Source organism: Muricoprocola aceti, from assembly GCF_025567005.1.
In the GTDB taxonomy this organism is placed as follows: Bacteria; Bacillota; Clostridia; order Lachnospirales; family Lachnospiraceae; genus Marvinbryantia; species Marvinbryantia aceti.
In genome coordinates, this window is the sequence record NZ_JAOQKE010000004.1 from 57672 (window position 1) to 115342 (window position 57671).

At 44.1% G+C, this 57671-nt stretch carries 52 protein-coding genes and 1 tRNA gene (1 of these 53 only partly in view); 3 read left to right on the top strand and 50 right to left on the bottom strand.

The window, feature by feature from the left end; genetic code table 11:
* From uvrA to OCV47_RS05540, 27 genes are all read right to left on the bottom strand, one after another.
* Positions 1 to 470, bottom strand: the beginning of a protein-coding gene (gene uvrA, locus OCV47_RS05410; RefSeq protein WP_262654232.1) for an excinuclease ABC subunit UvrA. Its footprint begins 2377 nt before the window's first position; only the first 470 of its 2847 coding nucleotides appear in the window; its start codon is at positions 468 to 470; its stop codon lies beyond the left edge, outside the window.
* Positions 467 to 2458: an excinuclease ABC subunit UvrB gene (uvrB, locus tag OCV47_RS05415; RefSeq protein ID WP_262654233.1), complete on the bottom strand. Its 1992-nt coding sequence runs from the start codon at positions 2456 to 2458 to the stop codon at positions 467 to 469. Before uvrB ends, uvrA begins: the two co-directional genes overlap by 4 nt.
* Positions 2459 to 2573: 115 nt before the next feature.
* Entirely contained in the window at positions 2574 to 3830 is a 1257-nt protein-coding gene (locus tag OCV47_RS05420; protein ID WP_262654235.1) for an urease accessory protein UreH domain-containing protein, read from the bottom strand.
* 2 nt (positions 3831 to 3832) lie between these two features.
* Complete coding sequence (locus OCV47_RS05425) at positions 3833 to 4369, bottom strand: DUF2318 domain-containing protein (RefSeq protein WP_262654237.1); 537 nt, start codon at positions 4367 to 4369, stop codon at positions 3833 to 3835.
* 166 nt (positions 4370 to 4535) lie between these two features.
* On the bottom strand, positions 4536 to 5468 hold the full coding sequence (locus tag OCV47_RS05430; protein ID WP_262654238.1) for a transporter substrate-binding domain-containing protein: 933 nt from the start codon (positions 5466 to 5468) through the stop codon (positions 4536 to 4538).
* A 208-nt stretch (positions 5469 to 5676) separates the two neighbouring features.
* A complete protein-coding gene (locus OCV47_RS05435) occupies positions 5677 to 6447 on the bottom strand; it encodes an amino acid ABC transporter ATP-binding protein (RefSeq protein ID WP_317244139.1) in 771 nt (256 codons plus the stop codon).
* A 3-nt stretch (positions 6448 to 6450) separates the two neighbouring features.
* Positions 6451 to 7125, bottom strand: a complete 675-nt coding sequence (locus tag OCV47_RS05440; protein WP_256296838.1) for an amino acid ABC transporter permease — start codon at positions 7123 to 7125, stop codon at positions 6451 to 6453.
* Complete coding sequence (locus tag OCV47_RS05445) at positions 7106 to 7765, bottom strand: amino acid ABC transporter permease (protein WP_256296840.1); 660 nt, start codon at positions 7763 to 7765, stop codon at positions 7106 to 7108. Before OCV47_RS05445 ends, OCV47_RS05440 begins: the two co-directional genes overlap by 20 nt.
* A 362-nt stretch (positions 7766 to 8127) precedes the next feature.
* Positions 8128 to 8200, bottom strand: a tRNA-Gly gene (locus OCV47_RS05450).
* 133 nt (positions 8201 to 8333) lie between these two features.
* Positions 8334 to 8588, bottom strand: a complete 255-nt coding sequence (locus OCV47_RS05455; RefSeq protein ID WP_262654239.1) for an HPr family phosphocarrier protein — start codon at positions 8586 to 8588, stop codon at positions 8334 to 8336.
* The gene (gene whiA, locus OCV47_RS05460) at positions 8581 to 9561 is read right to left on the bottom strand and encodes a DNA-binding protein WhiA (RefSeq protein WP_256296844.1); all 981 of its coding nucleotides are present in this window, start codon (positions 9559 to 9561) and stop codon (positions 8581 to 8583) included. The genes OCV47_RS05455 and whiA overlap by 8 nt, the downstream gene beginning before the upstream one ends.
* A gap of 10 nt (positions 9562 to 9571) precedes the next feature.
* Positions 9572 to 10432, bottom strand: a complete 861-nt coding sequence (gene rapZ, locus OCV47_RS05465; RefSeq protein ID WP_262654240.1) for an RNase adapter RapZ — start codon at positions 10430 to 10432, stop codon at positions 9572 to 9574.
* Between the two features lie 24 nt (positions 10433 to 10456).
* Positions 10457 to 11368 carry a UDP-N-acetylmuramate dehydrogenase gene (gene murB, locus OCV47_RS05470; RefSeq protein WP_262654242.1) on the bottom strand — a complete coding sequence of 304 codons (912 nt, stop codon included), beginning with the start codon at positions 11366 to 11368 and terminating at the stop codon, positions 10457 to 10459.
* Positions 11369 to 11380: 12 nt separating this feature from the next.
* Positions 11381 to 12550 carry an aminotransferase class I/II-fold pyridoxal phosphate-dependent enzyme gene (locus OCV47_RS05475; protein WP_262654243.1) on the bottom strand — a complete coding sequence of 390 codons (1170 nt, stop codon included), beginning with the start codon at positions 12548 to 12550 and terminating at the stop codon, positions 11381 to 11383.
* The gene (locus OCV47_RS05480) at positions 12528 to 15515 is read right to left on the bottom strand and encodes a YfhO family protein (RefSeq protein WP_262654244.1); all 2988 of its coding nucleotides are present in this window, start codon (positions 15513 to 15515) and stop codon (positions 12528 to 12530) included. The genes OCV47_RS05475 and OCV47_RS05480 overlap by 23 nt, the downstream gene beginning before the upstream one ends.
* Positions 15484 to 19110 (bottom strand): helicase-exonuclease AddAB subunit AddA, encoded by a 3627-nt coding sequence (gene addA, locus OCV47_RS05485; RefSeq protein ID WP_262654245.1) that lies wholly within the window; start codon positions 19108 to 19110, stop codon positions 15484 to 15486. Before addA ends, OCV47_RS05480 begins: the two co-directional genes overlap by 32 nt.
* Complete coding sequence (gene addB, locus OCV47_RS05490; protein ID WP_262654246.1) at positions 19088 to 22522, bottom strand: helicase-exonuclease AddAB subunit AddB; 3435 nt, start codon at positions 22520 to 22522, stop codon at positions 19088 to 19090. The genes addA and addB overlap by 23 nt, the downstream gene beginning before the upstream one ends.
* Before the next feature lie 9 nt (positions 22523 to 22531).
* Positions 22532 to 25183 carry a valine--tRNA ligase gene (locus OCV47_RS05495; RefSeq protein WP_262654247.1) on the bottom strand — a complete coding sequence of 884 codons (2652 nt, stop codon included), beginning with the start codon at positions 25181 to 25183 and terminating at the stop codon, positions 22532 to 22534.
* A gap of 176 nt (positions 25184 to 25359) precedes the next feature.
* Positions 25360 to 25560 (bottom strand): hypothetical protein, encoded by a 201-nt coding sequence (locus tag OCV47_RS05500; protein WP_147323877.1) that lies wholly within the window; start codon positions 25558 to 25560, stop codon positions 25360 to 25362.
* A 120-nt stretch (positions 25561 to 25680) separates the two neighbouring features.
* Complete coding sequence (locus OCV47_RS05505; RefSeq protein ID WP_117447769.1) at positions 25681 to 25962, bottom strand: hypothetical protein; 282 nt, start codon at positions 25960 to 25962, stop codon at positions 25681 to 25683.
* A 96-nt stretch (positions 25963 to 26058) separates the two neighbouring features.
* The gene (gene pepF / locus OCV47_RS05510) at positions 26059 to 27864 is read right to left on the bottom strand and encodes an oligoendopeptidase F (protein WP_262654250.1); all 1806 of its coding nucleotides are present in this window, start codon (positions 27862 to 27864) and stop codon (positions 26059 to 26061) included.
* 288 nt (positions 27865 to 28152) lie between these two features.
* Entirely contained in the window at positions 28153 to 28746 is a 594-nt protein-coding gene (yihA, locus tag OCV47_RS05515) for a ribosome biogenesis GTP-binding protein YihA/YsxC (RefSeq protein WP_117447767.1), read from the bottom strand.
* Positions 28747 to 28800: 54 nt separating this feature from the next.
* Positions 28801 to 31161, bottom strand: coding sequence for an endopeptidase La (gene lon, locus OCV47_RS05520; protein ID WP_262654252.1), 2361 nt, complete (start codon positions 31159 to 31161; stop codon positions 28801 to 28803).
* An 8-nt stretch (positions 31162 to 31169) separates the two neighbouring features.
* On the bottom strand, positions 31170 to 32468 hold the full coding sequence (clpX, locus tag OCV47_RS05525; RefSeq protein ID WP_256296868.1) for an ATP-dependent Clp protease ATP-binding subunit ClpX: 1299 nt from the start codon (positions 32466 to 32468) through the stop codon (positions 31170 to 31172).
* Positions 32469 to 32560: 92 nt separating this feature from the next.
* The gene (gene clpP / locus OCV47_RS05530; RefSeq protein ID WP_256296870.1) at positions 32561 to 33142 is read right to left on the bottom strand and encodes an ATP-dependent Clp endopeptidase proteolytic subunit ClpP; all 582 of its coding nucleotides are present in this window, start codon (positions 33140 to 33142) and stop codon (positions 32561 to 32563) included.
* Between the two features lie 48 nt (positions 33143 to 33190).
* Positions 33191 to 34516 (bottom strand): trigger factor, encoded by a 1326-nt coding sequence (gene tig, locus OCV47_RS05535; RefSeq protein ID WP_256296872.1) that lies wholly within the window; start codon positions 34514 to 34516, stop codon positions 33191 to 33193.
* A gap of 194 nt (positions 34517 to 34710) precedes the next feature.
* On the bottom strand, positions 34711 to 35262 hold the full coding sequence (locus OCV47_RS05540; protein ID WP_262654255.1) for a DJ-1 family glyoxalase III: 552 nt from the start codon (positions 35260 to 35262) through the stop codon (positions 34711 to 34713).
* A 242-nt stretch (positions 35263 to 35504) separates the two neighbouring features.
* On the opposite strand from OCV47_RS05540, the gene OCV47_RS05545 reads away from it, so the two are divergent.
* Positions 35505 to 35954 carry a CYTH domain-containing protein gene (locus OCV47_RS05545; protein WP_256296876.1) on the top strand — a complete coding sequence of 150 codons (450 nt, stop codon included), beginning with the start codon at positions 35505 to 35507 and terminating at the stop codon, positions 35952 to 35954.
* Here OCV47_RS05545 and truA read toward each other — a convergent pair.
* The 13 genes from truA to aroD all read right to left on the bottom strand — a co-directional run bounded on the left by truA (position 35949) and on the right by aroD (position 47516).
* Positions 35949 to 36701 (bottom strand): tRNA pseudouridine(38-40) synthase TruA, encoded by a 753-nt coding sequence (truA, locus tag OCV47_RS05550; protein ID WP_262654257.1) that lies wholly within the window; start codon positions 36699 to 36701, stop codon positions 35949 to 35951. The genes OCV47_RS05545 and truA overlap by 6 nt on opposite strands.
* A 3-nt stretch (positions 36702 to 36704) precedes the next feature.
* On the bottom strand, positions 36705 to 37511 hold the full coding sequence (locus OCV47_RS05555) for an energy-coupling factor transporter transmembrane component T family protein (RefSeq protein ID WP_117447762.1): 807 nt from the start codon (positions 37509 to 37511) through the stop codon (positions 36705 to 36707).
* Positions 37508 to 38389, bottom strand: a complete 882-nt coding sequence (locus tag OCV47_RS05560; protein WP_262654258.1) for an energy-coupling factor transporter ATPase — start codon at positions 38387 to 38389, stop codon at positions 37508 to 37510. Before OCV47_RS05560 ends, OCV47_RS05555 begins: the two co-directional genes overlap by 4 nt.
* Complete coding sequence (locus OCV47_RS05565; protein ID WP_262654259.1) at positions 38380 to 39270, bottom strand: energy-coupling factor transporter ATPase; 891 nt, start codon at positions 39268 to 39270, stop codon at positions 38380 to 38382. Before OCV47_RS05565 ends, OCV47_RS05560 begins: the two co-directional genes overlap by 10 nt.
* 104 nt (positions 39271 to 39374) lie before the next feature.
* On the bottom strand, positions 39375 to 40901 hold the full coding sequence (gene malQ, locus OCV47_RS05570; RefSeq protein WP_256296885.1) for a 4-alpha-glucanotransferase: 1527 nt from the start codon (positions 40899 to 40901) through the stop codon (positions 39375 to 39377).
* Between the two features lie 60 nt (positions 40902 to 40961).
* A complete protein-coding gene (locus OCV47_RS05575) occupies positions 40962 to 41627 on the bottom strand; it encodes a methionine ABC transporter permease (protein WP_256296887.1) in 666 nt (221 codons plus the stop codon).
* Positions 41617 to 42627: a methionine ABC transporter ATP-binding protein gene (locus OCV47_RS05580; protein WP_256296889.1), complete on the bottom strand. Its 1011-nt coding sequence runs from the start codon at positions 42625 to 42627 to the stop codon at positions 41617 to 41619. The genes OCV47_RS05575 and OCV47_RS05580 overlap by 11 nt, the downstream gene beginning before the upstream one ends.
* 119 nt (positions 42628 to 42746) lie before the next feature.
* Entirely contained in the window at positions 42747 to 43676 is a 930-nt protein-coding gene (locus OCV47_RS05585) for a MetQ/NlpA family ABC transporter substrate-binding protein (protein ID WP_262654260.1), read from the bottom strand.
* A gap of 130 nt (positions 43677 to 43806) precedes the next feature.
* Positions 43807 to 44610: a GNAT family N-acetyltransferase gene (locus OCV47_RS05590; protein WP_262654261.1), complete on the bottom strand. Its 804-nt coding sequence runs from the start codon at positions 44608 to 44610 to the stop codon at positions 43807 to 43809.
* A complete protein-coding gene (locus OCV47_RS05595) occupies positions 44604 to 45125 on the bottom strand; it encodes a peptidylprolyl isomerase (protein ID WP_117447755.1) in 522 nt (173 codons plus the stop codon). The genes OCV47_RS05590 and OCV47_RS05595 overlap by 7 nt, the downstream gene beginning before the upstream one ends.
* 243 nt (positions 45126 to 45368) lie before the next feature.
* Positions 45369 to 46127 carry an exodeoxyribonuclease III gene (locus OCV47_RS05600; protein ID WP_262654263.1) on the bottom strand — a complete coding sequence of 253 codons (759 nt, stop codon included), beginning with the start codon at positions 46125 to 46127 and terminating at the stop codon, positions 45369 to 45371.
* A gap of 153 nt (positions 46128 to 46280) precedes the next feature.
* A complete protein-coding gene (locus tag OCV47_RS05605; RefSeq protein ID WP_117447752.1) occupies positions 46281 to 46574 on the bottom strand; it encodes a DUF2325 domain-containing protein in 294 nt (97 codons plus the stop codon).
* 180 nt (positions 46575 to 46754) lie between these two features.
* Complete coding sequence (aroD, locus tag OCV47_RS05610; protein ID WP_262654265.1) at positions 46755 to 47516, bottom strand: type I 3-dehydroquinate dehydratase; 762 nt, start codon at positions 47514 to 47516, stop codon at positions 46755 to 46757.
* A gap of 141 nt (positions 47517 to 47657) precedes the next feature.
* Here aroD and OCV47_RS05615 point away from each other — a divergent pair, with 141 nt between their 5' ends.
* On the top strand, positions 47658 to 48518 hold the full coding sequence (locus OCV47_RS05615; RefSeq protein ID WP_262654266.1) for a shikimate dehydrogenase: 861 nt from the start codon (positions 47658 to 47660) through the stop codon (positions 48516 to 48518).
* Between the two features lie 79 nt (positions 48519 to 48597).
* On the opposite strand, the gene OCV47_RS05620 is transcribed toward OCV47_RS05615, so the two are convergent.
* The 7 genes from OCV47_RS05620 to nikB all read right to left on the bottom strand — a co-directional run bounded on the left by OCV47_RS05620 (position 48598) and on the right by nikB (position 54875).
* Positions 48598 to 49131 (bottom strand): shikimate kinase, encoded by a 534-nt coding sequence (locus OCV47_RS05620; protein WP_331481214.1) that lies wholly within the window; start codon positions 49129 to 49131, stop codon positions 48598 to 48600.
* A gap of 20 nt (positions 49132 to 49151) precedes the next feature.
* Positions 49152 to 49844 carry an SH3 domain-containing protein gene (locus tag OCV47_RS05625; RefSeq protein WP_262654267.1) on the bottom strand — a complete coding sequence of 231 codons (693 nt, stop codon included), beginning with the start codon at positions 49842 to 49844 and terminating at the stop codon, positions 49152 to 49154.
* Positions 49845 to 49917: 73 nt separating this feature from the next.
* Positions 49918 to 50679: an ABC transporter ATP-binding protein gene (locus OCV47_RS05630; RefSeq protein WP_262654268.1), complete on the bottom strand. Its 762-nt coding sequence runs from the start codon at positions 50677 to 50679 to the stop codon at positions 49918 to 49920.
* Positions 50676 to 51470 carry an ABC transporter ATP-binding protein gene (locus OCV47_RS05635; RefSeq protein WP_262654269.1) on the bottom strand — a complete coding sequence of 265 codons (795 nt, stop codon included), beginning with the start codon at positions 51468 to 51470 and terminating at the stop codon, positions 50676 to 50678. Before OCV47_RS05635 ends, OCV47_RS05630 begins: the two co-directional genes overlap by 4 nt.
* A 24-nt stretch (positions 51471 to 51494) precedes the next feature.
* The gene (locus tag OCV47_RS05640) at positions 51495 to 53033 is read right to left on the bottom strand and encodes an ABC transporter substrate-binding protein (RefSeq protein WP_262654270.1); all 1539 of its coding nucleotides are present in this window, start codon (positions 53031 to 53033) and stop codon (positions 51495 to 51497) included.
* Positions 53034 to 53058: 25 nt separating this feature from the next.
* Complete coding sequence (gene nikC / locus OCV47_RS05645; protein ID WP_262654271.1) at positions 53059 to 53934, bottom strand: nickel transporter permease; 876 nt, start codon at positions 53932 to 53934, stop codon at positions 53059 to 53061.
* Positions 53931 to 54875: a nickel ABC transporter permease gene (gene nikB / locus OCV47_RS05650; RefSeq protein WP_256296916.1), complete on the bottom strand. Its 945-nt coding sequence runs from the start codon at positions 54873 to 54875 to the stop codon at positions 53931 to 53933. The genes nikC and nikB overlap by 4 nt, the downstream gene beginning before the upstream one ends.
* A 239-nt stretch (positions 54876 to 55114) precedes the next feature.
* Here nikB and OCV47_RS05655 point away from each other — a divergent pair, with 239 nt between their 5' ends.
* Entirely contained in the window at positions 55115 to 55972 is an 858-nt protein-coding gene (locus OCV47_RS05655) for a mechanosensitive ion channel family protein (protein WP_262654272.1), read from the top strand.
* Positions 55973 to 55980: 8 nt separating this feature from the next.
* On the opposite strand, the gene OCV47_RS05660 is transcribed toward OCV47_RS05655, so the two are convergent.
* From OCV47_RS05660 to OCV47_RS05670, 3 genes are all read right to left on the bottom strand, one after another.
* Positions 55981 to 56103: a hypothetical protein gene (locus OCV47_RS05660; protein ID WP_331481215.1), complete on the bottom strand. Its 123-nt coding sequence runs from the start codon at positions 56101 to 56103 to the stop codon at positions 55981 to 55983.
* A complete protein-coding gene (locus OCV47_RS05665; protein ID WP_331481217.1) occupies positions 56103 to 56339 on the bottom strand; it encodes a hypothetical protein in 237 nt (78 codons plus the stop codon). The genes OCV47_RS05660 and OCV47_RS05665 overlap by 1 nt, the downstream gene beginning before the upstream one ends.
* Before the next feature lie 146 nt (positions 56340 to 56485).
* Positions 56486 to 57436 (bottom strand): GTP-binding protein, encoded by a 951-nt coding sequence (locus OCV47_RS05670; protein WP_262654273.1) that lies wholly within the window; start codon positions 57434 to 57436, stop codon positions 56486 to 56488.
* Positions 57437 to 57671 lie beyond the last annotated feature (235 nt).

Genomic DNA, 57671 nt, shown 5'->3' on the forward strand with positions numbered 1-57671 from the left:
TTGGTTCGCTCTGGCAGAAGCATGATCTGATCCACCATCTGGTCTACAGTCTGTTTCTTAATCTCTCTGCCACAGGAAGGACAATGAGGTGTTCCAATTCTGGCATACAGCAGGCGGAAATAATCATAGATCTCTGTTACCGTTCCCACCGTAGATCGTGGATTGCGGTTCGTTGATTTCTGATCAATGGAAATCGACGGCGGCAGCCCTTCAATGCTTTCCACATCTGGCTTTTCCATCTGTCCCAAAAACATTCTGGCATAGGAAGACAACGATTCCATATAACGCCGCTGTCCTTCTGCATAGATGGTATCAAAAGCCAGTGAAGACTTGCCGGAACCGGAAAGTCCAGTCAGCACTACCAGCTTATTTCTCGGAATATCCAGACTGATGTTCTTCAGATTATTCTCATTCGCTCCACGAATCCGAATATATTGCTTTCTATCTGTTTTTTCTTTTTCGTTACTCATTCTTCCTCCAGTTCCTGCAGGTGCTTCTTCAGGTCAATCATCTTATCCCGCAGTTCCATGGCCGCTTCAAAGTTCAGTTCTGCGGCTGCTTTCTTCATTTGTTTTTCTACCTTGCCGATGAGTTTTTCCAGATCTTTTCTGCTCATAGATTCTGGATCCACTTCATGATCCTGTTCTTCTTTGGCTACTGCCTTGGAAATACTGATCAGATCACGGACTGCCTTTCGGACAGTCTGTGGTGTAATACCATGTTCTTCATTATAAGCTTCCTGAACCGCTCTTCTTCGATTGGTCTCATCTATGGCGATCTTCATGGAATCTGTCATCACATCAGCGTACATAATGACATGGCCGTCTGCATTTCGGGCTGCACGCCCAATAGTCTGGATCAGGGATGTGGCAGAACGCAGAAAACCTTCCTTATCTGCATCAAGAATCGCTACCAGGGTAATCTCCGGGATATCCAATCCCTCTCTGAGCAGGTTAATTCCTACCAATACGTCAAAGACATCCAGGCGCATATCACGGATAATCTCGGTACGCTCCAGCGTATCTACATCCGAATGCAGATAGCGTACCCGTATACCAATCTCCCGCAGGTACGAAGTCAGATCTTCTGCCATGCGCTTCGTCAATGTGGTAATCAGCACTTTATTCTTTGCTGCAATTTCCTTATTGATCTCTCCTGCCAGATCATCAATCTGTCCTTCCACAGGGCGGACTTCCACTTTCGGATCCAGAAGTCCTGTCGGACGGATAATCTGTTCCGCACGGAGCATCTCATGTTCTTCTTCATAATTGCCCGGTGTTGCAGAAACAAACAGGATCTGATCGATCTTGCTCTCAAACTCCTGAAAATTCAACGGTCGATTGTCCAGTGCTGACGGAAGCCGGAAGCCATAATCCACCAGTGTAGTTTTTCTGGAACGGTCACCGGAATACATCGCCCCAATCTGCGGAATGGTCTTATGAGACTCATCAATCATAATCAGGAAATCATCTGGGAAATAGTCAATCAGTGTATGAGGCGGCACGCCCGGCTCCAATCCGGACAGATGTCTGGAATAGTTCTCGATACCGGAGCAAAATCCCGTCTCACGCATCATCTCGATGTCAAAATTCGTCCGCTCTGCAATACGCTGAGCCTCCAGAAGCTTATCATTACTCTTAAAATACTCCAGCCGTTCTGCCAGTTCTTCTTCGATATGCTTCGTGGCCTCCAGCATCTTGTCCATCGGCACTACATAATGAGATGCCGGGAAGATAGCTACATGTTCCAGACGGTTGCGGATCTCTCCGGTGAGCACGTCAAACTCTGTGATCCGATCCACCTCATCCCCGAAAAATTCTATACGGATAGCCGTCTCTGAGGCATTGGCCGGAATCACCTCCAGCACATCACCATGTACCCGGAAGGTACCACGCTTAAAATCAATCTCATTCCGGTCATACTGCATATCGATCAGCTTACGGATCACATCATCCCGATCCTTTTCCATACCAGGTCGCAGGGATACTACCATGTTCTTATAATCCACCGGGCTGCCCAGTCCATAGATACAGGACACCGATGCTACGATGATGACGTCCCTTCGCTCCGCCAGCGCTGTAGTAGCTGACAAACGCAGCTTATCAATCTCATCATTAATCGATGAATCTTTGGCAATATAAGTATCCGAGGACGGCACATACGCCTCCGGCTGATAATAATCATAATAGGATACAAAATATTCTACCGCATTGTGCGGAAAAAATTCTTTAAATTCTCCATACAGCTGAGCTGCCAGTGTCTTGTTATGGGCTATGATCAGTGTCGGCTTATTCATCTGCTGAATGACATTCGCCATGGTAAACGTCTTACCAGAACCCGTCACACCCAGAAGCGTCTCACACTGATTGCCTTCCTGAAAGCCCTTCACCAGTTCCGCAATCGCCTGTGGCTGGTCTCCGGTTGGCTGATATTCAGAAACCAATTCAAAATGATCCATATGAATACTCCTGATTGAATCTAATCTGTTTACTCTTATTTTTGCTACCTGTCAAGTATATCATTCATTATAAAAAAAGTACAGAACAAATCGAATGTTTGTTCTGTACTTTTTTCTATTCCGTTACATGTATCGTTGCTCTGAGCATACCCATCCAACAGCTGTAGATATAGTCCCCCGGCTGTTCTGGCAGGAATGTGATTTTGTTTTCTCCCGGTTTCAGCTTTATATCCAGATCATACTCCGGTATGCGAATTTCGTTATTGCATCCGTTCAGACTGCTCGCCTCTGCTTCAATGATCCATTCCACCGGGATCCCTGCTTTTACGGTAATATCTTCATATCCGTTTGGCTTTAATGTCGTGGTCACATACTGTACATCCTCATTTTTTTCTGCCTGAATTCCTGTGCTGCCACCTGCTAACGGCACACCAAATCCCAGCAGCGCACTGTTATTCTGAATCATATAGACGGAAAAAAGTAAAATCAGGCAGCTCCCGGCCAGCAGCATCTTAGATCGCCATTTTTGCAATAACGTACCTGCAGCCAGTCCAAATAACAGCATCAATGGTACTGTTCCAATTGCAAAGAAGAACATCGACAATGCTCCTGCTGCCACGCTTCCAGAGGCTACCGCTACCAGCTGCATGGCCTGCAGCGGACCGCATGGCATCAGACCATTACACAGACCAACCCAAAAAGCCGATCCTGACTGAATCCTTTTTGGACACGGAATATGAATCTTACGCAAAAACGGCAGCAGATCCAGCATATTCAACGCCATCAGCAGCATACAGATTCCGGCAAATAATCCGATACCGGCCCGTACCTCTACAGAAATTGAGACTACACTGCCAAGTGCTCCGAGAAGCGCTCCTGTCAGGGTATAACTGCACACCCGTCCCATATTGTATAACACACTGTTTCTCCAGCTGCTCTGTTCTCCGCGCTTCATACTCTGGGACAGGCTTAATCCCCCACACATGGCCATACAATGTACAGAAGTCAATAGTCCGGTCAGACAAAGCGCCACATAGCCTACGCCTTCTTCTGCTCGTGGGAAAGAAGCAAAAACAGTCATAATCCCCATTCGCTCTCCCACCAGAAACGCCATAAGAATTCCTGCCACCAACAGCCACTTTTTCCATTTTTGACCAGCCTTCTTGCCGTTTTGATACCCAGAAGCAGTTACCGCCTGTTCAATCTGATTCGGAGCACAGATTCCATTTTCATATATAACTGTCAGTAATCCTTTTCCATAATCTGCTTTCACAGATTTCACACCAGCTACTTTGCCAACTGCATGTTCCAGTGTCTTTTCACACTGTCTGCACATCATATCTCTGACATAAAATTTTGTTGTTACATCCATATTTAGATTCCCTTTTTCCAATTGGCAAAAGCATCCGCCTGTTCATCAAGAGATGCCGTCTCTATCAGTACCTGATCTCCATCTTCTGAAAGCTCCAGTGGTACCGGATTGCAGCCACCATGTACATCACCGATAGCCTCTACTGCAAAATGATTGCCACAGTTCTGGCATACAACTTCGTTTCCTTCCTGTTCAAAATAAGCATATGGCGAACCTGCACACACCTGACAGGTATTCAGCGCTCCATGTACTGTTCCATCTGCATCCTTGTATAACATGACCTGCATGGCAGTGCCATTGGAATCATAGTCAATAAATGCTACCTGATCTCCCAGAGAAGTCTGCGCAACCTGCAGGTTCCCATCCGCCAAAGTTGCTTCCACAGCATCTTCACTTTCATTCTGCACATTGTCATTTTCCGGTGTTATTTCTGTCTCTGTTGCCGTCACTTCCTGCTTTTCTGTTTTACTCCCGCATCCGGTCAGATTTATCGCCAGCACACCTGTTATCATCATTGTATAGATCATTTTCTTTCTCATTTTTTCTTTGCCTCCTTGTATCGCTTGTCTCAATTCCCTCTGATCTCTCTCCCTGATTTCTGCACTGTCCATATTCCGGACAAAGAAAATGCGGGATCTTATGGCTTTTGTCATACGCTCCCGCACTTCTTTCACTTTTATGTGCTATTTCTTATGTTAGTATTCCTTATGCTGCTGTTTCAGATTCTGTCTCTGTTTCTGCTGCTGTTTCACTTTCAGCTTCTGTCTCATCTGCTGCAGCAGTTTCACTCTCGCTCTCTGCTTCTGCATCTGTTGCTGTTACGCCACCTTCAACAACCAGTTCATCTTCATAGTCTGCGCCATAAGTATCAAGCAGCGTAGCTTCATAATCTGCATGGAAGAATTTTTCTTCTCCAAGAGTCTTGATCTCATCATTGATCCAGTCAAGCAGTGTATCATTTCCTTTGGTAACTGCTGGTGCAATGGTATCAGCACTTCCCAGCGATGGAATACCTACTGTATAACCTTCATTCTGTTTTGCGAATGCAATCACTTCTGTGTTATCATTTGCCCATGCTACACCATTTCCATTTTCCAGTGCATTCTTGGCTGTTGCATAAGAATCATATTTCTGTAATGGGATATCCGGATAGTTCTCAACCAGATAAGTTTCTGCTGTCGTTCCGGAGATAACGATCATCTGGTCATCTGGATTCCAGTCATCCAGTGTTTCAATCACATTGGAATCTGGTGAAACAACTCCAAGTGCTACGTTCATATATGGAAGAGCAAAGTCTACTTCTTCTGCACGTTCTGGTGTTACAGTAAAGTTAGCCAGAATCACATCCACTTTTCCAGTCTGAAGATACTCGATACGGTTTGCTGCTTCTGTGGAAACAAAGTTCACATCTACTCCAAGATCCTCACCCAGACGGTTTGCGAAATAAACATCATATCCCTGATAGTCTCCATTCTCGTCTACATAACCAAATGGGTTCTTATCGGAGAAAACACCGATGTTAATAGTTCCGTCCTCTTTGATTTCATCCAGTGTACGGAATCCGTCTGCTGCAAACGCTGAGGTTGCAAATAAAGTGGATAATGCAAGAGTTGCTGCAAATACGATTGATTTTTTCATGATACTGTTCTCCTCTTTTATGATATTTATTTAGTTCTCAAGCAAGTTTGATCAGAATGTTTTTTCCAAATCTACATTGCTTTATGTTAATAACATACTAAACTACTAGGTTAAATATGTCAATCATTTTTTTATAATAACTGGCTATAAATTTAAACTATAGCTCTATATGATAAAAACACCCGCTCTACCAGGCGGGTGTCAGGAACTAATCTTTCTTTATCGTCTTATGTTTTACATGTTCGAATGTGAAAACGTTCAGAAACTGTTTTGCCCTTCCTGTCTTCGGATGGTCAAAAAATATCTCCGGATCAGAATCCTCCACAATTTTTCCACCCTCCAGGAAAATAACACGGTCTGCGATAGCACGGGCAAACTGCATCTCGTGAGTAACAATGAGCATAGTTTTTCCCTGCTCAGCCAGCTGAAGCATAACATCCAATACTTCACGTACCATTTCTGGATCCAGTGCTGCCGTTACTTCATCAAAAAGCAGGATCTCAGGATGCATACAGAGAGCACGTACAATAGCCACACGCTGTTTCTGACCTCCAGACAACTGACGTGGGAAACTGTCGGCTTTATCTTTTAGTCCTACACGCTCCAGAAGTTCCAGTGCTTCTTTCTTTACTTCTTCTTTGTCTCTCTTCTGTACTTTAGCAGGTGCCAGAAGGATATTATTCAACACGGTAAGATGCGGAAACAGCTCATAACTCTGGAATACCATACCAATTTTCTGCCGAAGCTGAGTCAGATTTTTTGACGACTGACTAATCTGCTGTCCCTCAATCTCGATGGAGCCTCCCTGTGTCGGTTCCAGGGCATTGATACACCGCAGCATCGTACTTTTTCCACAACCACTCGGTCCTACTACTACGATCACTTCTCCTCTGTGAACAGTCAGACTCACATCGTCCAGAATCATATTATCTTCAAATTTTTTTGTCAGATGCTCTATTTTCAGCAATTCTTCTGCCATCGTTTACTTCCACCTCTTTTCCAGATATTTGGCCAGCAGGCTGATTGGCCAGCAAGCCAGAAAATATAAGAGAAATACTGCCAGATAAATGCCAAAAGCAGCATTTGGACTGGACATACGGTTTGCTTCAATGATCTGCTGTGCCACCTTCAATACTTCCACCACACCGATCATCAGTATCAGACTGGTAGTCTTGATCATACGGGTAATCAGATTTATAGACAACGGGATCAGTCTGCGCAGCGTCTGTGGAATAATAATATACCAATAGGTCTGCACTTTGCTTAAACCCAGCGCCTCACTGCTCTCATACTGATGCTTTGGAATGCTGGAGAGTGCTCCTCTTACCAGGTCACTCATTTCCGCTGTTCCCCATAAAATAAACACGATAATGGATGCTGTTTCACCGGACAGTTCCCATCCAAATGCTCTGGTACTTCCAAAATAAACCAGAAACAGCAGCACCATCTGCGGCATAATCCGGATAAACTCCAGATACACACGTAAAATAGCTTTCGTGATCGGATTCTTCCAGTTCATCAGCGCTCCCAGCAAAATTCCCAGCGGAATGCTGACCAGAACTGAGATCAGGCTGATTCGCAGAGCTACGCCAAGTCCTCCGATCAGTCGGATCATATTTTTTCCTTTTAATAATACTTCAAGCCCCAAATCCGGCATAACGCAGCCTCCTTTCCAGAATGCTGCCCACAATCGATACCGGGAGCAGAATAATCAGATAAAATACCACCAGCAGGAACAGACTCTCCGTTGTCTTATAATACATTCCAATCAGGTCTTTTGCTGTAAACATCAGATCCATCAAACTAATCGCACTAAATACACTGGTCTCTTTCAGTAAAAAGATCACATTAGCAATAAATGCTGGAATACTGATGGACATCGCCTGCGGCAAAATCACATACCGCATCATCTGATAGCGATTCATACCAAGGCTCATGGCACTCTCCGCCTGAATCGGCTCAATGGCCTCCAGACCGCTTCGGAACGCTTCCGCCATATAACTTCCACCTAAAAACGCCAGTCCTGCCACACCACAGATATCCGCCTGTGTACGAATACCGATCTTCGGTAATCCATAATAGATAAAAAACAGCTGCACCAGGAGCGGTGTATTTCTGCTCAGCTCTATGTAGATTCCAACAATGTGTTTCAGTACTGGTATCTTATAATATTGAATTGCCGCACAGATCAGACCAACTATGATGGCAATCACCACACCCATCACGCCGATCCGCACTGTGAGCACCGCTGCTTTCTCGTAAAGCGGCAGATATTTCATAATAAATTCCCAGTTCATAGCCTCTTAACCTTATGAAATTCTTCACATTTCCTTTCTTATATTATGATATAGTATGATAATAAAGTTAAACTTGATTTTCATTCAGTCCACTTCTTTAATACGCTACCATATAAAAGGATATTAACACCATATTCCTACTATGTCAATAGGATATATCACAAAGCCTTTTCCGTCCAACGAATACAATTTTTTAGCGCGAGACGGCGCTATTGGTCCAGTGGACCAATGCTCAGCGCCGACCGAGGAGGACTTTAGGTCCTCCGAGACCTCGAACGTTGGAAGAGCCCTCTTGGGCTCTTCTTTCACAAAAAGAAAGGGCTATCCATCGGATAACCCTTTCTCTTTGTGAAAATAAAAAGAGCGCGAGACGGGACTCGAACCCGCGGCCTCGACCTTGGCAAGGTCGCGCTCCACCAACTGAGCCACTCGCGCATTTCTTATGTTGTCGCTCACCTCAGCGACAAATAATACTATACATGATATATCTTTATTTGTCAATAACTTTTTTAAAAAAATTTTGAGGCACTTTTCTTTTTCTGAAATGTGCCTCAAATCGTTATTCCTGTTAGTGTGTGCTCAGATATTTTTCAATATCTTCAATCGCAACTGCCTCATCTGTGCCATCTGCCTCTACCATGATCTCTTCTCCTGCTTCCAGTCCCAGTGTCATCATTCCCATGATGCTTTTTGCATTCACACGCTTCTGTTCCACTTCCACGTGAATCTTGCTCTCATATTGACTTGCCACCTGTACAAGTAATGCAACAGGACGTGCCTCCAAACCACTAGGCAACTCGATTTTGATAGATTTTTTAATCATAATGCTTCTCCTCCTTACAGCCTCTCAGTCCATCCGCTATTTCGCTTAATTTTCTTAAGCGGTGGTTCACACCAGACTTTCCCACTTGTGGGTTCAATAACATTCCTAATTCTTTCAGTGTGGCGTCCGGATTGGCCAGTCTGACTTCCGCCATATCTGCCAGCCCCTCGGACAATTCCCCAAAGCCAATTGTATCCCGGATATATCGAATATCCTCTATCTGCTTCACCGCTGCATTTACCGTCTTGTAAATATTTGCTGTCTCACAATTGACCTTACGGTTCAGTGAATTTCTCATATCTTTTAATATACGGATATTTTCCAGTTCCATCAGAGCCTGATGTGCTTCCATAATATTCAGCACATCCACGATTCCATCCCCCTCTTTGATATAAACCACATGATACTTCTTCCGCTGTACCATACGGGCATCAATCTGAAAGGAATGCAACACCTGCTGTATCTGTCTTGCCCGGTACTCGGATGCACAGGCAAACTCCAGATGATAAAACTTCTCAGGGTTGCTGACAGACCCTGTTACCAGAAAAGCTCCTCTTAAAAAAGCTCTCTTGCAGCATGTTCTTCGAATCAGTTCACTGTCCGCCAGTTCAAAGTCATCTGCCAGATCCATATAACTTTCTCCATCTGGCTTCATCAGCCCGGTAGCGCGTAAAATCTGTAGTACATCTTCCTGTTTTTTTACATACAAATGATACATCCGACCGTTTTTGCTGCCATGATGCTGTCTGATAGAAAGTTCAACTTCTATATTAAATGTTTTTTGCAATAATGTAAAGTACTTTCTTGCCACAAACAGATTCTCTGTCTGAATTTTCAATAAAAACCTGTCATTTTTCGATACAGAGATCCCTCCGCACATACTGATGATGGCTGTGATCTCCGCAATCTGGCAGTGTCTGGCCCCCAGCTTCTGTCTGGCCAGCTCTTCTTTCACAGTTCCGGAAAACGACATAACGGCTCCTTTACCTTCCCTTTTCAATATCTCTGTGTTCAATCTTTACTTTGTATTCCCGATCCTCTTTCAGTATCTCATACAGCTTATTGGCAATGGTCACTGACCGGTGTTTTCCTCCGGTACATCCAATCGCCACCACCAGCTGATTTTTTCCTTCTATTACATAATTAGGTATCAGAAACTGTACCATATCACTCAGCTTATCCAGGAATACTCCTGCCTGCGTACAGTTCATGACAAATTCCTGTACCTCTTTATCATTTCCAGTCTTTGTCTTTAGTTCATCTACATAATAAGGATTCGGAAGGAAACGCACATCAAATACCAGATCTGCATCTGACGGAATTCCATTTTTGAATCCAAAGGACAGCACTGTCACTACCATATTTTTAAATTCCCGGTTCTGCTGAAAGATCTCATCCATATTCTGAACCAGTTCCCGGACCAGGAGCTGGCTGGTATCCATAATATAATCCGCTTCTTTCTTCAGAAACGCCAGCTTCGCCCGTTCTTCCTTCAGTCCCGTCTCTACCCGGCCATCCACGGCCATCGGATGCTGACGTCTGGTTTCTTTATAACGTTTGATCAGTGTCTTATCTGATGCATCCATAAACAGGATCTCATACTGGAAACCAGCTGCCTTCATATCTGACAGCTGGCCATCCATCTTATCCAGTTCTTTTCCATTTCGTATATCAATTCCAACCGCAGCTTTGGTAATATCCGGGTTGTCATTCATCAACTGCGCAAACATCGGCAAAAGGGAAATCGGCAGATTATCTGCGCAATAATATCCACAGTCCTCCAGTATCTTCAGGGCTGTCGATCTTCCCGCTCCCGACATTCCCGTTACAATTACAAATCTCATGTGCTCTTCTCTTTCCTGACAGGATCAGAACTGCCCCAACCGTTTTACCTCTGGTTCCAGAGCAACTCCAAACTTCTCCATCACAATTTTTTTCGTCTCATCCATTAACTCTGTGACATCTTTAGCTGTCGCATTGCCTTTGTTGATCACAAATCCACAATGTTTTTCTGAAATCTGTGCACCTCCCACAGAAAATCCCCGCAGGCCGGCATCCATAATCAGTTTGCCTGCAAAATAGCCTTCCGGTCTCTTAAAAGTACTTCCTGCACTCGGATATTCCAATGGCTGCTTCGTGACTCTCTTTTCTTTCAGCTCATCCATCGCAGCCTTGATTTCTTTTGGAGTGCCTGTCTTTAATACAATCACGGCTTCCAGAACCACATAGCCTTTTCTGGCAATGATACTGGTACGATATCCCAGTTCCAGTTCTTCTGCCGGAATCGTTCTGATCATTCCATTTGGATCCAGTACCGTTACTTCTTTCAGAATATCCTTCATTTCTCCACCATAGGCACCTGCATTCATCACCACTGCACCACCGATAGTTCCCGGAATTCCCGCTGCAAATTCAAATCCAGTCAATGATGCATCCAGTGCACGCTTTGCCACTGCAGCGTTCTGTGCTCCTGCCTGCATACGGATCTGACAGCCCTCCACCTGAATTTGATTAAAATTACGCAGCAGCTGAATCACAACACCACGTACTCCTTCATCAGCTACCAGCAGATTGCTGCCATTTCCCACGATATACCATGGTATCTCTTCCTGTCTGCAGAGCTTTATCACATCTGCAATCTCTTCTGTAGTCTGCGGAAGGATCAGATACTCTGCCGGACCACCGATGCGAAACGTCGTATGCTTCTTCATCGGTTCTTCCTCCAGAATCTGTTCCTTTCTCACTATCTTGCTTAATTTCTCATAAAATTCCTGTTTCACACTGTTCCCCTTTCAATTCAGGATTCCACTCTTACGAATACTTTCCACAGCTGCCTGGAGTTCTTTCTCCGGCAGAACCAGCGCAAAACGTACATATCCTTCTCCCAGACTTCCAAAACTGCTGCCTGGTGTACAGATTACGCCACTTTTTTCCATCAATTCCATACAGAATTCGTTGGAATTGTGGAAGCCTTCCGGCAATGGTGCCCACACAAACATCGTACCCTGTGTATCTTTCACTTTCCATCCGATCTGTGATAATCCTCTGCACAAAGTACGGCTTCTTCTTTCGTATTTTTTACACTGCTCTGCAACACTGTCCTGTGGACCAGTCAGTGCGGCAATTGCTCCATACTGAACCGGATAGAAAATTCCGTAATCAATCTGTGAACGGATCGTCCTGAATTTCTCCACAATCTGTGCATTTCCCACACAGAATGACACTCTTGCACCGGTATAGTTAAAAGACTTGGACAGGGAATAAAATTCCACTCCTACTTCCTTTGCGCCTTCATACTGCAGGAAAGAACCACCTTTTTTTCCATCAAACACGATATCAGAATAAGCGTTATCATGAAGTATCATAATATCATATTTTTTTGCAAACGCAATCAGCTCCTGATAGAAGCAGTCATCTGCTGCTGAGCATACTGGATTGGACGGATAACTCACCACCATAAATCTTGCTTTTCTGGCTGTTTCTTCTGGAATATCTTCCAGCTTTGGAAGGAAATTATTCTTTTCATACAATGGATATTCCACTGTCACTGCATCGCACAGTTCTGGTCCGATCTTAAAAATCGGATATCCAGGATTTGGCACCAGTACCACATCACCAGGATTGCAAAGTGCCCAGGCAAAATGTGTCATTCCCTCCTGGGATCCATTCATGGACATAATTTCATTTTTTTCCAGCTGTACTCCAAATCGTTTCTGATAAAAGCTCTGCATAGCTTCTGTCAGCTCCGGCAGATCTGTCAGGGAATATTTATAATTTTCCGGTTTTAATGCCGCTTCTGCCACCGCTTTCCTGATATGCTCAGGAGGCTCAAAATCTGGCGTTCCAACCGAAAGATTGTAAATCTTCTTTCCTTCTTTTACCATTTCGTTTTTCTTCTCATTTAATAACGCAAAAATGCCCTCTCCGAACATTTCCGTTTTATCCGAAAATGTAAGCTTCATTTTCTGTCTCTCCTTCTGTCTCTTCCTGTTTTTTCTGTTCTTTCTTTTTCTGGCTGTATTGCTCCAGCATTGCACTAAACAGAAAAAGTGCGATGCACACGATACTGATCAGACTGCCCACATCCAGTCCGGATGGGGTGAAATTCATCTCAATCTGATGGCTTCCTTCTGTCAGATCTACCCCGGTCAGTGCATCTCCCACACGATAGGTGGATACATTCTCCCCATCTACCTTCACGGTCCATCCTTCATCATATGGAATCGTCAGCAACAATGTACCTGCCTGATCCACCTGAATTTCTCCACTGACATGGTTGCCTTCTTCCACCACATGCTCCATCTGATTGGCTGCCAGCTTCTGATAAACCTCCTGATACTCCTCATCACTGCAGGTATATACTCTTACCGGTACCGGACTGCTCTGGTTATCTTTATACGTAATTGTAATATTCGCCTTGCTGTTCTCTCCCTCTTCTGTTACAGTACCCAGATTAAACAGATTCTTTGTATAATTATTCACAGTCTTTTCACTCTGTGGCGTCTTGATCGTCACGCTCTTCACATTTTCTGTGAATTCAATATACGTCTGTTCTCCCGGGTGGAGACGGATGATATAAGTCGGTCCCTCTTCCAGTGAATAGGCTTCTCTCAGTGTATACGCAAACGGTACCCCAGTCGCCAGCTGTGCAAACTGAGCCTGAATCTCCATTGCTGTCTGGTTACTGTAAATGTTCCAGTTCCTGATCTCAGATGACACCATGAATCCCAGTGACAGTGCCTGGTTATTCTTATACAGATAGAGAGGTTCTTCATAGCCTTCCTGTGTCATCTGGTACAGTGTATCCGATCCTTTTCTGGATACCAGATATCGCACACCAAAGACATCATTGAACAGCTTTGTCATGCCATTATATCCATCTTTATTTGTTCTGGCCTCCATGCCAATGCTCCGGCACAGATTCACAGTTGCTTCCGGCATGGTAGAAGAAAACAGCACCACACCATTTGCTCCCATGAACATATTTTCATTTCGCATTCTCTGACTGTCAATCTCGCTGCGGTAAAAATCATCTGTCTGATCATATTCACCGACCAGCTTCTTATAAGCAATCTGTTCATCCACATAAGTGCTCCGTCCCACGGTTCCATTCATACAGATACCATAGATTCCGGTAACCGCCATCTCTGCTGCCAGCACGCTGGTCAGCACACATTTTGCCAGATGGGTTCTTCGTTCACTTTCGTGGTACCAGAGAAGCAGAATGCCATACAGTACCAGCAAAAGCAGGGTAACCATATAAACATACCATTCCCGCTCACCCTCCTGTGCCACCATACAATATGCTGTAAAGAGAATAGCGGCCAGCCAGGACAGCATAATCTTCCATGCCTTCATCTTCCTGATGTGCCGTATGGCATCAAATCCCATGGTCAGCAAAAGTGCTATATACAGAAAAGCAAACCGGTTTGGCAGACCATTCTGCACATGAAATCCATGCCAGATATAATTCAGCATATTAAAGTTCATACTCAGTGCCAGCAGTCCCAGCAGCAACAGCTTCGCTACCCGCTCAGAAAGACGCAGCTCCTGATCCAGCAGATAAAGTACTACCAGAATCAGCACAATCACACCACAATAAATATTAACCCCAGACTGGTCATCATAGATATTAATCGGTTCCACCAGTGCAAAATGTCCAGTCATCTGGGCAATTCCATCTGTGTAAAACTTAATCTTATCCGGGAAACTGCTGTCAGCTGATTCGGTAATCCCCAGATTCAGGTAAGCCGGCAGCAAAACCATTGCTGCCATTCCCCCTGCCAGCAATGAAAACCAGGTAAATTTCACACCTGTTCCCAGAAACTTCTTCACCTCAAACTTCTTGGCTCCAATCCACAATACCAGGAAATACAGGCAGGCAAACAGACAGAGCATATAGCCAATATAATAATTGCAATAAAGTCCATAAAGCAGTGCCAGGGCATACATACTTCCCTTCTCTCCTGCCACAATCTTCTCGATACCCAGCATCACCAGCGGCAGCACCATAATGCTGTCCAGCCACATCACATTAAAGTAATATCCGATCATGAATGCAGAAAGCGCATACATGCAGGCAAACGCAACTGGGAAATAGTCCTGATCCCCCTCTCTCTGAGACAGATACCATCCAAAAATGCCTCCGGTCAGCGCAATCTTCAGCAGAATCAGATATGCCATAAAATCCATCACATGTTCAGATGAAACGGCTGTAATCAGAAGATTCAAAGGACTGGCCAGATAATACGCAAAGACTGCCCACATATTGTATCCCAGACCGCCTCCAAAAGACCAGGTCAGGGACTGGCTGTTCACCAGCTTATCATGAAAATCCGTAAAGAACGGAAGATACTGGTGCAGCGAGTCAATGATCAGTCCCCCATGATCTCCAAATGGATAAACCCCATTCACAATATAAGCAATCAAAACGGTCAGCGCCGGAATCGCAAATCCCAGTCCGGCACACCATTTTCTCACTTTTTTCTGCTGCAATTCTTCCCGTGTGAAAACAGCATCCACTGTTCTAAACACAATCAGCTTACTGAATACAAAATTCAATACCAGTACCACTACCTGAATAATCAGCTTTGCGATCATATCCTGCATATTCCACACGCAGCAGAACATGACCACTCCAAAGATCTCTATGAACATGGTGAGCAGCCGCATACCGATGAACTGTCCCATCTCCTTCAGCAGTGCCAGATAACCAGTCGTTTTGCTTTCAAATACAAACTGTTTGTTTACCACATAGGCAAATAAAATTGACAGGGCAATTGCGAAAAAATTCGCCCTGGTTACGTCTATGTGAATCAGGTTACGGAAGATCCAGTAACTTACCAGATTCACCATTGTGGTACAGCCGCCAAAAAAGATATAGCGGATTCCCTGATTATGCATCAGTTTTTTTACATATGTTTCCATTCTTTTCACTTCCTGTCAGCTCACGGTCCAGGCAGAAGGAATAAATCAGTATCTCTTTTACCGGATAATCCGTCAGCGTTTCTAATGCGTTTTTATAACAGCCTAATTGTACCCTATATTTTTCATAGAGGGAAGAGGCTTCTTGAAATTTCACAAAATCTGTCTTGTAATCCACCAGCACAATCTGATTTTCTTCTATAAAATAGGCATCTATGATTCCCTGCATCAGAATCCTTTCTCCGGCATCCCATTCTGGATGGATATCTGCAGCTGATATCTCCATCACAAACTGCTGCTCCCGATACAGACATCCCTTTTTCTGTGCCTGCGCCATACGGCGTCCAAGCTTCGACTTGTGAAACCGTACCAATTTCTCTGTATTCACACATTCCAACTCTTTTTCCGTCAGAATTCCTTTTTCCGTCATGCGGTTCAGTTCCTCCTGCACCGTATGTCCCAGATCAATATTTTCCATAATCTTATGATAAATGGTTCCGCGTCCTGCGCCGGTAAGCGCCGTCTCTTCCTGCAGGAAATGCGGCACGATCACCTCTTCCTGATCTGGTTTTTCTTTTTCTTCTCCCGGTTCATACAGTATTTGGCTCTCCTCCAGAAGTTCTTCCATACTTCTTTTTTTCACCTCTGAGACACTGACCTTACTCGGAATCTGTGAGGTTGCTTCATATGGATACCGGAAGGTCAGCTGTTCTTCCAGCTGCTTCCAGGCCGCCGGGTCAGGATGTGTACTTTCAGGGAACTGCAGCAGTTCCTGTTCCTGAATCAGATACTCCGTCTGCCGCTGTGCTTCCTGCTCCAGAAGATCCGCCACCTGATAACGCTGTATCTGTATACTCTGTCCTTCTTTTGTCAAAAGGACCGGCATGATCCAGTCACAGTCTGACTTTGCCTGTATCCGGTCGGTATAGGAAAGTTTTTTCTGCTCTCCCTGTATTCTTCCTTCCCATTTTTCCAGCTTTTTATCCAGATTTTCTGTCCCACAGGTCACAATCAGTTTTTCTTTTGCTCTGGTAAGTGCCACATACAGCACCCTCATTTCTTCTCCCAGATTCTCGTTACGAATCTGCATCTTGATAAAATTCTTAAACAATGTACTTCCACTGACACGTAGAACCGGATCTGTAACATCACACCCGATTCCCAGATCCATATGGGTGACAAATGCGCTCTGTGCATCACTCTGGTTCAGATTCTTCCCCATACCGGCTGCAAATACAATTGGGAATTCCAGTCCCTTACTTTTATGAATGCTCATGATCCGTACCATATGAGCTTCTTCCCCGCCGATTGGTGCCTCGCCAAAGTCCACTTCATATTTACGCAGATTATCCATGTAACGCACAAAATGATACAGCCCATGATAGCTTCCTGCCTCGTATAAAGTTGCTTTTTCCAACAGCATTTCCAGGTTTGCCTTTCTCTGCTTTCCTGCAGGCATGGCCGATACATAGGACAGATATCCAGTTTCATCCAGCAGTTCCCACAACAGTTCCTGCATTGGTGTATACACCGCTTTTTTTCGGAACCGTTTCAGCATAGCAAAAAATGGCTGTAATTCATCTGCTTCCTGGCAAACCTGCCAGAATGGTTTCCCCTGACTGCTGCTTTTCAATTCTGCCAGCTGTTCTGCCGTCAGTCCTCCAATAGGAGAATACAGAACTGCAGTTAATGGAATATCCTGACACGGATTGTCGATAATGGTCAGAAGTGCCAGCATTGTCTGAACCTCCGGAGCAGAAAAATATCCGTTTCTTGCTCCGGCAAATACCGGTATTCCCATTTTTCCCAATATTTTTGCAAAATCCTCTGCCCACCCGGTAATGGTACGCAGTAAAATCACGATATCACCAAACTGAGCCGGGCGGTAGGATTTTATCGTTTTATCCCAGACTGGCTGATTTCCTGCCAGCTCCAGTATCCGGTTTCCAATCATCCGCGCTTCCAGCTCCCGTGCTGTTTCTTCTGATTCTTCTCCTTCTTCCTCCTGTAGATCCAGCAGCAGCAATTCAGAGGAAAAATTTTTTTCTTCCGGTCCCAATTCAAAAACTGCTCCCGGGTAGAGTCTTGCCGCATCATCATATGCCACTTTTCCCAGATCCGTATCCATGATCTTTTCAAAAATTCCATTTACGCTGTCCAGCACCTGATGTCTGCTTCGGAAGTTCTTATGAAGATCCACACGTCGGTGATGCCCTTCTGTCAGAGAATAGGTTGCATATTTCTCCATGAACAGCTCTGGCCGGGCCAGCCGGAAACGATAAATACTCTGTTTCACATCTCCCACCATAAACAGGTTGTACCTTCCGTCCGATTCCCCGGAAATACTGGTAAGAATCATCTCCTGTACCAGGTTGCTGTCCTGATATTCATCGATCATGATCTGCTGAAAGTAATCTGCAAGATCCCTGGCTGCCTGGGTACGCTGACTGTTCCCGTCTTTTCTTTCCACCAGAATCTTCAACGCCAGATGCTCCAGATCATGGAAATCGCAGAGATTCCTTCTTCGTTTTTCTTCTTCATATCTTCTGGAGAACTCCGTCGTCAGATCCAGCAGCTGTTCCATCATCGGTGCACAGGCCCTCATCTGCCGGTAGATCTGCTCCGGTGTGGTATAAAAATAGGTTTCTTTCAGTTTCCCTATATTTTTCTTATACTCATCCCGAAGATTTTTCACCTTATCTCTGAGTTGCGGATCTACCTGTTCATCTTTTTTGGAAGAGAGTGTTTTCCATTTTTGAATTCTATTGATTGCACTGCTATATTCCTGATAGTCCCAAATTCCAGTCAGCAGTTCCAGCTGCGCAAGGTCATCTTCGATAGCACTCTCATACATATATGGTCCCTCTGCCTGATGGCAGATCTCCAGAGCCCTCTGTGCCATATGAAGCATATCCTGTTGCTGCACATTCAGGATCTCAACCAGCTTTCTGATCCAGTCCATCTGAAAAAACTGCTGCACGCTTTCTGCTTCATAGGCACTGCAACACGCTTCCAGCCATTCCTCTGGCCATGGAAAACTCATGGAAAACTGGTAAAGCTGCAGGATCGTCTCATCCAGTACCTGATCACTTCTTCCCGTTGCCACACACTCCACCATATGAAGAAATGCCTCTGTTTTTTCTGCGTATTTTTCTTCCAGCAGCTGAGCCAGTACATCGCTTTGCAAAAGCTTCTGCTCTCCGTCATCTGCAATGCGAAAATCCGGATCCAGGTCAATTGTATGAAAATAATTACGGATCACATACTGACAAAAGCTGTGGATCGTTGAAATCTGTGCATTCGGAAGCAGGGCTATCTGACGCTGCAGATGTTCCTGCATACCCGGATCCTCCTCTGCTTCCGCCTGTTCTTCCAGACGTTCCCTGATACGGTCCCGCATCTCTCCTGCTGCTGCATTGGTAAATGTTACAATCAGCATCCGGTCAATCTCTGCCGGATGCTGTTCATCCATCAGCAATTCCAGAATCCGTTCCACCAATACTGCTGTTTTTCCGGATCCTGCTGCTGCCGAAACCAAAATATTGCAGTCTCTTAAATCAATGACTAATTTCTGTTCACTGGTCCAGTTCGTTCCCATTTTTCTGACTCTCCATCTGTTTCCATATCATTTCTTCGGAATATTCCTTTAACCTGTGGTAATGTGTACCCGGCATTTTTTTATCCATTCTGCAAATAGAACGATAAATACAGTAATCACAGCCGGTCTGCGTTTTTCTCTCAAAAGGAACTGCTACAATCTCTCCGTCCAGCATCCGTCTTCCCAGTTCTTTCATCTTTTCCTGTACAAAATCTGAGAGTATATGAAACTGTTCTTTTTTCACTGTTTTTGACCGTTTTGACAGACTTCCATCTTTATTTTCTGCCACTGGTATCAGGTCAGAACTGCCAGAGAAATACTGATCCATTTCCCGGTATACCTTTGGCTCCTCATTTACCAGACCGCTCACCTTCAGTTCTTTCAGGATTTCCTGCCGGATCTGCTCCGGACTGGCTGTTTCCTTTCCGGTCAGCATCGGATCTTTTACATGGTAATAGAAAATTCCGGCTGGAACGATCTCTTTATCACGGTGAATCCGTTGTTCCATTTCCATTGCAGCATTTAAATATACCACCAGCTGCAGCTGCAAACCATAATACAGTGCCACCAGATCAAAGGATTTGTTCCCAGACTTATAATCGATCACTTTAATATAGACTTCCTGCTCTTTTTCACAGACATCAATCCGGTCAATTTTCCCCTTCAGTCTCATTTTTTCTTCATCTGACAGCGCCAGATTTACAGCATCCAGATCTGCTACCTGAGAAAAAGAGACTTCTATGCCTGCCGGCCGGAACTGTCCTGCCAGGATCTGTTTCTGCAGAGCCCAGGCTGTCCTTCTCAGTATTCGTCTGAGCCGTTCGATCATAAATTCATTTCTGGCACTGCTATGCAAAATCTGATGCCCATATTCTTCTGCTGCCTGATCCACGCACTCATCCATAATCCGGTCACGGACTTCTTCCGTCATTCCTTCCCATCCGCCTTCTTCCTGTTCCACTTTTCTGGAAAACAGTTCAATCATTCGATGGGTAATGGTTCCCATATCCACTGGATGGAATTCATATTCCTGACGTTCTTTCAGCTGCAGTCCGTATTGCAGGAAATGCGCAAATGCGCAGGATGCAAACTTTTCCAGTCTGCTGACACTGTTGCTGAGCATTTCTCCATATAGCTTTCTGGCAGCTGCCTTACTGATTCCACTTTCTTCAAACCTGAGAAACGCAGCGTGAACCAGGTTTTCTGCCTGTTTCTGCCATTTATCGCTACTGCGGTACCACTGATACAATTCCATCCATTCCCCGGATGGATATTCTTCCCGGATCTTTTGCAGCCCGTCTGCCAGCAATGTGATTCCAGTCTCAGGTGTCACAGAACGTTCCACAATGCCATCTGCATAATCTTCATCTGTTACGGTCATATCCGGGAACAGACGCATTACGGTTCGAATCACATAAGACGGCCGCATGGATGCGCCGTCTGCATTTCCTTTGCAGAAAGACAGATACAGCTTTTCCGATGGCTTTGTCAGATTCTGGTACAAATAGAACTTTTGAATATAGCTTTCTTCTCTTGCAGTGGGAGCCAGTTCTACTCTGGATGCCTCCAGTGTCTCCCGTTCCATCTCTGACAGAATTCCTCCGCCACTGCCGCTTTTCGGCACCCATCCATCATTTAATCCCATAAAAAACAGAACCCGGATATCTTTCAGACGTGTTCGCTCTATATCGCCGATCTGAACCCGGTCCATAGTTGGCGGTATAATGCCTACTCTCAGTTCTTCAAATCCAGTCTCCAGCAGTTCCGTATACTCCTGTAAAGGCAATGTTTCTTTCCCCAGCAGTTCCACAATCTTATCAAAAAGATCTATCACCAGCTGATATACCTGGTCATACTCTTTCTGCAGATCCTGTCGTCCCTCTTTTTCAAACATGGACACATACTCAGCCAGCTGATGCTGTATGCCAAATAGTACCCCAAGCTGATACAGTTCTTTTGTCTTTTCCAATACAGTTGTCTTCCCGGATCGCAGCACTGTTCTTGCAGTCTCCAGTGGTTCCATAATCTGCTGCCGCATTTCTTCACAACGATCCAGATCTTCCTGAAGAAATCCATCCGGAATCCAGTCAAATGGCTTCTTCCATCGGCTGTGGCTTTTCATACCGGCAGCCAGCACATAATTTTCCAGTAAATCTACTTCTTCTGGTATCAGTCCACACAGGCCTGTCCGCAGGACACGAAAAATTCCCGGTACCATCACATCCTGTCTCGCCAGATCCAGTACTGCACGAAGCAGCTCAATATAGGGATTGGTAGATACTGTTCTTCTGCTGTCCATGAAAATCGGAATTTCATATTCCTGAAATACATGGGGCAGTATATCTCCATATACCTCCATATCACCGGTTATAATGGCGATTTCCTGATAACGATAGCCTTCCCGGATCAGTTTTCGTATGCTGCGCCCCACATAATGAGACTCCTGCATCGGATTGGCCGCCATATGAATACTGATATCTTCCTTCTTTCCAGAAGGATTCCAGACTTTTCCCTTTCTTCTTCGAAAGATCCTGTTCTCCAGGAAGCCCAGTTCCTGACTGTTTTGGAATCTTGGCAGCGGCTTTCCTGTCAAAATCTGTGGTTCCAGGATCTCACACCCACATTCTTCTGCCATATGGCTTAACGTGCGGATTGTCTTCTTGCTCAGATAAAACAACTCATGTTCTCCATAGATGCGGAAAAACTCCTCTCTGCTGTCTATGGTCACTGTCACATATACTTCTTTTGCCAATACCAGCAGTTCTTTCAGAAGTTTTTGCTGAATTGGGGTAAAGCCGGTAAAGCCATCCAGCGCAATCACACAGCCTTTCAGGATCTCTGACTGGTCTGCTATCTGGCACAATGCGTCCAGGGTCTCTTCTGCTGTAATGTATTTTCCTGCCAGTTCTTCCTGGAATCCACGATAAAGAATATCCAGGTCTTTTAATTTATAATAAAGCTGAGGCCGTTCCTTCCCGGCCTCCAGCATTCTTTCCATCTTCTCCTGATCAATATCGTACTGGGCAAATTCGGATATCATCGACTTAATCTGAGCCAGATAACCTTTTTTATTCAGATTGCCTTTTAATACCCGTAGCTCGTCCCGGTGTCTGGCTGCCGCCCTGCGCAGCATCAGTGTCTTTCCGGTGTCTTCCAGTACTGTTCTGCGGTCAGCTCCCACCTCTTCAAAAATACGGTGAGCCAATCGCTGAAAACTTAAAATGTCAATATTAATAATACCTTTTTTCGGATGCAGACGCACCAGTTCTTTCTGTGTCTGCATAGTAAATTGCTCCGGCACAATCACCAGGAACTTTGTTCCTGGTGACTGAACCGAAGCTGTTATAATGTTCTTATACAATTCATAGGATTTTCCGCTGCCGGAATTACCTAAAATTAGCTGAAGGGACATACCTTCCTCCTATTTACACAACTGTGCCAGTCTCTCTTTCACCTGTGCCATCATATCGGTGTATTTTGCCAGCTTGCCTTTTTCTTCTTCAATCTTGGCTGCCGGTGCTTTGCTGACGAACTTTTCATTGCTAAGCATACCGTTTACACGGGCAAGTTCTTTCGTGAGACGCTGTTCTTCTTTCTTCAGACGCTCGATTTCTTTTTCGATATCTACCAGTTCTGCAAATGGCATATAGATCACTGCCTCATGGATTACTGCGGATACTGCATCATCTGCAATACCTGCTTTATTTGCCTGGATCAGTACTTCACTGGCATATCCAAGAGTAGCAAAGAAGACTTTACCATTTTCGAAAATATTACGAACTGCTTCATTTTCAGAAACAACGTATACTTTTGCTTTCTTGCTTGGCGGTACATTCATACCGGTTCTGACATTTCGAATCGCACGTACTGCTTCTTTGATGGTCTCTACTGCCGTCTCATCTGCTTCGAAATTCCAGCTGCCGGTATATTCCGGCCATGCAGAAATCATAATGGATTCTTCCTGTGGATTCAGTGTACAGAAAATCTCTTCTGTAACGAATGGCATAAATGGATGAAGGAGTTTTAATGCGTTGCCAAGTACTGTTTTCAGAGTCCACAGTGCAGCAGCTTTCGTAGTATCTTCGTCATTGTACAGACGAGGTTTTACCATCTCAATGTACCAGTCACAGAATTCTTCCCAGATAAAATCATATACTTTCTGTACCGCAATACCCAGTTCGAATTTATCCATGTTTTCTGTCACATCTTTTGCCAGTGAATTGACCTTAGACAAGATCCATTTATCTGCCTGTGTCAGCTGATCAGCCGGCATATCCTGTGGCACCTCTGCTTTTTCCAGGTTCATCATGATAAATCTGGATGCGTTCCAAATCTTATTGGCAAAGTTACGGCTGGATTCTACTCTTTCCCAGTAGAAACGCATGTCATTTCCTGGTGCATTACCGGTCATCAGTGTCAGACGCAGCGCATCTGCACCATATTTATCAATAACCTCCAGAGGATCAATACCATTTCCAAGAGACTTACTCATCTTGCGTCCCTGTGAGTCACGTACCAGACCATGAATCAGTACATGGTGGAACGGTGCCTTACCAGTCTGCTCCAGTCCTGAAAATACCATACGGATAACCCAGAAGAAAATAATATCGTATCCAGTTACCAATACATCCGTCGGATAGAAATAGTTCATCTCCGGTGTATTGTGTGGCCAGCCAAGTGTGGAAAATGGCCACAGTGCAGAGGAAAACCAGGTATCCAGAGAATCTTCATCCTGTTTAAAATGTGTACATCCACATTTCGGACATTTTTCTGGTGCGCCGCCTTTATTTACTACCATCTCACCACAGTCATCACAGTAGTAAGCCGGGATCCGGTGTCCCCACCACAGCTGTCTGGAGATACACCAGTCCTTGATATTTTCCAGCCAGTGTAAATAAGTTTTATCAAAACGTTCCGGAACGAAGGTCAGCTCGCCGTCTTCCAGTGCTTTAATAGAAGCTTTTGCCATGTCTGACATCTTTACAAACCACTGTGGTTTTACCATTGGCTCTACGGTAGTATGGCATCTGTCATGAGTTCCTACTGCATGGCTGTGTGGAACAACTTTTACCAGAAGACCTAATTCATCCAGATCTTTGACCATGGCTTTTCTTGCTTCATAACGATCCATGCCAGCATATTTGCCACCCAGTTCGTTAATGGTCGCATCATCATTCAGGATATTGATCTCAGCCAGATTGTGACGTTTTCCAACTTCAAAGTCATTCGGGTCATGAGCCGGTGTGATCTTTACACAGCCTGTTCCGAATTCTTTGTCTACGTATTCATCTGCAATGACAGGAATCTCACGATCAGTCAACGGCAGCTTTAACATCTTACCAACGATGTCAGTATATCTTTCATCGGTCGGATTTACTGCCACAGCAGTATCTCCCAGCAGTGTTTCCGGACGGGTGGTAGCGATCTCCACGAAACGTCCCTCTTCTCCCACTACCGGATAGTTGATATGCCAGAAGAATCCGTCCTGATCTTCGTGCTCCACTTCTGCATCAGACAGAGAAGTCTGGCAGACCGGGCACCAGTTGATAATACGGCTTCCTTTGTAGATCCAACCCTTTTTATAAAGCTTAACAAAGACTTCTTCTACTGCTTCAGAACATCCTTCATCCATGGTGAAACGTTCTCTTTCCCAGTCTGCGGAAGCTCCCAGCTTCTTTAACTGGTTGATGATGCGGCTGCCATATTCTTCTTTCCATTCCCATGCATATTTCATGAAAGCATCTCTTCCGATTTCATGCTTGTCAATGCCTTTTTCCTTCAGCATGTTGGTTACTTTCACCTCTGTGGCAATGGCTGCATGGTCTGTTCCCGGCTGCCACAGTGCTTCGTATCCCTGCATTCTCTTATAACGGATCAGAATGTCCTGCATGGTGTTATCCAGTGCATGTCCCATATGCAGCTGACCTGTTACATTTGGCGGCGGCATAACAATGGTAAATGGTTTCTTATCTGGATTGACTTTTGCATGGAAGTATCCGTTGTCTACCCATTTCTGGTAAAGACGGTCTTCCAGACCCTTTGGGTCATAAGTTTTCGCTAATTCTTTGCTCATAACTGCTCCTTTCAAATCTTGTGGTTTCAACTGAAATATGAAAACGCCCCTTGCATACAAATATATGCAAAGGGCGACAATATCGCGGTACCACCTTTGTTCACAGCAGATCTCAAACGTATCCTGTCTGCACTGCTGTATCTTCTGCATTCTATAACGGGAATTCCCGGAATAACTTACGCACCATCAGAGTTCTGTCTTTTCTGATCCAGAATCACTCTGCATCCATACGCTCTCTGGCTTCTGTCATTCAGTTCCAAAGCTACCTTCTGCCTGTCTCGATACGTGGTGCCTTCCAGCCTGTGGACATCCTTCTCTGGCGTGATAACAGACATACTCCTCTTTGTCATAACTTTTCGCTGTGTGCTACTGTTCACAGTAACCTCTATGCTCCATGATAACGAAACGTCCCCAGTTTGTCAAGGAATTCTTATTGTTTATGGCTGTCTGCCGGAGTCTTGCTGATGATGAACTGATCAAATGGATGCCTAGATCCATCATTTTAATCCGGCCATGAACAGTTCATAGAAGTCATCTTCTCCGTCCAGCAGCGGTGAATTCTCTCCACCACCATTGGTGCTGCGCCGCATGGAAGCATAGAATTCTTCCCCGGCATTGACCACTTCCATCTCATACAGTTCATATCCAAGTCTGCGGCAGATACTGCAGAATTCCCGAAGTGGATCCACCGCCGTCTGAGTGTCCAACAAGGTCTTTCTTAATACATCATCTTTTCTTGCATCATGCTGAAGCTGTTCCAAAATCTCTACTGTATTCATCGTCTTCCTCCCGATCCCTGTTTTCGCCCATATATCCCTATATCTGCCTGATCAGTCAACCTGTCAGGCGTTTCTATATTATTTTTTCATCATACATCAGTCGTTATCGTCTTTGCAAGTCTTATATACTTTTTCCAATTCATTTAAATATTTTTCAAATACATCCAGGGCTTCCTCGATCGGCTGTGCGGCAGACATGTCCACATCACAAAGCTTTAACAAATCGATCGGATCCATGGAGCTGCCCCCACTCAGGAACTGCTTGTATTTTTCTACAATTCCCTCTTCTCCCTTCAGAATCTTGCTGCTGATAGCAATCGCTGCCGCAAATCCGGTAGCATACTGGTACACATAAAATGGTGTATAGAAATGTGGAATTCGTGCCCACTCGTATGCGATCTCCGGATCAGAGATCATTTCTTCTCCAAAATACTTTTTATTCAAGGTCAGATACAGTTCACACAGCTGATCTGCCGTCAATACTCCGCCTTTACTTACGATGTCATGAGTCAGCATCTCGAATTCTGCAAACATCGTCTGGCGATACATCGTTCCTTTGAACTGATCCAGAAAATAATTGATCAGATACTTTCGTTCCACCGGATCACTGGAACGTTTCAACAGATCTGAGATCAGCAGTGCTTCATTACAGGTAGAAGCCACCTCTGCTACAAAGATCTTATATCCTGCATACAGATATGTCTGACTGTGATCCGAGTGCCAGGAATGCAGTGCATGTCCCATTTCATGAGCCAGTGTGAACACATCATTCAGACTGCCATGATAATTCAGTAAGACATACGGATGTGTGCCGTATGCTCCCCAGGAATAGGCTCCTGTCCGTTTTCCTTCATTCTCATAGATATCGATCCACCGATTGTCAAATCCTTCCTGCAGAAGTGCCTGATAATCCTCTCCCAGCGGTGCCAGTGCCTGCTTCACAATTTCTTTGGCTTCCTCAAAACTGTATTTCTTTTCCGGTGTTTCTACCATTGGCACATAAACATCATACATATGCAGTTCTTCCAGACCAAGCAGTTTTTTTCGAAGAGCCACATAACGATACATGACCGGAAGCCGTTTTTTCATAGTTGCAATCAGATTCTGGTACACTTCTACCGGAATGCTATTACTATCTAACGCCTCTTCCATGGCATTGGCATAACGATGCTCCTTTGCAAAAAAGTCTGCCTGCTTTGCATTGCCATAATAAGCTGCTGACAACGTATTACTATACTGCCGATACTCTCCATACAGTGCTTTGAATGCATGCTTCCTCAGCGTACGATCCCTGCTTTCCATATAGGAAATATAGGTTCCGACGGTAAGCTTCTTTTTCTCCCCCTCTTCATCTGTAATCTCTGGAAATGTAATATCTGCATTATTGAACATGGCAAACACATTGGATGGAGTCTGAGCCAGTTCTCCTGCTTTTGCCAGTAATTCCTCTTTCTCCGGATCCAGAATATGAGCCTTTTTTCTGATAATCTGCTTCAGAAACCAGTCATATTTTTTCAGTTCCGGTACCTGATCCACCTCATTTTTCAGTGTTCCTTCATCCAGCATCAGAATCTCCGGCTCCAGCCAGGACGTCACCTGATTCATCTTCGCCGCCATGATCTGCGTCTCTCCGCTCATCTTCTGATACTTTGCATTGGCTGTATCCTCATGATTTCGTTGATTGGCATACACATACAGCTTCTCAAAGAGCTGATTCATCTCTTCGTAAAGATTCAATGCTTTTTCAAGGGCTTCTGCTCCATCTTGCAACGTTCCCTGAAGTTCTGCGAACTGCTCCATCCATGTATCCAGCTTTTCCGCATCCTGTGAAAAAAGCACCTCATTCTCATAAAGATCCTCCAGACGCCAGGTATTTTCCACCCGCTGTTCCTGTCGCTTCATACTGCAAACCTCCTTAATATGGCAAAACACCCTATAGATATAGAGCATTCCGATTGTAATGGTATTATATCAAAATTTACTCTTCATAACCAGATATCTTCCTCTTCCGACACTATCTAGTCACAAATTTCAAATTTTTCTTGTTTTCCAGGGTCAGCGAACTCCCTGTGTATGCCTCAAACTACAGAGCCATAGAAGCACAGAACACTCTATGGTTATTGTACTCCAGACCGTAGCACAGCGCGTCTGGAGATAATAACCTAGAGTGTTCGTCCGTTTAAATCCATTTTATTGTTCAGTTTCCAGCCAGCTGTCAATCAGATTCCAGATCTCCTCGCGTCCCTGCTTAGTCTCTGCGGAAAATGGAATCACAATTCCATCTGACTTCATATTCAGCCCGGTCTTGATCGCCTTGACCTGTTTCTGAAGCTGACTTCGTTTGATCTTATCCAGCTTGGTGGCAATGATAATTGGCTCATAGCCATTGTAAATAATCCAGTCATACATCATTTTGTCATTAGCTGACGGATCATGGCGGATATCGATCAGCAGGAAAACTGCCTTGAGCATCTGTGACTTCTGCAGATAGCGTTCGATCAGCTTGCCCCATTTTTCTTTCTCAGACTGGGATACCTTCGCATATCCGTATCCTGGCAAATCCACCAGATACATAGCATCATTAATATTATAAAAATTAATGGTCTGTGTCTTTCCCGGCTGTGCACTGGTACGTGCCAGTGACTTACGATTCATCAGTGCATTGATCAGAGAGGACTTTCCCACGTTGGATTTCCCTGCAAACGCAACCTCAATTTTCGTATTCGCCGGTAATACACTGGTAATACCGCACACTGTTTCCAATGCTACATTTTTTATAACCATTCGTTTCTCCTGTTATTTGCAGCCCTCTGCCAGATCAGCTTATGAGAGCGTACTCTATTCATCTTCTACTTTCTTCTTCTTTTTCCCAGACTTCTTCTCAGGAATCTTTCCAGTCAGTGCCACCTGCAGAATATCTTCCATGGTCTCTGCATAACGAATATCCAGTCCTTTTGTGATCTCAGTGGAGATCTCTTCTACATCTAGCTTATTCTTGGACGGCACAAATACAATCTTCATGCCTGCGTTCCTGGCTGCCAGAAGCTTTTCTTTGAGTCCGCCGATCGGCAGCACTCTGCCTCTTAAAGTAATCTCTCCGGTCATTGCTACATCAGCCCGTACCGGAATCTTCGTAATCGCTGAAATCATAGCTGTCACCATCGTCACACCAGCAGATGGTCCATCCTTTGGAACAGCTCCTTCTGGAATATGGATATGAATATCATGTTTACGGAAATATTCGTCTGAGATATGATACTGGCTGCTCACAGATCTTATGTAGCTGATACCTGCCTGCGCAGATTCCTTCATTACATCCCCTAGCTGACCTGTCAGTTTGAATTCGCCTCTTCCCGGCATGGTATTTACTTCAATCTGAAGAGTATCTCCACCTACACTGGTCCAGGCCAGTCCTCTTACAATACCGATCTCATCCTGATCATTCAGCGTCTGAATTGTAAAACGTACTTTTCCAAGATACTTTTCCAGATTCTCTTCTGTGATCTTTACGGATTTCTTTTTCTTTTCCAGTGTCTCTCTTGCCGCTTTTCTGCAGATCTCTCCCAGTTTTCGCTCCAGGCCACGCACTCCTGCTTCTCTGGTATAGCCAGAGATCACTTTTCGCAGTGCATCATCTGTAATACTGATCTTTTCCGGGTTCAGTCCATTTTTCTCCACCTGCTTGATCCAGAGATGTTCCTTCGCAATGTGGAACTTCTCATTCTCAGTATAGCTGGTGACCTCAATCAGTTCCATACGATCCAGAAGTGGTCTTGGTATACTCTGTACATCATTAGCTGTTGCAATAAAGAGCACTTCTGACAGATCCAGAGGAATCTCAATATAATGATCACGGAACTTTACGTTCTGTTCCCCATCCAGCACTTCCAACATGGCGGATGCAGTATCTCCTTTATAATCACTGCTCAGTTTATCAATCTCATCCAGCAGCATCAGTGGATTCTTCACACCTGCTGTCCGGATTCCATTGGCAATTCGTCCTGGCATTGCCCCGATATAAGTTCTGCGGTGTCCGCGAATCTCTGCTTCATCTCTGACTCCACCCAGACTAATACGAACATACTTTTTATCCAGCGCCTTTGCAATGGATCGGGCAATGGAAGTCTTTCCTGTTCCAGGAGGTCCCACCAGACAAAGAATCGGGCTGTCTCCCTTTTTAGTCAGAATACGGACGGATAAGAACTCCAGGATACGTTCTTTGACTTTTTCCAGCCCATAATGATCTGCTTCCAGAATTTCTCTGGCCCGCTCAATATCTTTGCTGTCCTTGGACGCTTTGTCCCACGGCATTTCCAGAAGTGTCTCAATGTAACCACGAATCACAGAGCTTTCTCCTGAGTTCATGCCTATGTTACGATAACGCTGAATCTCCTTCTGGATCTTTTCTTTTACTTCTTTGGATGCTTTCAGTTTTTTCAGTTCTTCCTCGAACTGATCTGCTTCATTTACATTATCTTCTTTTAATTCTTCCCGGATCAGCTTCATCTGCTCACGCATAATATATTCCCGCTGATTCTTGTCAATCCGTTCTTTTACCTTCTCCTGAATCTCAATCTTGATCTGAAGAATCTGAATCTCATTCTCCATGATGGAACAAAGCAATTCACAACGTTCCTTCAGTTCCACTGCTTCCAGAACCTTTTGCTTCTGCTCATAATAAAGTGGAATATTCATGGCAATCTGTGCCGTAGCCTTTTCCAGATCATTTAATTCCATAATCTGGCTGATCAGTTCCTTGCTGACCTTGCCATTTACGCTGCAGTAACGTTCAAAGGTTTCTTTCATGGAACGAAGCAATGCTTCTTTTGTATTCTGATCCATCGTATCTTCTTCTACAAAAGTCAGGATATCTGCATCCAGATATTCCGGATTGTCTGAAATGTCCACCAGCTCTGCTCTCTGTATTCCTTCTGCCAGTACGCGAAGAATATTCTTTGGCATCTTGATCACCTGCTTAATCTCCACAATCGTGCCGATCCGATACAGATCATCCAGCACAGGTTCTGATACCTCCGGATCCTTCTGAGTTACCACAAACAGCTTCTGGTCACTCAGCATAGCCTGTTCCACGGCTTTTATCGACATCTCCCGACTGATATCAAAATGAACAATCATAGCCGGAAGAATCGTCATGCCCCGCAGTGCTACTGCGGGGATATGCTTCATTTCTTCTGTCATATTTACACCTATGCAGATTCCGGTGTCTGAACAATCTTTTTCTTGGTATTTCTTACCGGAATCAGTCTTTCTTCACTGTGAATTAACTGGGCTTCCCCTGTTCCGTCCACCAGTTCTTTTGTGATGGTACATTCCGTAATCGTCTCATCTGATGGAATGGTATACATTAGATCCTGCATGGTTTTTTCCATAACAGATCTCAAACCTCTGGCTCCGGTCTTACGTTCCATAGACTGATGGGCAATTTCTTTCACCGCATCTTCCTTGAAGTCCAGCTGCACTCCGTCCAGTTCAAACAGTTTCTTATACTGTTTGATAATGGAGTTCTTCGGCTCTTTCAAAATACGTACCAGGGTATCCTCATCCAGTGCATCCAGAGAAACCACTACCGGTACACGTCCCATGAATTCCGGAATCATTCCAAACTTCACAAAATCCTGAGGAACGACTTCTTTTAATACTTCACCCACATTCTTTTCTGCCTTGTCATCCAGTGTACGGTTGAATCCCATAGTCTTGGTATCCATTCTGGTCTCGATAATCTTATCCAGCCCTTCAAATGCACCACCACAGATAAACAAAATGTTGGTGGTATCGATCTGGATCAGTTCCTGCTGCGGATGCTTTCTTCCTCCCTGTGGCGGAACGCTGGCAACCGTTCCTTCCAGAATCTTTAATAAAGCCTGCTGTACTCCTTCTCCTGATACATCTCTGGTAATAGAAGCGTTCTCAGACTTTCTTGTAATCTTATCGATCTCATCAATATAAATAATGCCGGTCTGAGCCCGTTCAATATCATAATCTGCTGCCTGAATCAGCTTCAGCAGTATATTTTCCACATCTTCGCCTACGTAACCTGCTTCTGTCAGAGTAGTCGCATCTGCAATGGCAAATGGCACATTCAGAAGTCTGGCCAGTGTCTGAGCCAGATAGGTTTTTCCACTTCCGGTTGGTCCCAGCATCAGGATATTACTCTTCTGAAGCTCGACTCCCAGATCCTTTCCAGCCATAATTCTTTTATAATGATTGTAAACTGCTACTGCCAGGGCTTTCTTTGCGTTGTCCTGTCCGATGACATAGTCATCCAGCACTCTCTTGATCTCTTCCGGCTTCAGCAGATTGATTTCCTGTTCTACGTGATCTCCATAATCGTCTGCCAGTTCTTCTTCAATAATTTCACTGCAGATCTCAATACAGTCATCACAAATATACACGTCATTCGGTCCGGCAATTAACTTACGTACCTGATCTTCACTTTTGTTGCAAAATGAGCAGCGAATCTTCTGCTCTCCGATTCTTCCGGCCATTCCTGTTCTCCTCTTTGTTTGTTACAAATAACCTTTTATTCTGTTTATGGAAATGACGGCACAGTTCCTAACACTCCGCCGTCATTTTCCTCTTATCTGTTTGATATCACCATATCAATCAGACCATATGCTTTTGCTTCTTCTGCCGTCATGTAATTGTCACGTTCTGTATCACGCTCGATTACTTCTACCGGCTGTCCTGTATTTGCTGCCAGATATTCATTCAATTTCTTTTTGGTTTTCAGGATCTCTTCTGCTACGATCTTAATCTCCGTAGCCTGACCTCTTGCACCACCTGACGGCTGATGAATCATAATCTGTGCATTCGGTAATGCAATTCTTTTTCCCTTGGTACCGCCGGCCAGAAGGAAAGCTCCCATGCTGGCTGCCATACCAATGCAGATGGTAGATACATCACACTTGATATACTGCATAGTATCATAAATTGCCCATCCTGCACTTACGGATCCTCCCGGACTATTGATATACAGCTGAATATCTTTTCCCGGATCTTCTGCTTCCAGGAAAAGCAGCTGTGCAACAATCAGGTTGGCACTTACATCGTTTACTTCTTCACCCAAAAAGATGATTCTGTCTTTTAATAATCTGGAGTAAATATCATAGGATCTTTCCCCTCTGCTTGTCTGTTCAATGACATAAGGTACAAAACTCATGATAACACCTCCTGCCTTACCGGCCTGCTGTCTGTACAGATTCGCTGATTAGTCTTCTTTCTTCTCTTCAGCTTCTTCTGCTTTCTTTTCTACTTCTGTTGCTTTGTCTCTGATGAAGTCTACAGCAGCCTGAATCTTCAGTTCTGCCTTCATCTGATCCAGTCCGCTCTCGCCAAGAGCTTCTTTGATCTTATCTACTTCCATCTTGTATGCTTCAGACATCTTCTTCAGTTCTTCTTCGATCTTCTCTTCTGCGATCTCGAAGTTCTCTTTTGCTGCGATTGCTTCCAGAACCAGGCTGTTCTTGATGCGCTTCAGAGCTTCTGGTTTCATCTGATCCATCAGCTTCTCTGCTGTCATACCGGTAAACTGGAAGTACTGATCTACTGTAAGACCCTGAGACTGGATTCTTCTTGCGAAGTCATTAGCCATCTGTCTTACCTGTCCGTCTACCATAGCATCTGGGATATCCATCTCAGCGTTCGCAACTGCTGCTTCTACTGCGGCTGCTTCTTTTGCATTCTTAGCTGCTGCTTCTTTACGTTCTGTCAGTTTCTTCTTCAGATCTTCCTTATATTCAGCAAGTGTATCGAATTCTGATACATCCTGAGCAAATTCATCATTTGCTTCTGGCAGTTCTTTTACTTTGATTTCATTTACCTTGCATTTGAAGACTGCTTCTTTTCCAGCCAGATCTTTTGCATGGTAATCCTCTGGGAAAGTAACCTTTACTTCTTTTTCTTCTCCGGCTTTAACACCTACCAGCTGTTCCTCAAATCCTGGGATGAAGCTGCCTGATCCGACTGTCAGGTCATAGTTCTCAGCTTTTCCGCCGTCAAATGCAACACCGTCTACAGAGCCGTCAAAGTCAAGCTTGATCATATCTCCATTTTCCACACCTCTGTCTTCTACGGTGGTGGTTCTGGAGTTCTTTTCTCTTTCTTTGTCAACTTCTGCATCTACTTCTTCATCTGTGACATTGATCTCTGTCTTTGGAACTTCTACTCCTTCGTATGCACCAAGGGTAACTTCCGGTTTTACAGCTACTTCTGCTGTGAAGATGAATGGCTTGCCCTTTTCGATCTGAACTACATCGATCTTTGGCTGGGAAACCAGATCCAGATCACAATTCTCGATCTCTGCATCATATGCCTTCGGGATCAGCTCGTTTGCTGCATCTTCATAGAAAATACCTGCGCCATACATCTTTTCAATCATAGCCTGTGGAGCTTTTCCTTTACGGAATCCATGGATGTTAATCTTGTTTTTATTTTTTACATATGCATGTTTGATTGCTTCTTCAAACTCTTCTGCGCTGACTTCGATAGTCAGTTTTGCCATATTGTGCTCTAAATTTTCTACCTTTAAACTCATTTTAGATAGTTCCTCCTTGATATCTTACTTCTTGTCTTTCCAGGCGGACATATCGCCTGCTGGCGGTACCCCCGTAAAAATGCGCACTTTCCCATGCTTACACTCATTTTAGTACTATAACATAAGTTGGCGTAAATGGCTAGTACTTTTTTCGTGATAAAAATGTATTTTGCCACTATATGCGTCTACTATTATCAGATATTGTATATGATGCTTTTCGATAATGTATCAGATTCTTCCTTACCACACATGCGTGTTACCAGTTCCAGCGCAAATGGAATCGCAGTTCCCATGCCGCGGCTGGTAGTAATGTGTCCATCTGTCACTACCAGATCAGTAGATATGGATGCTCCGGTCAGTCTCTCTTCAAATCCCGGATAACAGGTTGCTTTTCTGCTTCTTAACAGTCCCAGATCTCCCAGTACGCTTGGTGCTGCGCAGATAGCTGCAATCCCTTTTTTCTCCTGATCTGCTTTCTTCAGAAGTTCTGCCAGATACTGATGTTCTCCCAGATGCAGTGTGCCTGGCATTCCTCCCGGCAGGACAAACATATCACCGTCTGAAAAATCACATTCTTCAAACAATGCATCTGCTTCCAGAGTAATATGATGTGCTCCTACGATGTTCTTTTTCCCCATGACAGAGACCATGGTTACTTCCACGCCTGCCCGTCTCAGTACATCTACAACCGTCAGCCCCTCAATTTCCTCAAAGCCATCTGCCAGAAATATGTATAATTTGCTCATTTTATTTTCCTCCAGTTTTGCCACATAATTTTCCACTAATGAAATCAGTTCTTTTGCCGTTTTTATTTGTTCTTGTTTATCTCCATTATTTATATTATACCCACTTTTACTCCTCCCACGCAATTTCTATTTTCTAAAAATTCTGTGAACTTACCTCAATCTTGACATAATTTTTTTCTCTCATTACAATACAAAATGAATACATTGTCAGGGATCTATTTCCTGCCCGAAAGGAGTCTCTTATGGAAATCGAACGTAAATTTTTAATCCCGAAGCTGCCTGATAATCTGGAGTCCTACACTTTTCACCTGATTGAACAAGGCTATCTTTGCACGGATCCGGTGGTACGTATCCGCCGTCAGGATGATGACTATATTTTAACTTATAAGGGAAAAGGGCTGATGTGCCGGGAAGAGTATAATCTTCCTTTAAATCAGGAGGCCTATCAACATTTAAAAGAAAAAATCGACGGCAATCTAATCTCTAAAAAGAGATATCTGATTCCCATCGATCATGAATTAACCATTGAGTTGGATGTATTCCACGCACCGTTTGAGACACTTCGTCTGGCCGAGGTGGAATTTCCATCAGAAGATGCTGCCAATGCATTTGTGCCACCGGCATGGTTCGGCACAGACGTCACTATGGATGGCCACTATCATAACAGCTATCTCAGTAAAGTTTCTCTATAGCTCCTCTTCCTCCGGATACCGGATCTCCACCAGGGTCAGTCCCTGGGGAGGTGCTGTCTCTCCGGCTGCCTGTCGATCCTTTAATTCCAACAGTTCTTTCATATATTCCGGCTCGTAGTAACCGCTTCCAATGCGAAGCAAAGTGCCCACAATAATCCGGATCATATTGTACAAAAATCCATTTCCACAGATCCGGATCCTGATCAGATCATCTTCTTTGGTAATGTCCACAGAATAAATCGTCCGAACTGTATTCTCCACTTCTGGCTTCTGAGTACACAGACTCTTAAAGTCATGCTCTCCCACCAGGAAGTCAGCCGCCTGTTTCATTTTATCCAGATCCAGCGGATAATAGTAAAACAATGCATAAAGCCGTCTGGTTGGATCCGGGAACTTCCGATTCAAAATGCAATATTCATAAGTCTTCACCGTTTCACAAAATCTCGGATGAAAGTCTGGACGGACTTCTCTGGAATCCTGAATTCGGATATCTGCCGGAAGTCTGGTATTTAATGCAAAGGAGATCTTCTCAGCCGGCATTCTGGCACTGGTATCAAAGACAGCCACATTGCCTCTGGCATGCACCCCTGCATCCGTTCTGCTTGCTCCGATGATCTTTATCGGTTCCCGCAGAAGTTCAGATAAATGCTGATTCAATACTTCTTCTATTGTAACTCCGTTTGGCTGTATCTGCCATCCATGATAATGGGTGCCATCATAGGCCACGGTTAATTTTACTCTCTTCATATGCTAAATCCCTACTATTTTCCTGGCTGCAAACATAGTAATCAGATAGACTGGCAAAATAGCATAAGCAATGCGGTCATTTTTCTGGTAAACTAATGGACGCATTTTCGTTCTGCCTTCCCCACCATAATATCCTCGTGCTTCCATGGCCATAGCCAGATCATTCGCCCGGCGAAAAGCAGAGATAAACAGTGGTACCAGAAGTGGAATCATATTCTTTGCCTTGGTAATCAGATTGCCGGATTCAAAATCCGCTCCTCTTGCCATCTGTGCCTTCATGATCTTATCTGTCTCTTCCAGCAGAATCGGAATGAATCTCAGTGCAATGGACATCATCATAGCCACATCGTGTACCGGTACATGAATCTTATTCAATGGTGCAAGTCCTTTTTCCATTCCATCTGTCAGCTGATTTGGTGTAGTGGTCAGTGTCATCACAGAGGAACCAATGATCAGATAGGTCAGACGCAATGCCATAAAGACTGCCGTATTTAATCCTTCATAAGTAATACGCAATTTCCAGATCTGTACCAGCGTGGTTCCCGGTATCAGAAACAGATTAAATACCACTGTGATCAGCAGCAATATCACCACTGCTTTCATTCCTTTTACCATAAACTTGAATGGTACTTTGGATATTTTAATCACAGTAACAAGCAACACCGTTGCCACAACATAGGATGCAAAAGAACGAAACAAAAACAGGGAAAAAATGTACACCAGTGTCCACACCAGCTTGGTTCTCGGATCCAGACGATGTATCACCGAATCAGTGGGATAATACTGTCCAATGGTAATATCTCTAATCATACGTTTTCCTCCGATCCGTTCTTCTTAACTTTCATACCAAACGCTTGTAAAATGGACTGTTTTGCCTCTTCTACAGTAATTGCATGCACGTCCACGTCAAATCCTTTTTCTTTTAAATCCTGCATCACATAGGTTACCTGCGGCGCAGACAAACCTATGCTCTCAAGCTCTTTATAATGTTCAAATACTTTTTTCGGCTCTCCGTCAAATTTCATACAACCATGATCCATGACAATAATACGATCTACGTATTTTGCCACATCCTCCATGCTGTGAGAAACCAAAATGACGGTGATGCCCCGTTCTTTATGCAGTTTTGCGATCTGATCTAGGATATCATCACGGCCTTTCGGATCCAGTCCTGCAGTCGGTTCATCCAGAATCAACACTTCCGGGTGCATTGCCAGAATGCCGGCGATCGCTACCCGGCGTTTCTGTCCTCCAGATAAATCAAAAGGAGACTTGTCATAATATTTTTCCTTTAAGCCCACCTGATGCAATGCTTCCAGACTGCGCATCTTTACTTCTTCCTCCGACAGGCCCAGATTTTTCGGGCCAAAGCAGACATCTGATAATACATTTTCTTCAAACAGCTGATATTCCGGATACTGGAACACCAGCCCTACATGGCTGCGCAGTTCCTTCATCGAATATCCTTCTGCATAAATGTTCTCTCCACTATAATATATCACACCACTGGTCGCCTTAATCAGTCCATTCAGATGCTGAATCAGGGTAGATTTTCCAGAACCGGTATGTCCGATGATTCCCAAGAACTGACCATCCGGAATCTCCAGATTGATATCCTTTAATGCATGCTTCTCGTAGGCGGTTCCCTCTCCATAGATATAGTTCACGTGTTCCAGCTTTATGGACATATGGCACCTCCTTCTGCATCAGCTGTCGTTTTGAGTTTTACCAGTTCCTCGATCAATTCTTCACGGGTCAGTATTCCTTCTGGAATATTCAGGCCGCTCTTTCGCAATTCATGAGCCAGCATGGTCACCTGTGGTACATCCAGACGATGCTCTTTTAATTCTTCTACTCTGGAAAAGACCTCTTTTGGCGTTCCCTGCATCAGAACCTTTCCCTGATCCATGACAATGACCTGATCCGCAGAAGTCACTTCTTCCATATAATGAGTGATCAGAATAATCGTCACATGTTCTTCTTTATTCAGCTTCCAGGCTGCCTGAATTACTTCTTTTCGCCCTACCGGATCCAGCATGGCCGTCGGTTCATCAAGCACGATGCACTTCGGATGCATGGCTACGACTCCTGCAATGGCTACACGCTGCTTCTGTCCGCCGGACAATTTGTTTGGAGAATGGGAACGGTACTCCCACATCTCTACCGTTTTCAGGCCTTCTTCTACTCTTTTTTCAATCTCTTCCGATGGAACTCCCATATTTTCCGGTCCGAATGCCACATCTTCATCTACTACAGTTCCGATGATCTGGTTATCCGGATTCTGAAAAACCATACCAGCTGTCTGCCGGATCTCTTTGATCTTCTCTTCATCTCTGGTATCTTTTCCATCTACGTAAACAGTACCTTCTGTTGGAAGTAAAATGGCATTCAGATGTTTCGCCAAAGTCGATTTTCCAGAGCCATTATGCCCCAGAATGGCGATAAACTGTCCCGGCTGTACGTCCAGGCTTACTTCATCCACTGCCCGGTAGGTGGATTCCACCTTTCCATCTTCATTATACTTCTGATAATCGTGTATTAATTTTTTGATGTTAATAATATCTTTCATGTCACGCTGGCTCCTTTGTTCCATGTGTGCATATAAATTTCTGACAAAATAGTGAGAGTGGGAAGTGCAAACTCTTTCACATGCCCTCTCACTCTCTTATTCTCTTACAGTCTGCAACTTAATTTCGTCAGATGCAGAATCTCTTTTGCCAGTTGCTTTGTCAGGTCTTCTTTTCCCACTCTCCACTTCCAGTTATTTCCTGTGGTGGATGGAAAATTCATTCTTGCTTCCTGTCCAAGCCCCAGATAGTCCTGCATTGGCACAATGCAGGTATCTGCAACAGAAAGCATGGCAAGACGAATAAAGTCCCATTTAATCTCATCTCTGGTAGAATGGGCATTATTCAGATAATCTGTAGTAAAAGCCAGAGTCTTTTTATCCATTCCGTCATACATCTGCATCAATGTTTCATTGTCATGTGTTCCGGTATAGCAGACGCAGTTCTTCTCGTAATTGTGAGGAAGATGCTCGCTGGTCCCTGTCGGATCAAAGGCAAATCCCAATACCTTCATGTTTGGATAACCACTGTCTTTTACCAGCTGGCGTACTGTATCAGTCATCATGCCAAGGTCTTCTGCAATGACTTCTTTATGTCCTAGACGCTGCTCCAGAGTCCGGAACAACTCTATACCAGGTCCTTTCTCCCAGTGGCCATTCACAGCTGTCTTATCCCCATATGGAATAGAATAATATTCATCAAAACCTCGGAAATGATCGATTCGTACCACGTCATAAAGTTCATAACAGTGCTTCATACGGCTGACCCACCAGTCGTAATTCTGATGGCGATGATATTCCCATCTGTACAGTGGATTGCCCCAGAGCTGTCCGTCATCAGAGAAAGCATCCGGTGGGCATCCGGCGACACCCTTTGGTTTGCGCTGTTCATCCATCTGAAACAAATCTGGATGTGCCCAGGCATCTGCACTGTCCATCGCCACATAAATCGGAATATCACCGATGATCTGAATTCCTTTTTCATTGGCATAGGTCTTCAGCTTTTTCCACTGCTGACTGAATTTGTACTGAAGGTATTCATAGAATTCAATCTCTTCCGGATACTGGCTGTAATAATAGTCAACCGAATATCCCCATCTCAGGCGGATATCATCTGTCCACTCCAGCCAGGATGCGCCGTGAAAACATTTTTTTACTGTCATAAACAGCGCATAATCTTTCAGCCACTCTCTGTTTGCCTCCACAAATTTACCAAATTCCGGATCTTCAGAAATATGACTGCGTTTATAGGCTTTTTTCAGCAAATCAAACCGCTTCTCGTATAGTTCTCCATATTCCACATAATTCGGATGATGGGTGCAGTCCGCAGCCTTACATTCTGCCTTTGTCAGTACCTTTTCCTTCACCAGTTCATCCAGGTCAATAAAATACGGATTCCCGGCAAATGTGGAAAAAGACTGATATGGCGAATCTCCGTAGCTGGTCGGCCCCAGCGGAAGAATCTGCCAGTAGGTCTGTCCTGCTGCTGCCAAAAAATCTACAAATTTATACGCTTCTTTTGAAAATGTTCCTATTCCATACGGTGATGGAAGACTGCTGACTGGCAGCAAAATGCCACTTGCTCTCTTCACTTGTTTTTCCTCGTTTTCTTCATAGTATGATGTCGGAGTCAAAAGCCCCAGCTATGATACCTGTGAATGTTTCGTACTTCGCACTCTCCTGGTATCATATGATTAATCTATTCTTCTCTTGTCCATCTTTCTGGATATCAGCATTCCAATGCTCTGAAACAGCTGTACCAGAAGTACCAGAATAATGACAGTTACAATCATGATATCCACCTGATAGCGGTAGTATCCATAGCGGATGGCAATATCTCCCAGACCACCGCCGCCGACAGTTCCGGCCATAGCGGAATAACCAAGAATCGTTCCCGTCGCAATGGTTGCATTCACAATCAGAGATGTTCTGGCTTCTTTTAAATAAACCTTCCATACGATTTCCCATGTACTGGCTCCCATACTCTGTGCAGCCTCAATCACACCACGGTCTACTTCTTTTAAAGAAGATTCTACCATTCGTGCAATATACGGTGCTGCGGCAAAGGTCAGTGGTACAATCGTTGCTGTGGATCCATAACTTTTTCCTACCAGTTTTGCTGTCAGCGGCATAACCAGAATCAGTAAAATCAGAAACGGTATACTTCTGAAAATATTGGAAACCAGGTCAAATATCTTATAAACAAAAGCATTCGGACATATACCATCTTTCGCACAGATTACCAGTAAAATACCCATAGGCAGACCCAGCACATATCCCATCAGGGTTGAGGTCAGTGTCATGTATAAGGTTTCTCCGATTCCCCGTACAATCATCATAATTACAGTACTATCCCACATAATCTTCTAACACCTCCACTGCAAGTTTTGCCTTTTTCAGATATTCTATCATCTGATCACCGATCACAATATCTTCCGGGAGCTGCAGAATCATCTCTCCCTTGGCCACTCCGTTCAGATCTGTTGTATTGGCATACAGAATATTCACCGGTGCCTTGCATGATAATACCATATTACCGATCACCGGTTCAAAAGATGAATTCTCTGAAAATACAATTCGTACGCAGCGATTACCCTTCATTTCGCTGACATGTTCATATCCCTGATAGATCAGCTTTTTCGCTTCTTTAGACTTCGGAGCAGTAAAGATATCGCTCACCAGACCGTGCTCCGCCAGCTTACCGTGATCAATAATCGCCACGTGGCTGCAGATCTCCTGTACCACCGTCATCTCATGAGTGATGATCACAATAGTAATGCCATACTTCTGATTGATCTCTTTTAACAGCTGTAATATGGACTTGGTGGTCTGCGGATCCAACGCACTGGTTGCTTCATCACAGAGCAGTATCTTTGGATCACTGGCCAGCACTCTGGCAATAGCTACACGCTGCTTCTGTCCGCCGGAAAGCTGTGCAGGATAAGCTTTTGCCTTTTCTTCCAGGCCTACGATCTTCAGATATTCCAGTGCTTTTTCTCTGGCTTCTTTTTTCTTCACTCCGACCAGTTCCATTGGAAAACATACGTTGTCCAGTACATTTCTCTGCATCAGCAGATTAAAATGCTGAAAAATCATGCCGATATCTTTTCTCGTGGCACGCAGTTCCTTATTGGATAGCTTTGCCAGATTCCTGCCATCTATAATCACATCTCCGGATGTTGGTTTCTCCAGAAAATTCAGGCAGCGTACCAGCGTACTCTTTCCTGCACCGGACATGCCGATAATGCCATAGATCTCTCCTTTATAAATATCGAGAGATATATCGTCCAGGGCGTGTACATCCATATCTTTTACTTTAAACCATTTATCCAGATGCTCTATTTTAATAATTGGTTCCATGTAATCTCCCTTCCCTGCTGTCTTTTTACAACACGCTTTATTCTATCGTAAAAACAGGGCAGTTGCAAGATAAAATCCTGCATCTGCCCTACTATGCTCTATTTTCAGGTTTCTTTTCCTTACTGAGCGTCTGTCTCTGTTTCCGTTGCCTCTGTTGTCTCTTCAGATGCAGCTTCTGTTGTCTCTTCGGTATCAGCTTCTGTTGTCTCTTCGGTATCAGCTTCTGTGCTATCTTCTGTATCCTCAGATGGTTCATAAGGAATGACTGCACCATTGTATGTTTCGTTGATGAAATCTTTGATTTCATCAGACTTCAGAGCATCTACCAGTGCTACGATACCTTCGTTGTTTTCATTACCTTCTTTTACTGCAATGATGTTTACATAGGTCTTAGCTGCTTCAGAATCAGATGCTTCGTATGCAATCGCATCATCTGCTACAGAAAGTCCTGCTTCTACTGCGTAGTTACCATTAATAACTGCGAATGCTACTTCATTCAATACTCTTGGTACCTGTGCCGCTTCCAGTTCCTGAATCTTGATATCTTTTGTGGTAGATTCGATATCATTTACGGTAGCTGTCAGGCCCGCACCTTCTTTTAAGGTAAGTACGCCATTGTCCTGAAGAAGAAGCAGTGCTCTTGCTTCGTTTGTCGTGTCATTTGGCACTGCGATGGTGTCTCCGTCTTCCAGTTCATCCAGGCTCTTCTTGGTTCCCGGATAGATTCCAAATGGTTCGTAGTGGATATCACCTGCATCTACCAGATGTGTTCCTTTTTCTTCATTGAAGCTTTCCAGATATGGTACATGCTGGAAGTAGTTGGCATCAAAGTCACCACTTTCTACTACCAGATTTGGCTGAACGTAATCTTCAAACTCAGTCACTTCCAGATCCCATCCTTCGTCTGCCAGAATGCTCTTTGCGGCTTCCAGGATCTCTGCATGTGGTGTTGGTGATGCTGCTATCTTAATGGTTCCTTCTGCTGCTGCCGGTACGGCCAGTGCCAGGGTTAATGTTGCTGCTGCGATGGATGCAAGTACTCTTTTCATAATTCTGATCTCCTTTTTCTCTCTGAAATATGTTCGTTTTTCCAGGATATCAAGGATTGCTGCGCGCCCTGCACTCCAGTGATATCGTCCTATTTCTTAATAGGTTTTGTATGGGTTAAATGATATACTCTTATTCTTCAAAAGTCAATAAGCCGCAATATAGCAAATCTTTATATTCAGTTATAGATTCAACCTTTAACAGGTTAAGTTTTTCTGCCAGTTTCTGAGAAGGAAGATTCCCATTTGAAGTTCTTACATAGATTCTTTTCATCTCCAGTTCTTTCGCAGCGTAATGTAAGATCGCCTGGCAGGCTTCTGTGGCTATGCCTTTTCCACGGTACTCTTGTCCAATCAGATATGACAGCTCCGGTTCACCGGACAGACTGCCATAGTCTTCCGGCAATTCCTCGATTCCAGCCCGGCCAAGTACGGTGCCTGTTGCTTTCTCCACAATCGTCCAGAGACCGTACTCAAAAAGTGGATAACGGGTGGTGATGTAGGCGCAGAGCTGTTCTTTCTCTTCATATAGTGGTTGTACATCAGGATTATCGCGCTCTTCCCCATAAAACTTTTGGAAGTATGCCAGATCTTCCATGACAGACTCCCGGATGAGGAGACGCCCTGTCTCTGCAATCATCCATGGCTGCTGCATGTGCCGCTGCCAGATACGGTAAATATAGACATCATCCGGCAAGTTCGCCTCATCAGACATCTGCCAGATGTATTTCGCTTCATAACTAATAACTCCACTTTGACTCTCCAGATAAATACCAGCTCCGTCCAATTGGTTTATTCTATGCAAAACTTCCGGCCGATCGGTAAGATACACTGCCTGAATCCCATACATTTTCCACTTTTCTTCCAGTTCTTCTTTTGTACTTACAAAAATGCCGGGGATAATACTATCCCCGACATATCTCGTCTGATTTAACATTTTTCCGGTTCCGGATAATCCACTCCAAATGTCTCTACTGTCATGGATTTGATCTTCTGCTCATCCAGTGGTCTGTCGCTGTAGTCGGTATCTACTTCTGCGATCTTATTTACCACATCCATACCTTCAATCACTTTACCAAATGCTGCATAAGAGCCATCCAGATGCGGAGCTGCCTTGTGCATGATAAAAAACTGAGATCCACCTGAGTTTGGATGCATTGCTCTTGCCATAGATAATACACCCGGTGTATGTGCCAGATCATTCTGGAATCTGTTATCTGCGAATTCTCCCTTGATGCAGTATCCTGGACCACCCATACCGGTTCCCTGTGGGCATCCACCCTGAATCATAAATCCATTGATCACACGATGGAAGATCAGGCCATCATAAAAACCCTTCTTTACAAGACTGATAAAATTATTTACAGTATTCGGTGCAATTTCCGGATACAGCTCTGCTTTCATTACATCACCGTTATCCATAGTGATGGTAACAATTGGATTCTGTGCCATAATTATTCTCCTTTTTTGTTTATTCTGGTGTTGATTATAGTGGGTTTTCTGGAAAATAGCAAGTCAAATTCCTCTCACACCGTAATCCCATGAGCAGCCAGTAGTTCCATTCGCCTGATGTTCTGTCTCTCCAATTCATCAGCACGTTTTCTTTCAAGTATTCTTCCTTGTCCACGTCTTTGTTACTCAATATCCAGTTTTCTTGACATAACTAAATGTTTTTGCCACCGTCACTAATGGCTTTTACACCTCTATATCCAGTTCCACCGGACAGTGATCGGATCCAAACACTTCTGTATGAATGGATGCTCCCTTCAATTTCTCTTTCATGCTTTCAGATACGCAGAAATAATCAATACGCCATCCGGCATTCTTTTCTCTGGCTTTGAAGCGATAGGACCACCAGGAGTAGACACCTTCCTGATCCGGATAGAAATAGCGATAGGTATCAATGAATCCGGCATTGATTATGTTCGTGAACTTTTCTCTTTCTTCATCTGTAAATCCGGCATTTTTCCGATTGGTTTTTGGATTTTTCAGATCGATTTCTTTGTGAGCCACATTCAGATCTCCGCAAAAAATAACTGGTTTGGTCTTTTCCAGATTCTTCAGATAGCCCAGAAAATCATCTTCCCATTTCATACGATACGGAAGTCTGGCCAGTTCATTCTGAGAGTTTGGTGTATAGACTGTCACCATATAAAAATTATCAAATTCCAGAGTGATGACGCGTCCCTCATGATCGTGTTCTTCGATGCCGATTCCATAAGCCACAGACAATGGCTCTTCCTTTGTAAAAATGGCAGTTCCGGAATAGCCCTTCTTTTCTGCATAATTCCAGTAGGCATGATATCCTTCCGGTGCAAAATCAATCTGTCCTTCCTGTAATTTGCTCTCCTGAATGCAGAAAATATCTGCATCCACTTCCTGAAAATATTCGGTAAAGCCCTTCTGCACACAGGCACGAAGTCCATTCACATTCCATGATATTAATTTCTTCATTTTGTTTTCCTCGCACATTTTAATTTATTTATTATACCATACTCTGTCCACTCATAAAAGGAAGAAAAAAGAACCGGGCTCCCCTCCCGATTCTCTTCTTTATGCTCATATGATTTTTCAGTTTAAGAAAGGTACAAACCTCTGCATCAGTATTTACATTGCCGCATTTGCTGCATATTCTTCCAGCCCCTGCTGCAGAGCTGCGGAGCTGCTACTGTGGATATGGAGAATTGGAATCTCCATTCTCTTTGCTTCCTGTGTTGCACTGTTGACCATCTTATGAGATACCGTATTGGTGAACAGCACCATCAGATCTGGACATCCCAGTTTCTTACGGATGGCTCCTTTTTCCTTTGTAAATACCTTTGCCTTATATCCGTTTTTCTTACAGATCTCACGATAACGACATTCCATGCATTCATTTCCACCAATAATTACGATACTCATATTTGCGCTCCTTTCAGTTAGTTCCTGCTAACTATTTGTTTTTAAAAAACCTTCCCGCAACAGCGTTCTTATCCTCGTGGTGGGAAGGTTTTGTTCTTTATTAGTGTCATCTAACTTTTATTAGTTGTTGTCATTTTAGCGTATATGAACTTCGTTGTCAATATAAAATTTAATTTTGTTTTACGATGTGTGCAGCATCTCCAATATTTTTCGCAGTTCTTTCACTGGAATCTGTCCCGGCGCAGAAGCCTGGCCTACGGTTCCAAAGGTAAGTGCCGAGCCAAACAGCTCACCGGCCATTCTGCTTAAGACTCCCATTTTTCCCATGGACATAGTGATCACCGGAGTCTGTGGATGCTGTTCTTTCATCTCTGCGGTGGCTTCTAAAAGCATGCGTACATCTTTCTCACTCTGCGGCATAACTGCCATCTTAGCTACATCCATTCCCAGCTGCTGCATCTGACAAAGCCTGGAAACAATCTCCTGCTTTTTGGGGGTCTTCTGAAAATCATGATTGGAGCCAATTACGGTAATCTGATGGGCTTTTGCGTCTGCAATTAATTCCTTTACTGTCTTCTCCGGCAAAAAGAATTCCACATCTATCGCATCAGCCAGTCCACTCCTGATAGCTCTTCCATTAATCGTCTGATAGGTACCAGCTGAGACCTCTTTTTCCCCACCTTCTGCTTTTGTCCGAAAAGTGCAAAGCAATGGCAAACCATCCAGCAGTTCACTTACTCTCTTCAGGGCTTCACTCTGGATCTGTTCCTCTTCAATTCCATCCATAAAATCCATACGCCACTCAACCATATCCGGCCGTGCTTTTTTCACATCTTCTGCCTGTCTGCAAATCTCTTCCATACTTCTTCCTACAATCGGGGCGCAGATCTTCGGCATACCCTCTCCTAATACGCAAGTTCCTATCTTTACTATTGTACTCATATGCTCTCTCCTGTTATGTTCAAAGTTTCATGGCTTTGAATAGTCTCATTCTACCATATCTGCTTTTTGATTTCTATAGACACTTTTCCAGCTGCGTGATAGACTAAAAGACAATGAATTTGTATTAAGGAGGATTGTTCCATGTCTATTACAGGTAAAACACAGCTGATCTGCCTGATCGGCAGTCCGGTTTCTCACAGTATCTCTCCTGCCATGCACAATGAAGCTTTTCGGGAGCTGAATCTGGACTATGCGTATTTATGTTTTGATATTAAAGAATCTGAAATGGCTGACGCAGTAAAGGCTCTCCGTCTGCTGAATGTCCGTGGCTTCAACTGCACCATGCCTGCCAAGGTGCCAATGTGTGCACTTTCCGATGAACTCTCTCCGGCTGCTTCCATGATTGGTGCAGTCAACACGGTGGTCAACGATCACGGTCGTCTGATTGGCCACAATACCGATGGCATCGGCTATATGCAGGCTGTACGGGAAGCTGGACACGACATTATCGGCCAAAAAATGACCCTGCTTGGTGCCGGCGGTGCTGCCACTGCTATTGCGGTTCAGGCTGCTCTGGATGGAGTAAAAGAGATCGCCATCTTCAACCGTCATGGACGTTCCTGGGAAAGAGGTCAGAAGCTTGTAGATACCATTAATGCCCAGACTCATTGCCAGGCTTCTCTGTACGATCTTGCCGATACTGTTGAAATGAAGCATCAGTTATCTGACAGTGCGATTCTGATCAATGGTACCTCTGTCGGTATGACTCCAAATACCGACCTCTGTCCTCTTTCTGATCTGAGCGGACTCCATGAAGGTCTGATCGTATCTGATGTCATTTACAATCCAAGGGAGACACTTCTTCTGAAAGAAGCTGCTGCAAGAGGTTGCAGTACTTTTAACGGACTGTATATGCTGCTATATCAGGGTGCCGAAGCCTTTCGCCTCTGGACCGGCCAGGATATGCCGGTAGCGCATATCAAAGAAAAGTTCTTTTCTTAGACAGACAAAAAGTGGAATACCCCTTATCGGATATTCCACTTTTTCCTGTCGTTTTTATAATCGTATCGTTCACTGCCTCTTATGACTTCTCTGATTCTCTAAGTTTCTTTACCATTTCATCACAGATCTGCTGCTTATTTCTGTTATCCGTTGCAACCTGTATATCGGCTGCTGCCTCGTATTTTGCTCTTCGTTTTTCCATCAGTTCAGAAATATACGCTTCATTTTTTCTTCCTTCCAGAAGAGGGCGGTCGTGATTGTTCCGTACCCTTTTCAGAATCGTCTCAGGCGTGGCAGTCAGAAGTACTACTTTTCCGTTTTTCTTCATCTCCACCACATTTCGCTCTTTCATGGGAACACCGCCGCCACAGGATATGATCAGATTCTTTTTTTCCTGCAGCTCAATCAGCAGATTCGTCTCCAGCTCCCGGAAATATTCTTCTCCGTAGGTTTCAAAGATTTTCGATATGGTCATTCCCTGACGCTGTGCGATAATCTGATCCATCTCGATCACTTCCATACCAAACTTCTGATTCATATATTCTGATATCGTAGACTTTCCGGTACCCATAAATCCGATCAGAACAATATTATAGTCAAACGACTGATTCATTCTCTTGTTTTCTCCTGCTCTTATTTTTTCCTCAGGCATACATTGGAAATATAACCTTTATAGGTTCTTCCCTTTGATGACTTGTACGTACAGTAGTACCATTTTCCATTGGTCATCTTCGTCACCTTTACCGTACGTCCCTTTGGCACTACCAGAATATTCGTAGATGTCATAGACGGCTTACGATGCATGTAAACGTCATCTGTTGTGATATAATTACCCTTCTTTGCGCCATTCTTTCTAAGATAATTCTGATGGGTATATCCTCTGTAGACATTTCCGTTCGAAGCATAATATACTGTCCGGTACCAGTCTCCTGTATAGGTATCCGTTATGATTACTTTTGCTCCTTTTGGAATGGTAGTCGCTTTTCCTGTATTCGTACTTGTTCCACGACGAAGATTCAAACTTGCTGATGTCTTATAAATATCTGCTGATTTGAGATAATTCTTAGAAATATATCCCCTATACTTTTGTTGGTAATAATTCTGGTATTCTACTTTATACCAATACTTTGTACTTCCAGTCACTTTCACTGCTTCTTTTTCCGGAAGCAGCAATACTCTCCGATAATTCGTTCCAGGACCGCTTCTGACATTGACCGTTGCTGTCGTCACATAATATTTTGCTGCTGCCAAACCCGTGACAGGAACTGCAATGACAAAGCTAATCAATAGTGCCAGTGTGAGCAGCGCTTTCTTCCATTTCTTCATGATATCATCCTCCTGTTATGCCAGCCTTGGTAATACTTTCATTATATGATACCAACTATCAAAGATCAACATATTATTCAAACACAGACTCTATCAGTTTTTTTGTATATACTTCCCCTGGAGACTGAATAATCTCATCTGGTGTGCCACTTTCGACTATTCTACCTTCATATAATACCAGAACTCTGTCACAGAACATCTGCACCAATGCCAGATTATGGCAGATAAAAATAAATGACAGACCATGTTGTTCCTTTAATTCCTGCAGCAGTTCCATGATCTGCTTTTGAATTGTCACATCCAGGGCGCTGGTGGCTTCATCGCAGATCAGTATTTTCGGTTCCACAGCCAGTGCTCTGGCTATGGCTGCCCTCTGGCATTGCCCGCCGCTGACCTCATGAGGATATCTGGCTGCAAACCGGGGATCCAGCCCTGCCTGTTCCAGTACCTCTTCCACCCGTTTTTGAATCTCTTCCTTTTTCATTCCCCGATTACGCAGACTCTCTCCGATCCCATCTCCCAGAGTACGTCTCGGGTCAAATGAGCTCACCGGATCCTGAAATACCATCTGCATGTTTCCATATAGTTCTCTCAGTCCATTGCCTTTTAACATGGTAATGTCTTTTCCTTCATATTTCAGGGTTCCTGATGTGGGATCTGTTAATCTTGTCAGCAATTTTGCCAGTGTGCTTTTCCCAGATCCTGATTCTCCCACTATCCCCAGTGTTTCTCCCGCTTTTAACTGAAAGCTGATATCATCTACAGCTTTTAATGGGGCACTTCCTTTTTTTCTGAAAATTTTAGTTAGATGTTCTGCTTCCAAAATGATACTCATGTATTGACTGACCTCCGTAATACCGGAACCGCAGATAATAATTTCTGTGTGTAGGCATCCTGCGGATCATTCAGAACCGCCTCTGCCTTTCCATATTCCACTTTTTTTCCATCCTTCAGTACCAGAACTGTATCAGCCATCGCCTTTACCACTCCCAGATCATGTGTCACAATGATGATGGAAGTCCCGAACAATTCCCTCAGATGAAGCATTTCATTTATGACCTGTCTCTGTACGGTCACATCCAGTGCACTGGTTGGTTCATCTGCAAACAGGATTGGCGGATTCATCAGCATGGCAATTGCGATTCCGGCTCTTTGATTCATTCCACCGGACAATTCAAACGGATAACTGTCCCACACTCGTTTTCCATCCTTAAAATGCAGCTTTTCAAATAATTCCATGGCGTGGTTTTTCGCCTCACTCTTGCTTATTTTTCTGTGCGCACGCATGCTTTCATAAATCTGCTCCCCAATGGTCCGAATCGGACACAGGGAAGCCCCCGCGTCCTGAAAAATCATGCCGATCTGAGCTCCCCTGATTCGCCTTTTTTCTTTTTCTGATATATCCAGAATATTCTGTTCTTTATACAAAATATCCCCTTTGGTTACCATTCCGTTTGTTCCAAGAAGTCCCATGGCAGCTTTGATCAGAGTACTTTTTCCGCTCCCTGATTCGCCCACCAGACCAAGGATCTCTCCCTGTCTCAGCGAAAAGCTGACATCTGACACTACGACTTTTTCGCCAAAGGACACTTCTACGGAATCGTATCTCAGTATTTCTTCACACATATTCTGTAAAATACCCCGTCATTTCTAATTGATATCCAGATCTGCTGTCAGTTCATAATAATCACATGGATGCGCCACCAGTCCGGTCACATTAGACTGCATAATCATGCTCATTTTCAGATGAGAACAGAATACATAAGCATGATCATCCAGCACTGTCTGCTGCATCTCAATCCCCAGATCACTTCTCTTGTCTGTATCAAATTCCTTTTCCATCTCAGCTGCAAGTTCTTCCAGTCTGTCACTATGGTAATGACCATTATTAGACACTGAAGAATCCAGTGCACAGGAGGTAAAGAAATACTGTGGATCACCGGTAGGCGCAGTCACCATAGCACTTGCATACACATCCCACAGGGTTGGATCTTTACGAATTGTATTATTATCTGAAGTGCAGTTTACCTGAACATCCATACCAATCTCTTTCAGAGTTGCCTGCGCTGACTCTGCCAGCAGTGGCAGCTCCTGACGACTTGGATAAGTCAGCCAGCGGATTACCAGATCCTGTCCGTCTTTTTCTCTTATTCCATCTCCATCCGTATCTACCCATCCTGCGTCTTCCAGCACCTGCTTCGCGCCTTCCGGGTCATAGCTTTCTGTTGTCAGATTCTGTCCGCCAAATGAAAATGTATCCGGGAATGCTCCCACTGCCGGATAACCGTAACCATTCAGTAATACTGATACAAAGCTGTCTTTATCAATTCCCATCGCAATGGCCTGTCGAACTGCCGGATCAGAAGTAACCGGACTTTCAAAGTTCATCCATGCATAAAATGCCCGGCTGGTCGGTGTACTGGTAAAGGTAAAATCTTCATTTTCAAATAACGGATAGCTTGCATACGCCATACCGTAAGCTGCATTCACTTCCCCTGCCTGCAGAGCAAACGCCAGCGTATCACCATCAGAAATCGTACGAACTGTGACTTCATCCACGTTTACGTCACCATTCCAGTAATTTTCATTCTTTACCAGTTCCAGGTGATCATCTGTGACCAGTTCCGTTGCCACAAACGGGCCTGTTCCGATTACAATTCCATCATCCGTAATTCCGGCTTCTACATCAATGATGCACCCATAAGGATCACAAAGATAATTGATCAGTGCCGGCTTTGGCTCTGTCGTCTTGATGGTAATCGTGTTTCCGTCTGCCTCAATCGAGTCAATGCACAGGTCTCCTGCTGCTCTTTCATGATGGGCAATCAGATCTTCCAGGCTTTCCTTTACCGCTTCCCCGTCACAGGCGCGACCATTGGAAAAAACAACGCCGTCATTCAACGTGATCTTCCAGGTACAGTCATCCAGATTCTCATATTCTTTCGCGATCCATGGTTCTATCTCCATATCATCTGAATATTTAAACAGCGTTTCACCGATTCCATAACGGATACAGGCCCAGCCTGCATAAGTATTCTGCGGATTCACATCTGCCTCTTCATTTTCTGCATTAAATGTGGTGTCTCCGAATACAAATGTCTTTTTGTCTTCTGCTGATACAGATCCCACAGACAGGCTGCATGCCAGCCCAAGCATCAGTGCCATTGCAATCACTTTTTTTGTCTTCATGTTTCTCTCCTTTTTTATTCATAAATTATGCTCTTCCAAAATGACTGTTTTTCGGATCCAGATAATCACGCACAGTATCTCCCAGAAGATTAAAAATCACTACCGATAGAAAAATAGCAATTCCCGGGGAAAGTACTACCCAGGGATAAGTCTGAAGCATGCTTCTTCCCGTGCTCATCATACTGCCCCATTCCGCCGTCGGGATCTGCGCACCGAGTCCCAGAAATGACAGCCCGGCCAGTTCCATCATCATCGTTCCTATATCCAGCATGGCAGTCACCAGCACCGGTCCCAGCATATTAGGCAAAATATGGCGAATCATAAGCTGACCGGCCGAATCCCCGGCCAGAATCGCTGCATGAATGTATGGCACATTTTTTAATGCCAGTGTCTGACTTCTGGCAATACGGGAATATTTCGGCCAGCTGATCACAGCCAGGGCTATCACTGCATTCTGTATACCACCGCCCAGAACAGCCGCAACAGCCATGGCAAATACCAGTCCCGGAAATGCAAGACAGATATCCGATATCCGCATCATCAGCGAATCCACGATTCCGCCAAAATATCCACACAGCACACCGACTGCGGTTCCAAACACAGAGATCACTGCCACCAGTATAAAGGTGGAAAAGATACTGGCCCGTGCACCACTGATGACTCTGGACAGCATATCTCTTCCATAGGTATCCGTCCCCATCAGATGCGACGGACCTGGTGGCTGCATGGCACTTGCCAGATTCTGCGCATTCGGATCATATGGACAGAGTCGATCGGAAAAAACAGCCGCCAGAATCAGTAGCCACGCCAGTACCAGGAAAAAGATCAATTTCTGGCGAATATGACTCTTTCTGATCTTCTGTGTCCGGACAGTCACCTGTTTCTTTTCTATATTTGTCATACTTCATCGCCTCCCAGTCGAATTCTTGGATCCAGAAAACGATAGGATAAATCTGTAAGCAGATTCACTGCCACGTAAATAATGGCCATCCACATCACATATGCCTGAATAATCGGGTAATCACGCATGGATATGGCATCCACGGCCATTTTTCCCACACCATCCCACATAAAGATCGATTCTACTATTGCAGTACCGCCCAGCAGATTTCCCACGGAAAGCATCAACAGGGTAATAATGGTCACAAGTGAAGCTTTCATAACACTTCTCCATAACGTAACAGAAAATCTTATCCCTCTTGCTCTGGCGCCTGCCACATAGTCTTTGCTCAGTTCATCCAGCACCGTTGCCCGTACCTGCCGAAGATATTTTGCTGACATGGCAATTGCCAGAGTGATCGCCGGCATGGCCACGCTTTTCAGACTGACATCTTTTGCTATTACAGGAAACCATCTCAGCCTGATTGCCAGTACATACATCAAAATCAGAGATACAAAAAAATTCGGCAGACTGTTTCCGATAAAACTGAAAAACCGGATCACATAATCCGTCATACGATTCTGTTTTACAGCTGCCAGAACTCCAAGTGGAACCGATATGATAATAGTCATAACAATGGAAACTGCCGTCAACAGCAACGTAGCCGGAAGTTTAGAAATAAAAGTAGCAAATACCGGCTTCCCTGACACATAACTGTTTCCCATATCACCTCTCAGCAATTTTCCCAGCCATACCGCATACTGAGTCAGGAAAGGCTTGTCCAGTCCCAGCTGCTCTCTTGCCGCATTCAGTACTTCATCTGAAACAACCGTTCCTGTATTCTCCATTTTCTGTGTTACCACATCACTTCCGGCAATCCGCATCATCCCATAGGAAAGAAATGTGATGGCAAACAAAATCGGAATCAGTTGTATTATTCTTTTCAACACATAATGATTCATCTGTTTTCGTTCTTTCTTAATTTATTTTCGAACAAAAGTTTAGCAAAATTTATTTTCTCCTCCAACCCACCCAGGGGGATATTTTATACATTCCTTTTTGGAATGAACTTATCTCCATTTGGAATATCCTTCAAATATTTTTTAAAAATTCTTTTTTTCTTGCATAATCTTCCCTGTTGGATATAGAATAGGAAAATAAAATCAGTTACATAACATCATACCCGGAAAGGAGATTTCTATTGTCCCATTTTATAAAACAACTTCCTCAAACCTTCAAAGTTCTGTGGTCATCCAACCTGTTCAAGGCACTGCTTCTGATAATTCTGATGCTTCTGACAATACGTATCGTAAATTTTTGCTTTGACTATTTTAAGAAGAAAAACAATCTGCATACCAATTTTCTGAAGGGTGTTCTCCAGGCGCTGATCATTATTTTCTTTCTGATTCAGATCGGAAGTCTGTCGGATGCCATGGCAAGTTTTTATAATTCTATCCTGATGTCCTCTTCTCTGCTGGTTGTGGTACTTGGATTTGTATTTCAGGAGGGATTATCTAATATCGTGCATGGTTTTATTCTTACCTTTTTCAAGCCTTTTGATATTGGAGACCGTGTAAATGTAACGATTGACGGGGTGCAGATTACCGGATATATTCAATCCATCAATCTGCGTAATACGATTATCCGAAATGTTTATAATAACAGCAGTGTCATCGTACCAAATGCCAAGATGGATCTTTGTGTCATTGACAACAGCTATTTTGATGAGAATTCTGTGAATTCCAATTTTCTGGATATTGAAATCACCTATGAATCTGATCTGGATCATGCCTGCGAGGTATTTTCTCAGATTATTGACTCACACCCTCTTGTAAAGGCAGCAAAAAAGCCCCAGACTGAACCGACTAAGATCTTAGTCAGCCAGCTTGGAGCCAGTGGAATAACCTTGCGAGCCAGTGTGGTAACAGCCACCATCGAAGAAAACTTCACTGCCTGCAGTGATATCCGCAAAGAACTGATTCATCATTTTCATGAAGATCCTGCTCTTGATTTTGCTTATCCACATACCGTGGTGGTACCTTACACATCCGAATCCTGATCTGCTTTTTACAGATTACTTTCCTTGCGATTTGCCTGCTGTCTGCAGGCATTTCCTATATTTGTCAGACAAAGTACCGTCACCACCAGAAACAATCCCGGAATCAGTATGATCCACCAGGAACCTGTCATCAGAGCCTTTCTGCCAGGGATGGCACTACCTGATTGTCACCGTCATGGGCTGTCAGGCCATTAAAGAGCAGAATATTGATCTCTCCATGTTCATCCATGGCCGGATTGATTCGTGTGTAATCCCCACTGCCGTAAACCAGTGTTTCTCCATCAGCGGATACATTTAATGTCATACCTGCACTGACCAGTGTCAAAGCCAGAAGCATTCCGGCAATGGTAAGCATTCTCTTTTTCATGTTCGATTTCCTCGCTTTTTCTTATTGGTACCTGTCTTCTATGTTAGCAGACGTTATGTCCTTTTATAAGCCCGTCGGGAGGATGTGTGACCATTCCTATTCTTGCCGATGGTATTCAATATTAGAATACGAAAAAATCATTCTTTTTATTCTGTTCTCTGCTTCATTTCTTCTTTGGAAAGAAATGCTTTTCTCAACTCTTTCTCTTTTAGTCCCTGTCCGATCACCACCAAAAGTCCTTGTTTTCGCTGACATGGTGCCAGGTTACAGATATCCGGTGAACAATTTACTTCGTACCAGTTTTTCTCCAGATCCCGCACATATCCTTTTACCCGGAATACGGTACCATACCGCTCTTCTCTGAACATAGACTGAATTCTTTTTTGCAAATCATCTATGTTCTCACAGTAACCACCAATCTCACAGGTTGTGAAAATCTGTCCATGATTCAGATATTCTTTTTTGTGACCTGTTTTCTTCCATCCACCCATAGACAATCTCAGGAAATCCCGGTCAGTCAGGCATTCCCAGTCGGTCTGTATCACATCTTCTCCAAACCGCCGCTCACAGCCAGAGGCCTCCATCAACCGATTCATTTTCTCAATGGTATGTGCCTTTTCCTCTTCTGAGAATAACTGTGCCTTGCTCATCAGCACCTTGCCTGCCGCCAGAAGCTGGGACAACATGAGATAATCCGCTTCTCCGGATATCCCCATTTCCCACTTTGCGTCCACAATGGCGATAATAGCACCGATTTCACATCTGGACTTTACCGGCTCAGACTCCATCACATCAAAGAATTCGTCTGCATCATAAATACCGGAAGGCTCCACAATTACACGATTACAGCCATCCATGGCCGCATCTATCAGCATACGTTTGAACGCTTCTTTTCCCACACAGCACATACACATCCCGGTAAGGTCCTGGATCTCGCAGTTGTCCTCCTGTAATATCTGGCTGTCCACACTGATAGCGCCAAATTCATTTTCAATGATCCTCACCTTCTGACCGTGACGATGGAGGTACTTTATGTAACGGCGTATAAAGGTTGTTTTTCCGGCTCCAAGGAAACCGGTAATCAAATCTACTTTCATGATTACATATCCTTTTACATTTATTTTGTTGCTTACTTTTTTAGGTTGCTTTTCTGGAAACGGAAAGGAGGTATGTGTTATGACGACAACAGATATATTAACACTAGTTCTTGTAATTTTTACGATTCTTACATACCTTGATAATCACTTTAAAAAGTAAGAAAAATGGCTATCTCCTACGCCAATAGGAAATAGCCTGATTATAAATCACTCCTTGCTCATTTGCAAGGATAAA

What these genes read in the sequence shown, in the direction of transcription:
- OCV47_RS05625 (WP_262654267.1), bottom strand. Translation starts at nt 49,844, where the DNA reads ATGAAGAAATGGAAGAAAGCGCTGCTCACACTGGCACTATTGATTAGC.
- uvrB (WP_262654233.1), bottom strand. Translation starts at nt 2,458, where the DNA reads ATGGATCATTTTGAATTGGTTTCTGAATATCAGCCAACCGGAGACCAG.
- OCV47_RS05605 (WP_117447752.1), bottom strand. Translation starts at nt 46,574, where the DNA reads ATGAGTATCGTAATTATTGGTGGAAATGAATGCATGGAATGTCGTTAT.
- truA (WP_262654257.1), bottom strand. Translation starts at nt 36,701, where the DNA reads ATGAAGAGAGTAAAATTAACCGTGGCCTATGATGGCACCCATTATCAT.
- OCV47_RS05495 (WP_262654247.1), bottom strand. Translation starts at nt 25,183, where the DNA reads ATGAGCAAAGAATTAGCGAAAACTTATGACCCAAAGGGTCTGGAAGAC.
- rapZ (WP_262654240.1), bottom strand. Translation starts at nt 10,432, where the DNA reads ATGAGATTTGTAATTGTAACGGGAATGTCGGGAGCGGGAAGATCGACA.
- OCV47_RS05435 (WP_317244139.1), bottom strand. Translation starts at nt 6,447, where the DNA reads ATGGCAGAAGAATTGCTGAAAATAGAGCATCTGACAAAAAAATTTGAA.
- nikB (WP_256296916.1), bottom strand. Translation starts at nt 54,875, where the DNA reads ATGAATCATTATGTGTTGAAAAGAATAATACAACTGATTCCGATTTTG.
- OCV47_RS05640 (WP_262654270.1), bottom strand. Translation starts at nt 53,033, where the DNA reads ATGAAGACAAAAAAAGTGATTGCAATGGCACTGATGCTTGGGCTGGCA.
- tig (WP_256296872.1), bottom strand. Translation starts at nt 34,516, where the DNA reads ATGAGTTTAAAGGTAGAAAATTTAGAGCACAATATGGCAAAACTGACT.
- OCV47_RS05670 (WP_262654273.1), bottom strand. Translation starts at nt 57,436, where the DNA reads ATGAAAGTAGATTTGATTACCGGTTTCCTTGGAGCCGGAAAAACAACC.
- nikC (WP_262654271.1), bottom strand. Translation starts at nt 53,934, where the DNA reads ATGACAAATATAGAAAAGAAACAGGTGACTGTCCGGACACAGAAGATC.
- OCV47_RS05600 (WP_262654263.1), bottom strand. Translation starts at nt 46,127, where the DNA reads ATGAAGAAATTAATATCATGGAATGTGAATGGACTTCGTGCCTGTGTG.
- pepF (WP_262654250.1), bottom strand. Translation starts at nt 27,864, where the DNA reads ATGAAGCGACAGGAACAGCGGGTGGAAAATACCTGGCGTCTGGAGGAT.
- OCV47_RS05560 (WP_262654258.1), bottom strand. Translation starts at nt 38,389, where the DNA reads ATGTCCATAAAGCTGGAACACGTGAACTATATCTATGGAGAGGGAACC.
- OCV47_RS05445 (WP_256296840.1), bottom strand. Translation starts at nt 7,765, where the DNA reads ATGAACTGGGAATTTATTATGAAATATCTGCCGCTTTACGAGAAAGCA.
- OCV47_RS05430 (WP_262654238.1), bottom strand. Translation starts at nt 5,468, where the DNA reads ATGAAAAAATCAATCGTATTTGCAGCAACTCTTGCATTATCCACTTTA.
- OCV47_RS05620 (WP_331481214.1), bottom strand. Translation starts at nt 49,131, where the DNA reads ATGAATCAGTCGTTTGACTATAATATTGTTCTGATCGGATTTATGGGT.
- OCV47_RS05665 (WP_331481217.1), bottom strand. Translation starts at nt 56,339, where the DNA reads ATGAAAAAGAGAATGCTTACCATTGCCGGAATGCTTCTGGCTTTGACA.
- OCV47_RS05660 (WP_331481215.1), bottom strand. Translation starts at nt 56,103, where the DNA reads ATGACAGGTTCCTGGTGGATCATACTGATTCCGGGATTGTTTCTGGTG.
- OCV47_RS05555 (WP_117447762.1), bottom strand. Translation starts at nt 37,511, where the DNA reads ATGATTAGAGATATTACCATTGGACAGTATTATCCCACTGATTCGGTG.
- OCV47_RS05480 (WP_262654244.1), bottom strand. Translation starts at nt 15,515, where the DNA reads ATGGAAACATATGTAAAAAAACTGATGCATAATCAGGGAATCCGCTAT.
- OCV47_RS05585 (WP_262654260.1), bottom strand. Translation starts at nt 43,676, where the DNA reads ATGAAAAGAGTACTTGCATCCATCGCAGCAGCAACATTAACCCTGGCA.
- clpP (WP_256296870.1), bottom strand. Translation starts at nt 33,142, where the DNA reads ATGAGTTTTGTACCTTATGTCATTGAACAGACAAGCAGAGGGGAAAGA.
- OCV47_RS05425 (WP_262654237.1), bottom strand. Translation starts at nt 4,369, where the DNA reads ATGAGAAAGAAAATGATCTATACAATGATGATAACAGGTGTGCTGGCG.
- OCV47_RS05565 (WP_262654259.1), bottom strand. Translation starts at nt 39,270, where the DNA reads ATGAAAGATATTATTAACATCAAAAAATTAATACACGATTATCAGAAG.
- OCV47_RS05475 (WP_262654243.1), bottom strand. Translation starts at nt 12,550, where the DNA reads ATGAAGCTTACATTTTCGGATAAAACGGAAATGTTCGGAGAGGGCATT.
- OCV47_RS05590 (WP_262654261.1), bottom strand. Translation starts at nt 44,610, where the DNA reads ATGTTAAATCAGACGAGATATGTCGGGGATAGTATTATCCCCGGCATT.
- OCV47_RS05420 (WP_262654235.1), bottom strand. Translation starts at nt 3,830, where the DNA reads ATGGATGTAACAACAAAATTTTATGTCAGAGATATGATGTGCAGACAG.
- whiA (WP_256296844.1), bottom strand. Translation starts at nt 9,561, where the DNA reads ATGTCGTTTTCCGGAACTGTGAAAGAAGAGCTGGCCAGACAGAAGCTG.
- OCV47_RS05545 (WP_256296876.1), top strand. Translation starts at nt 35,505, where the DNA reads ATGGAAATCGAACGTAAATTTTTAATCCCGAAGCTGCCTGATAATCTG.
- OCV47_RS05615 (WP_262654266.1), top strand. Translation starts at nt 47,658, where the DNA reads ATGTCTATTACAGGTAAAACACAGCTGATCTGCCTGATCGGCAGTCCG.
- addA (WP_262654245.1), bottom strand. Translation starts at nt 19,110, where the DNA reads ATGGGAACGAACTGGACCAGTGAACAGAAATTAGTCATTGATTTAAGA.
- OCV47_RS05580 (WP_256296889.1), bottom strand. Translation starts at nt 42,627, where the DNA reads ATGGAACCAATTATTAAAATAGAGCATCTGGATAAATGGTTTAAAGTA.
- OCV47_RS05505 (WP_117447769.1), bottom strand. Translation starts at nt 25,962, where the DNA reads ATGAATACAGTAGAGATTTTGGAACAGCTTCAGCATGATGCAAGAAAA.
- aroD (WP_262654265.1), bottom strand. Translation starts at nt 47,516, where the DNA reads ATGAGTACAATAGTAAAGATAGGAACTTGCGTATTAGGAGAGGGTATG.
- OCV47_RS05635 (WP_262654269.1), bottom strand. Translation starts at nt 51,470, where the DNA reads ATGTGTGAAGAAATACTGAGATACGATTCCGTAGAAGTGTCCTTTGGC.
- OCV47_RS05595 (WP_117447755.1), bottom strand. Translation starts at nt 45,125, where the DNA reads ATGGCACAGAATCCAATTGTTACCATCACTATGGATAACGGTGATGTA.
- OCV47_RS05630 (WP_262654268.1), bottom strand. Translation starts at nt 50,679, where the DNA reads ATGAGTATCATTTTGGAAGCAGAACATCTAACTAAAATTTTCAGAAAA.
- OCV47_RS05440 (WP_256296838.1), bottom strand. Translation starts at nt 7,125, where the DNA reads ATGCCGGATTTGGGGCTTGAAGTATTATTAAAAGGAAAAAATATGATC.
- yihA (WP_117447767.1), bottom strand. Translation starts at nt 28,746, where the DNA reads ATGGTTATAAAAAATGTAGCATTGGAAACAGTGTGCGGTATTACCAGT.
- clpX (WP_256296868.1), bottom strand. Translation starts at nt 32,468, where the DNA reads ATGGCCGGAAGAATCGGAGAGCAGAAGATTCGCTGCTCATTTTGCAAC.
- OCV47_RS05575 (WP_256296887.1), bottom strand. Translation starts at nt 41,627, where the DNA reads ATGTGGGATAGTACTGTAATTATGATGATTGTACGGGGAATCGGAGAA.
- lon (WP_262654252.1), bottom strand. Translation starts at nt 31,161, where the DNA reads ATGACAGAAGAAATGAAGCATATCCCCGCAGTAGCACTGCGGGGCATG.
- OCV47_RS05540 (WP_262654255.1), bottom strand. Translation starts at nt 35,262, where the DNA reads ATGAGCAAATTATACATATTTCTGGCAGATGGCTTTGAGGAAATTGAG.
- addB (WP_262654246.1), bottom strand. Translation starts at nt 22,522, where the DNA reads ATGTCCCTTCAGCTAATTTTAGGTAATTCCGGCAGCGGAAAATCCTAT.
- OCV47_RS05455 (WP_262654239.1), bottom strand. Translation starts at nt 8,588, where the DNA reads ATGATTAAAAAATCTATCAAAATCGAGTTGCCTAGTGGTTTGGAGGCA.